Raw genomic sequence first — 57,671 nt, 5'->3', positions numbered from 1 at the left:
ACCGGGGGAAAGAATCTTCCCCCCTTCGTGAACAGTGCGGATAGCAGCGGCAATCTCCACCGGCGGCGTGGTTTTGAGTAAGAAGCCGCTGGCGCCAGCGGCAATGCCGGAGTCCAGGAAGACATCGTCGTCGAAGGTGGTCAGCAGCAGTACCTTTGTGCTTCCACCGGAGGCGAGGATCCGGGAGGTGGCACCCACCCCGTCAAGCACCGGCATCTGGACGTCCATCACGACGACGTCGATGTTGCGCTCATGCACGATGTTCACCGCCTCGGCACCGTTGGCGGCTGTGGCTACCACCGAGATGCCCGACTCGGGGGTGGCGATCAAGGGCGGCAGGGCCTCACGGACGATCGGGTCGTCGTCGACGATGAGGATGCGGATAGGAGGCGTGCTCATCAAACGGCTTTCGTGTCGATTGGGAAGGTAACGGAGAGCACCCACAGGTGCCCCGACTCAGTGAAAGTAAGATGCCCGCCACGCGACGAGGCCCGCTCCTCGAGCCCCAGAAGGCCATAGTTAGAGGACAGGGCCGCATCGCGGCGGGCAGGAGCCTGGTCAGAGATGGGGTTAATGGATAGAATTATGACCTCCTCCGCGCCGATCTCTACCTGGATAGAGCAGTCGGCATCACGCGCGGCATGCTTGAGCATATTAGCGGCGCACTCGTCAATGACACGAACAATGCTGACCAGCAGCGCCGGGGACACCACTGACTCATCACCCTCCAGGTGGGTGGAGATATGCAGCCCACGGTCGCGCAGCATACCAGCGGCCTGATCCAAAGCCGCTGCGATCGACTCCTGACCGCTCGAGGTCAGGAGATGTTCGGAGGGCGTTACCGTATCCTGGCGCAGGACCCTCAGCATAATACGCAGGTCAGTGACCGAGCGGCGCCCGGTGGCGATAATATCATCGAGCACCTCACGGATCTGATCATCCGGGGAGGTCGCAGCCTTGGCCTGCTCGGCGCGCAGAACCATTTGCGTATTCGCCCGCGCGAGAGTGTCGTGGAGTTCACGGGCGATTAAGGTGCGCTGCGCGCGCAGAGCCTCCTGACGGGCCGATTCCGCCTGAGCCAAGTTCCGATCAGCGCGCCGCATTGTCAATCCAATTACGACAGACAAAACAGTAACAAGAAGATAGAGGATATACACAGCTGCGATGAAACGGCCCGCAAATGCTGCTACTGGTACCCCCATAGCGATAGCTAAGACAAGAAAGCTGACTTGCCTATAACGCGCAGCTCGAGTCAGTAGAGAAATAGTGAAAAACGCAACGAGAAGCGCTGTACCAATCTGAGCGGTGCCACTGATATACAGTGCACACCCACTGATGACTGCGGTGGTCGGCCAGGGGAAGCGGTCCAGGAAGGGCAGGGCCGCCACGGAGACCAAACCGAGGATGATTGAGGAGATTGTACCCTCATCCTGGAAATCCAGACTGAGGAACACCAAGCCCAGGAGCATCAAGGCCGAGACGCCGGGCTTGGAAGCTACGAACCTCCGACACCGCTGCCACAGCGTCATCCACCGCTGCGAGCTGAGCAACTCGCGCGACAGCGAACGTACAGGCATGGGAAGCCTCCCGGGTGCAGGGGGAGCGGAGCGCGTTGGGGAGCGCCGGGACCGGAACAAGAGATGGACGGATGGTGGAGACAGAACACGATCGGCAGGTGGTCGGGGCAGGTTGATAGGTCTAGCGTAACGATGCCAGACGACTACCGGCATGAAGACCAGCCGGAGGTTGCTCATTGATACCAAAGAAGGACCTAAGCCGGCACCTGTGTAGGAAGCCGTTACCTCAGATCAGGAGGCAGGCTTGGGCCACTCGCTCGTGCGGCGCCCGTAGCTTGCACCGAGCAGCTTCCCGTCACGAATTCAGACAAGGAGGTGAAATGAGGTGGCCACCTCCGCGTCTGCTGTTCAGGTCGGGGGGCTGCATAAGTCATACGGGCGCCGCCGAGTGCTTACAGGCCTGGACCTTGAAGTCGAGGCAGGCTCATTCCACGGCATCATTGGTGCCAACGGAATCGGCAAGACCACCTTGCTGGAGATCATCTACGGTGCCAGGCAACCCGATGCCGGAACCGTCAAGGTCCTCGGCCGGGCACCACTGCCCCGCAACCCGGCACTTCTCAGACGCATTGGCGTCCAGACGCAAAACCCTGCGTTCTTCCCCCGGGCCTCAGTCTGGGAGCACCTGGCCACCATGGCCTCACTCTTCGGATCCTCTGCGGCTCGCACCGAACAGGTGCTCGCCGCAACCGGCCTGTCTGACGTTGCCAACACACGAGTAACCAGGATCTCTCAGGCGGAGAGGCTCAGGCTCGCTCTCGCCTCGGCCATTGTGCACCGCCCCGAGGTCCTTTTCCTCGACGAGCCCACGGCCGGCCTGGATACCACTGACCGTGACAATCTTCGCGCGCTCCTCCAGCAAGTTCGCCAGGACGGCACCACGATCGTGTGCACGATCCACAGCCTGGAGGAGGCCGAGCCCCTGTGCGATGTGGTCTCCATCCTCGACGGTGGTCAACTCCAGGCCACGGCGGCGCCGTCGTCCCTCATTGCTCGGCGCAGTCGAGAGGCCACCATCCTCCTGCCCAAGGCTCCGGGAGTGATTGACAAGATCGTTGATCTCAAAGAGGTCAACTCGGTGCGCATCATTCCCGAGGGACTGCTGGTCACCTTCCGCGACATTACCGCCGGCCACTCGGTGCTGGCGGTCGCCGGCATGGTGACCACTACTTCCCCGGCGCACAGGGGAACTCCTGAACGTCCAGCCGCTCAGGTCGCCGTGCAGGGGTGGAAGACGTGAGCCGATCCAAGGCCCTGGTTATCTCCCTCATCCGCGCCAACTTGCGCGACCCCGTGGCCATGCTCGTGCTGGTGATCCTCCCCACCGCCCTTTCCGTAGCCCTGGTCTACGCCATGGGGAACGCCCCGGGGGTGAGCGGTCGCGCCGGGATCGACTTCATTGGTCCAGAAACCATGGCCTTCAACACCGCTTTCGTGGGGACGCTCGGCGGAGCCATTAGCATTGCCCGGTGGCGTGAGAACGGAACGATCCGCGCGCTGCGCAGCGTCCCGGTATCAAAAGGCACCATTATGGCGTCAGTGCTCGGCGTGGTCGGGGGGATGGTACTGCTCCAGGTCCTGGTGATCGTCGTCATCGGCATCCTGCCCGGGATCAACATGCAGATCTCATCGCGGGCCCCGCTCACAATCCTGCCAGTACTCCTGGGGACAGTGCTTTTCTACTCACTGGGAGTACTGCTGGGCCGGTACGTGCCCACAGTGACCCTGGTGACTCTGGCGGCTACGGCGATCATTCTGCCCATGGGCTGGGTTTCAGGGGTGCTGCGGCTGGGAGTTGAACCCCCGTGGGCCGCGACCATTTCAACCTTTCTCCCCCTGACCTACCTGCGCGACGCCACGAGGTGGACACTGACAGACACCGCCTCCCTGCTCGACGGACTCGCCGGCATTGGCGTCACCGCAGTGGCAGCGGTCGCGCTGTTCGCGTTCGCCATCCGGGAGATGCGCTGGACGTAAAGCTATTTTGCCCATCCCTGACGCACCACCCGGTCTGGTCAAGCTAGCGCGGAGGCTTGAAACCGACCGGGTGGGCGCGTTTTCGAGGCGGCGCGAATGTCAGCCACTGAGGATTTTCTGGCGAGAAGGCCGCCCGGCGACCCTGCCCGGGCCGAGGAACTGGAACACTGCACCCGCCCCGACCGAAGCACTGAAACAAGCAGAAGCAGCCTGAACGGGAACGGACGGATTCCGACCCGACCCAAACCGAGGCACCAACTCGGCCGGACCGGAACGCCTTGAACGCGACGTTTCCCACCCACCTGACGGCGGGAGAATACCCCACGCGACGGTAGAACGAACAGCACGGTGCGCGAGCGGCGCGCGGCGAGCTTGGAATGCCCCACGCGACGGTAGAACGAACTTTGGGCGGGCCGCTCCTGAAGGAGCGGCCCGCCTAAAGTCGGTCCATCCACGCGGCCCCTAGATGAGAATGCCGAGCAGCACCCAGGACCACACAAGCGCAATAACAAGCGCCACCATGAGGAAAACAGCGTAGTACCGCACCGCCAGACGCGTGACCAGGGGAAGCTCCTCGGCAAGCGGCACGCCCCGCCAAGCCTGCACCGCCGCCACCGGCAGGTGACTAGTCGCGCTGAGCACTTCCAGCACGTGCGTCCCGTCAGTATTCGGGAAGGGAATCAGGCACAGAATAACGGTGGTCAGCTCCACCAGGACAGCAAGAGCGCCCCACGCGGAGAGCAGGCCAGGGCCGTGCAGTGCCGCCGTGAGGGGAACGCAAACCGCCGCCAAAGTGAACAGCGGACCGGCCAGAACAACCGCCACCGGACGCCACGGCGGAGCCAGGAGGCCGAGGCCATCAAGAATGACGACCGGCCTAATCCAGGTATCGGGTGACTTGTGAACCAGGATGGGGCGCCTCCCACCCGTCAAGCGCACGAAAGCCGCACCATGGGAGAACTCATGCCCGATCCTGCTGAGCAGGTGCCAGGCCACCACCCCCACGACCACCATCATGATCATGAGCGGGGGCTGAGCCATCGCACCCCTAGCCACGGCAACGAGCTGATCCCATTGGGCGATAGTCGCCACCGGGACGAAGAAGGCCCCCACCCCCACAGCGACTACCGCCGTGATCCACAGGGGCGTCAAAGACGCCATACGCCACATGCCCTCGGCCAACGAGTCCAGGATCTGTGCAATGGACGCCGGCTCCTCATCAAGGAAGGACCTGGGCCCCAGAGGATGCGCGTCGTCGTGCTCCTGGACCATGGCAGAGGAGCCGGCCGGCTCCTCGATGAGACCGCACAGCAGGAGGTCGTCAATCACCTCCTCGGCCTCCGCCTCAACCAGATCCATGGAGACGTCATACCCAAGACGCCTGCGCACGGCGGCCATGTCGCCCGGAGCGCTCAAGGCGCGCAGGACTCGCGCCTCCTCCGGGTCGAGATCGTAGATACGACCGTTGGATCCCTTTGCCACCTCGGTAACCAGCCGGTCGCCGTCCCAACGCATGGGCCCGATCTTCAACCCGGCAGCGGCCACCGCTTCCCCGTGCTGTGATGTGACGCTCATGAAGCCCCCAATGACAGAGAACCGGCACAGATCAGGCGGGCGCAATACACCCACGAACGCACTCGCGCAGTATTCATCGAATCCTTCCCCTTTGCGAGGGCAGTGCAGGCCGACTCCTGAAGTCCCTAGTGGTGGCGAAACAACTCTGGTCCAGATGGGGCGGGCGCAGCCTCCTGCGTCAAGAGGAAAAACACTCCTCCCTTGGTCGCAGCACACTCATCACATAGGCGTCAAGGAACGATACGCTGAGTGCATGATCAGTGAACCGCCGGCACCCCCTGAGAACACGGAGGCACCCATCTCGGCCCGCCGGGCGGCGGTGCGCCGCCTGGCCAACACCACGCCCTCGCACAAGCGGGCACAAACCCAGGCGCGACTGCTCAAGGCGGGGCGGGCCCTCATCGCAGACAAGGGCATTGGCGCCACTAGCGTCGGTGACATCTGCTCTGCAGCGGGCTATACCCGGGGGGCCTTCTACTCCAGCTTCACCGATATGGACCACTTCGTACGCCGCCTGGCTGACGACCAGTGGTCACGCGTTCTGTCCTTCGTCGACGAGGCCATTGACCGGATCGCCCTGCCGAGCCGGCCAGTGACAATGCCATCGACGGAGGCCGAGCTCGCCGAGGCCACCCGTTCCCTGGCCTCCCAGATCCTGATGACCCTGCCCCTGTCCAGAGAGTTCTTCCTACTGCAGTTCGAGTTCTCCGCCTACATTACGCGCGACCCTGAGCGCGCCCCGACCCTGCGCCAGGGCTACAGCACTTTCAAAGAGCGCGTGGGCGCGGCGGTGCTGGGCGGGCTGGAGGCCATTGGGCGCGAGTGCGTGCTCAGCCCCGCTGACACCATTGAACTCATCTTCGGCGCTGCCGACCGCTCCATGCGCCTGGCACTGCAGGCCCCAGCGCCCAATGAGCAGAAAGACTCCCCCCAGCGCCAGGACGCCCCCGAGCACCCGGGCTCAGAGTCCGGCCCGGGGTCCGGCCCCGGCCAGGAGGACCAGGAGGACCCGGTGGGAGGCCAGGGCGCCGATCCGCAACTCACCGAGCTCCTGGACCGCACCCTGCCCACGCTGCTGGCGAACCTCTCACGCCCCCGCTCAACCCCCTAGAGCCTGGAGGGGGACGCCTCAGGGCCCAACCCGGACGGCCCCGCCTCAGGGCCCGACCCGGACGGTCCCGCCTCAGGGCTCGATCAAGACGGCCACCGTGCGGGCGGGCACGGTCACGCACCCACTCACCGAGTCGTACTTGGTTTGACGCACCACCGGGTCCGACCCCTCCTCCTGCACCGGGCTGAGCACGAAGTGCCGCCCCACCAGGGCCTGAACCTGCTGGGAGATCGTGTGCGGCGTCGCGTTGAACACGACGAGCAGGCCGTCCAAGGCCGGATCAATATCCCCGGCTGCGGCGCCGTCGTCAATCACCATGACAATGACACCGGGCTGGGTGCGCGGCCCCGAGCCGGGGAAGCGCACCCGCTCCCGGATGAGGCGCGCGGACCCCAGGGACAGCAGCGGGGTGGAGCGGCGCAAGCGCAGCAGATCCAGGGCGGCAGCCTTGGCGGCGGCAATATCGGTGTCGGAGGGCAGCAGCGACCCATTAGACAGCAGCCCCGCCTGAATGACCCAGGAGTCGAAGTTGCCCCCCGCCGGCGGCAGGCCCCGCCCCCAGCCATTGTCCTGGCCGGTGAAGTCAATGGCGTTGAACCAGTCCCCGGAGTTGTACGAGTCCCGATCCAAGGACTTCGAGCGCAACAGCTCCGTGCCCGCCGCCCACAAGCAGGGGGACTGCCCCAAGGCGGTCGTCGCCAGGCACAAGGTGTTCATGCGCACCCGGTCGGCCATGGAGGTCTGTGGCGGCAGCTTATAGGCCAGCGCATCAAAAAGAGTCTCATTGTCATGGACGTCAACGTAATTAATGGTTTCGGCCGGCTCGGTTCCGTAGGCGGCCGGCTCGGTCCCGTAGAACAGATCCCCGCCCCGGCGTCGAATGCCGTCCCCGGTGGTAAAAACAAAATCCCGCAGATTCCCGGCCAGTGCCAGCCGCACCATGTCGGTGCGCCACGCCAGATCGAGGCGCAACTCCCCCTCACGGCGCTCGTCAAACGGACTGGGATCGGTCAACTCGCCGGTGCCGAACCCCTGGGCGGCGCGCATGTCGGCGTCAACGGTGCTGCCCCCGCGCACACCGTCGCGCAGGCGGTCGTTGAAAGTGGCAATCCCAGTACCACCGAGCTGGCCCTGAACAGCCTGAGTGAACAGGGCGTTGTCAGCCACCTCGCCCATATTCCAGCCCTCCCCGTAGAGGAAGACCAATGAACCATCCACGCCGTCGGCCCCCACGGTCAAGGCGTCCAGGGCGCTGCGCAGGCGCCTCATGGTGTCCACCGAGTGGTAGCCCATGAGGTCGAACCGCAGGCCGTCAACCCGGTAGTGGCGCACCCAGGACACGCAGGCATCAATCATGAGCCGCTCGGTCATAAGGTGCTCGGTGGCGGTGTTGGCGCCGAAGGCGCTGTCCTCAATAGTGCCGGCGGCATTCAGGCGGTGGTAGTAGCCCGGCACAATCCGGTCCAGGACACTGCGCTTGTCCTGCCCGGCGGCAGCGGTGTGGTTGAAGACCTGATCCAGGACCACCTGGAGGCCGATCTCGTGCAGTGCCCCCACCATTTGACGGAACTCGGCGCAGCGGGCCCCGCCGTCCTGGTTGCCCTCGGTGGCATAGGAGCCCTCGGGGGCGGCCCAGTGGTAGGGGTCGTAGCCCCAGTTGTAGGCATCGACGTCGGCCACGGCACTAATGGCCGCCTGAGGGCGGCGCGAGGCCGGACTCGTGTCCAGCGGGATCCGGGGGATCCGCTGGGCGGAACGCTCCTCGGGGATAGTGGCATTGTCAAAAGTGGGCAGCAGGTGAATCGTGTCCATGCCCGCCGCGGCGAGTTCACGCAGGTGGCGCGTACCAGCAGAATCCACGGTGAAAGCCCGGTAGGTGCCGCGCAGGGCCTCCGGAACGGAACGGTCCTCGGCGGAGAAGTCGCGCAGGTGCAACTCGTAAATGGCGCGGGCGGAGTCATTGACAACCACGGGGCTGGGCGTGCGCACCCAGGCACTGGGAACCAGGTCCGGCTGGGCCAGGTCCACGGCAACACTGCGGCGCGAGTCAACAGTCAGGGCCAGGCTGTAGGGGTCGGTGACGACATTGGTCTCCATACGGCCAGTGGCCGGGACGTAGACCTGGAGCTCCCACAAGTACTGGGCCCCCGCCCCCACGACGCCGGCGCCCACCTCCCAGCGCCCGTCGGGGCGGCGCGTCGCGGGGGTGCGCAGGGGCCGCCCCTGGACCAGGGGCACCGAGCCGGTGGGGTCCCCCGTCTCCCAACTCAGAAGAGTGACCCTGGTGGCGGTGGGGGCCCACAGGGCGAAGGCGGGGGCCGTCCGCCCCTGGTCCGCCTTGACCCAGGTCACGCCCAAGGGGGCCGAGCCGTCGCGGCGCGATGCGGTGCGCCCATAGAGGCGGTCGAGCAGCGGCCACGTCTGCACGCCGGTGAAAGCGGTCACCCAGCCGCCGACCTCAGGGTCAGTGCGCTGGACCAGTGCCAGCTGGCCGGTCAGGAACCGCTCAATGTCGCCGCGCCCCAGGCGCTTGCCCCCGTGCTCATTGAGGGTGGTCAAGGCCAGGAAGCCGTCGAGCTGCGGGTGAGCGGCCAGGAACTCAGCACTGAGCTCCCCGCCGATACCAAGGGGGACCTCGCGCCCCTCGGCCCCCAGCCGCACAATGCCGTCAACGACCTCGGCTCCGCCGGTAGGGCACGCAATGAGGCTGAACGCGACCGGCAGCGGCCCCTGAGGGCGCTGGCGGCCGGCGGAAACCACGTCGTCGCGATCGACACTGACCGGCAGGAGCTCGGCGGGCCAAGCCAGGGTGGTCTCATCAACCCAGAAAGCGCGTTGCTCCCCGGCGCCGGGAAGAGCATGGCGGACAGCTGCTTCGTGGTGGGGTGCCCGAGGGGCGCGTGGTGTCATCGGTGACGGCCTTCCTGTTGCTGGGCACACTCTGTCACGGCTCCGGCACCTGGGCCAGGGGCATCCCGGCACCGCGTGTCATGACACCTGCCATGCCTCCCACAAACGCGCATACTCGCCGTCGGCGGCCACCAGCTCGGCGTGGGTGCCCAACTCGACAATCCTCCCGTCAATGACCACGGCGACCCGGTCGGCGTCGGCGGCCGTGTAAAGGCGGTGGGCGATAGCCACCACCGTGCGCCCGGCAAGGACCGCATCCAGGGCCCGCTCGGTGGCGCGCGCAGCCGTGGGGTCCAGCAGACTGGTGGCCTCATCCAGGACCAGCGTATGGGGGTCCATGAGCACGATCCGTGCCAGGGCCACCTGCTGAGCGCGCCCCGGGTCGAGCACAATCCCACCCGAGCCGACCAGCGTGTCCAGCCCCTCGGGAAGCCCCAGGGCCCACTCCAGAGCACCGACCGCCCGCAACGCCCTGCCCAACTCCTCCGGTCCGGCCCCCGGCCGCGCCAGGCGCAGGTTGTCGGCCAGGGAGCAGGCGAAAACGTGGTGCTCCTGGGTGACAAGGACCACCTCAGCGCGCAGCCGCTCCTCGTCCAGGGCGGTCAGCTCAACGCCGCCCACCCTCACCGAGCCGGCACTGGGCGGGCGGATGCCGGCCAGCAGCCGCCCCAGCGTGGACTTCCCCGCCCCTGACGGGCCGACGACGGCCAGCCGCTCACCAGGGACGAGTTCCAGGTCAATATTGTGGAGGACCGGGCGGCCCGCCCGGTAAGCGAAGCAGGCCCCCTCCAGGCGCAACACTTGGTCCCGGGGCTGCTCGGGGCCCGCCGTGCGATCGGGCTCCACCAGCTCCACGCCGACAATGCGGCTCATGGAGGCGTCGGCGGATTGGATGGTGTCCACCCAGAAAGTCGCCTCCGTCAGGGGGATGCGCAGTTGGAGGGCGTAAAGGGCCACCGTGGTCACCTCGCCCAGGGTGGTCAGGCCCTGCCCGGCGAGCCAGGCCCCCCACATCACGACCACCACCACCGGCAGCAGGAAGATGAGCCCCATGCCCGCCACCAGTTGCATGCGCAGCCACAAGGTGTAGGTCTCGGTGTTCCACGCCTCGCGCAGGACCCGGTCGAACACGGCGTTGCGGCGCCGGCCCAGCCCCAGGGCGTCCACGGTGCCGGCCTGGTCGGCGGTCTCGGCGACCACGCCGTCGAACTCCGCCCACATGGCCCCCATGGCCCGGTAACCGGGCACGGCCAGGCGCAAGTACCAGCGGGTCACCGGAACCATGAGCAGGCCGGGCAGCAGCATGGCCGGGCTGAGCAGCGGGGAGGTGACCACTGAGGCGACCAGAACCGTGGCCACGGTCAAGACAATGACCAGGATCCCCGAGATGCCCCGCTGGACCAGGTAGCGGATGCGGTCCAGGTCGTGGTTGGTGCGCCCCAACAGATCGCCGGTGCCGGCGGACTCCACCGCGGACAGCGGCAGGTGAATGACAGTGCCCACCAGGCGCTCGCGCAGCTCGGCAAAGACCCGCTCCCCCAAGACGCGAGCCCCGTACTCGCCCACGCCGTTGAGCACGGCGCCCACGGCGGTGAGCGCAACAATGGCGACCACGGCCAGGTGCACGGTGCGGGCGTCGGTGCCGCGGGTGACGGCGTCGACCAGGTCCCCCAGGACCTTGGGCACGGCGACGGCGGCCAGGGCGGCCAGCAGCTGGACCAGGGCCACCCAGACCAGGGTCCGTCGGTGCTCGGCGACCAGGGAGGCGAAGCGGCGGCGCACCTGAGAGGCGTCGGCAACGGGCAGACGGCGGCTCATGAGACGTCCTCCTCTTCGGCGGGTTCGGCGGGGGCGGTCGAGCCAGCGGGTCCAGCGGGGGCGGCCAGGCCGGCCTCCCCGCCTTGAAAGCGATGGACGACGGCGGCGTAGGCCGGGCAGGTCGCCGACAGCTCCCGGTGGATACCCCGGGCCATCTCGGCGCCACTACCGGGATCCAGGAGCACCACCTCCTCGCAACGGTTGAGCACCAGCGGGGAGGCGGTGACCACGACGGTGGTCCGCCCGCGCCGGTGGGCGACGAGCCGCTGGGCAATGCGGGCCTCAGTGTGGGAGTCGACAGCGCTGGTCGGCTCAATGAGCACCAGCACGGGGGCCTCGGCCGCAACGGCCCGGGCCACGGCCAAGCGCTGACGCTGCCCGCCTGAGAGGCTGCGGCCCTTCTCAGTAATGGTGCCGAGCAGTCCTCCCACGGAGTCGACGACGTCGTCAGCGGCGGCCACCTCCAGGGATGCCGTGGCCCGGGACCGCTGGGCGGCGCTCAGAACCAGCCCCCCGGAGCCGGCCGCGGGCGCCTCGTCACCCTCGACGTCACGACGGGCCTGGTCGGCGACAATAGCGGCCATGTCCCGTGCCGGGGCCAGGGGCGCCTGCTCGCCCAAAACCGCTTCGGCGAGGCTACCGGCGAAGACCTCCGCCTGGGCCCCCGCCACCAGAATGGTGCGGCGCACCCACTCCACGGGCAGGGCGCGCAGGTCCACACCACCGAGGCTAACGGCGCCGGCAGCGTCGTCGGCCCGCCCCAGGCGCTCGGCCAGGGCGGCGCTGGTGGCGGGCTCGGCACAGACCACGGCAGTGGTACGGCGGCCCCTCAGGCGCACCCCGGTGGTGGCGTCGAGGAGGTCCCCGGCCGGGTCGGGTGCGGCCGCGGGGTCGACGGCGCCGTCGTCGGTCAGCGGCTCAATACCCAGAATGCGGGAGACCTTGCGGGCCCCCACCCAGGAGCGGGTGGCCACGGTGATGAGATCGGCCGCCACGCCCAGCGGGGCGACCAGGAAGCTCGTGTATCCGTAGAAGGTGACCAGCTGGCCGGGGCTCAAGGTGCCGTCCAGGACGCGCCCGGCGGCCGCGGCCACGACCACCACCGAGAAGACCCCCGGCAGGCCCGCCTTCAAGGAGCTGAGCAGCGCCTGAGTGGAGGCGACCTTAATGCCGGCGTCACGTACAACGGCGGACTGCTCGGCGTAGCGGTGGGCGTAAACGTCCTCCCCGCCAATGCCGCGCAGAACCCGCAAACCGGCCACGGCGTCGGTGGTAATAGTGGCCAGGCGCCCCTGGGCCTCGCGCTGGACGGCCTGGCGGGATTGGAGGGGCTTGACCAGGGCGGCAATGATCATCAGCACCACGGGCAGGCCAATGAGGACCAACAGGCCCAGCGGCACCGAGACCCGCAGCATGAGGACCGCTACCACGGCGACAGAAACAACAGCGCCAATGACATTGACGACGAAATACATCATCGCCCCGAGGTAGTCGGGGTCCGTGGCCGTGGCGGTGACAATCTCGCCGCCGGCGATCTGGCGACTGATGGCGCGGCCATTGCGGCCGGTGCGGTGGGCGGCGGCCCTGCTGGCCGGGATCATGCCCGCCGCCCAGCAGGACAGGCCGGCGGCCTCATGCAGCCAGGAGACCACCGCGGATGCCGCGGCGAGCCCGCCCAGGATCAGGGCCCACTGGAGCAACTCAGCGGTCAGGCCCTGCTCAAGGCCGGCATCCAGGGCATGGCCCAGCGCCAGGGGGATGAGGGCGTTGACCAGGTAGCTCAACGCCGACACCACCGAGGCCAGGATGAGGGCCGGGGCGCTGTGGCGCAGCAGGGCGGCCAGCAGGCGCCCGGGGGCCGCGGGCAAGGGCGGTGGGGGCCCGGTCGGGATCATAAGGACGCGCGGCCAGCGGCGCGGGTGGCGGGCCACCGGGGGCGGGGCTGCCGCCGGGGGCGTATTCGCCGACGGAGTCCGACGGGTTCGCGTCGTCGGCTCCTGGGGGGAGCCTGCGGTGGGCGTTGGGGGTGCGGCGGCGTGATCAGCCGTCATCGGGCTCATAGGGGTAACTCGTCTCGTCGTCTGGGGCCCCGGAGCGCGCGAAGCGCGCACAGCGCAGGCGATCGCGCGTGCTCAACAGGGATGTGCCTGGATTCGCGGGCGGCCTCGAGGCCGCCCGCCCGATCAGTGGTTATAGACGAGACTGTTCACGCCGCCCACCCTAGCCCCGCCCCGGGAATCGGGCAAATAGGAGGCAAATGAGGCGTAGGGGTGAGCAAGTAGGGGTGAGGCGGTGGAGACGATTGCACGCATGGCGGACGCATTTGACGCCGCGGACCCACCCGGGGCTAGGGTCAGGGCCGTGACCGCCTCGACGCCCTCGACCCGTGCCCTACCGGTGCGCACCCTGGTCATGCGTCGAATGCGCATGCGCTGACAGCGCTAGCCGTCGCTGTCTTCCATGTAACGGTCAGAGTCCGAGCCGGGACCATTCCCGCTCGTCGCACTCCGCGGACCACCACCCGGTCCTGCGTTCATCCCCCCCCATCACTTCGAGTGGGACGCTGCCGCCCAGCATCCCGCACCTGGCGCACCCTTCTAGGAGCACCCGCATGCCCACGACCACCCCCGCCACCCCTGCCGGCGACCACGCCCCCGCCGGTGCCCCTGCCGCCCCCGCGAGCGGCACTGCCGCCGCCGCCCTCTCGCCGTCGGCCGGCTCCCCCGCCGTCCCCTCGCCGTCGGCCGGCTCCCTCGCCTCGTCCTTCGACCGCGTTATTGACCGCCGGGGCACCGGCTCGCTGAAATGGGACTTCGCCGGGCGTTGTCGCCGCCCGGCCGACGCACTGCCCCTGTGGGTGGCCGACATGGACCACGCCACCGCCCCGGCCGTCGTCGAGGCCTTGAGAGCGCGCGCCGCCCATGGCATCTTCGGCTACACCGAGCCCGATGAGGCCTACGCCTCGGCCCTGGTCTCCTGGTTCTCCCGCCGTTACCACTGGCAGGTCGACCCCGCCTGGAACACGATCACCCCCGGCGTGGTCCCCGCCCTCGCCCTGGCGGTGCGGGCTTACACAGCGCCCGGGGAGGCGGTCATCATTGAGGAGCCCGTCTACTACCCCTTCCGCGAGGTCGTGGAAGACAATGGGCGCATTGTGGCGGCCGCCCCCCTGGTCCGGGACGCCGCCGGCGTCTACCGCCGCGACCTGGCGGCCCTGGAGGGGGTCATTGCCGCCACCGGCGCCCGCCTGCTCATCCTGTGCAACCCTCACAACCCTGTGGGCCGGGTGTGGACCCGCGCCGAGCTGGAGGCCCTGGCCGAGGTGACCGGGCGCCACGGCGTGAGGGTGGTGGCCGATGAGATCCACGCGGACCTCACCCGCCCCGGTGTGTGCACAACCCTGTTCGCCTCGTTGTCCCCCGAGGTCGCGGCACGCACCATCACGTGCACCTCGCCATCGAAGTCCTTCAACCTGGCGGGCTTGCAGACCGCCAATATCCTCATCGCCGACCGTGAGCTGCGCACCGCCTTCCGCCGTGAAGTAGGCGCAGTCGGCTACGCCCAGGCCAATGCGCTGGGCCTGGTGGCCTGCCAGGCGGCCTACGAGGAGGGGGAGGAATGGCTCGACGCCCTGCGCGAGCATGTGGCCGCCGCCCACGCCCACCTCACCGGGCGACTGGAGTCCATTCCCGGCATTGGCGTCTCGCCGTGGGAAGGAACCTACCTGCTGTGGCTCGACTGCCACGGCCTGCTGAAGGACTCTGGACTGGACCCCCGCTCCCTGGACGACTTCCTCCTGACCAAGGCGGGCCTGTGGCTCGACGACGGGCTCATCTTCGGCGCCGGTGGCCAGGGGTTCACCCGCATTAACGTGGCCTGCCCCCGCGCCGCCCTCGATGAGGCCCTAGACCGGCTCCAGGCCGCGGTCGCCGAACTGCTCGCCTCCCGGGGCTCGGCGGCACGGTGAGCTGAGCCCCGCTCCCGCACCGCCCGAGCCAGCCACTGGCCGACGCGGCGCGGGATGTGTCGGGCCTGCCCGCCCCCGCGCCACCCAAGCCAGCCAGCACTGTCAGGAGCCCTAGACGTGAATGCCCACCGCACCCCGGCCCACCGCCCCACCAACTTCGCCACCACACTCACTGCCGGCAACGCCGTCCCCGCAGAACCCACCACAAGCGCCCAAGCCGCCCCCGTCGGCCACAGCGGCGGCCATGGCGGCCACAGCGGCGGCGACAACAGCGGCGGCCCCGGCGGCCGCCCATGTCCGACCTCACCGGTCCAACACCACCGGTCCTGGTCGGACACCGCACCCGAAGTCGGCCTCGACACGCTGTTGGCGCACGCGGGCACCGGCACCGACCCGGTCACCGGCGCCATCACCACCCCCATCCACCTGTCGACCGCCTACGGGCACCCGGGCCTGGGGCAATCCACCGGCTATGACTACACGCGCACCGCCAACCCCACCCGCGACGTGCTTCAGGACGCCCTGGCGCGACTCGACGGCGGCACCGCCGCCTTCGCCCTGGCCTCGGGGATGGCCGCCGTCGAGTTGGCGGTCCTGTCCCTGGCGCCGTACGGCTCACGGATCGTGGCCCTGGAGGACGTCTACGGCGGCTCCTACCGGTACCTGCGGCTGCTGGCCGACGAGGGCGCCTACGAGGTCGACTTCGTGCTCGGCCGGGAGGGGCTGCACCGGGCCCTGGCCGACCCCGCCGCCCTGGTGCTCATTGAGACCCCGACCAACCCCATGATGACCCAACTCGACATCGCTGAGGCGGCCCGCCTCGCCCACGGTGCCGGGGCGCGCCTACTGGTGGACAACACCTTCTACACCCCCGTGGTCTGCCGCCCCCTGGAGCTGGGCGCCGACGCCGTGGTCTACTCCGCCACAAAATACCTGGGCGGCCACAACGACGTCATGGCGGGGGTGGTGGTCGTGGCCGACGAGGAGCTGGGCGGGCGCCTCCAGTACCGGCTCAACACCACCGGAGCGACCCTGGGGCCCTTCGACTGCTTCCTGCTGCTGCGGGGGCTTAAGACCCTGGCCGTGCGCATGGGGCGGCACGAGTCCAATGCGCGCGCCGTCGTGGCGGCCCTGGAGGCCAGTGACGCGGTGCGCACCGTGCTGTACCCAGGGCGTTCGGGGATGGTGTCCTTCATTCCCGTCGACGACGTCGAGGTGGATGCCTTTCTGCGTTCAGTGCGGATCTTCACCTTCGCGGAGTCACTGGGCTCGGTGGAGTCGCTGGTGACCTGTCCCAGCATCCAGACCCACGCCGACGTGCCCGCGGTGCGCCGCGCCGCCTATGGGCTCAGCGACAATTTGCTGCGCCTGAGCGTGGGCATTGAGGACCCGGACGACCTGGTGGCCGACCTGCTCCAGGCGCTGACCGCCGCCCGCACCCGCTGAGCCCGCCCGGCCGGCGAGTTCAGCGGGCGGCGGGGGCGGGCCACTGAGCCCGCCGGGCGGGCTGCTGGAAGCGGACGCCGGGTGAGCTACCGGGGGCGGACTGCCGGAGCGGCGGAAGCATGGCGCGGGATCACGGTGAATACAACTTCTTGTCCTTTTACGGCCAAGTCGTTGACACGACTGGATGCGCTGCCGAGAATTGCATTGCGTTTGGTCATCATGATCATCGCATCGGCAATGCCGCCACTTCCCATCCCCCTTCTGGAAGGCACTTCCCATGCCCCCCGCATTCCGTAGGCTGCGCGTCTTGGGCGCCGCCGCCATGGCCATCGGCCTCTGCTTCACCGCAACATCCTGTTTTTTCTCGGGCAAAGCCGGGAAGACGACCTGCTCGGAGTATCAGTCGCTCGACTTCACTGAACAGAGCGAGCTGCGAGAGGATCTTCTGCGGGAGCACGACCTCGACCCGTATTTCTACGATAATATTGCTGGCGTCGAAGAGTCGATCAACAACTTCTGCTCATCGTCTTCCAACGCGGATCGCCCGCTAGAGGACGTCACCGATTGGGAGTCCTCAAGGTGGTGACTCCTCTTATCCGGCGCCGCCAACTTCTGGGCGCCCTGGCGCTCGTGGGCACCTGCCTGACCCTGACCTCCTGCACCAAGGACGAGTTCACAATCGAGGGGACCTGGAAGTCTACAGGGGACAACTCCTGGGGGCTCATGAGCAAAGGGTCGGTTGTCACCTTCGCCGACGGCCACACCGCGCTTTTCAGCCCGAACGACAGTTACGCCTTTTACGAGGAGAACGGAACGTACCACCTCGATGTGACGGGGATGCTGGGATCGGGCGGGTTCTTCATTGTCACCATTGTTGATGACGACAACATTGAGTTGGCCACCAAAGGAAGCACCGAGCCCACTCTCGTTCTCACTAGGATCGGGTAGCGGGTCGGGCGCCCGGCCCCGCTGGAGAATCCGCCCCATCCCGGGCTCCCGGGGTGGGGCGGATCCTCTCACCAGGAGGTCGGCACCGGGCGGCCCTCGGCGTAGCCGGAAGCCGACTGGACGCCAACGACGGCCCGCCGCCGGAATTCGGCAATGGTCCTCGCCCCCGCGTAGGTGAAGGAGGAGCGCACCCCCGCCACAATGTGGTCGATAAGATCCTCCACACCGGGTCGGTTCGGGTCCAGGTACATGCGCCCGGCACTAATGCCCTCCTCGAACAGGGCCTTGCGGGCCCGGTCGAAGGCGTCCTCGCCCTCGGTGCGCCCCAGGACCGCCCGGGTCGAGGCCATCCCAAAAGACTCCTTGTAGGCCCGGCCCGAAGCGTCGAACTGGACGTCGCCGGGAGACTCGTGGGTCCCCACGAACCAGGAGCCGACCATAACGTTGGAGGCGCCGGCCGCCAGTGCCAGGGCCACGTCGCGCGGGTGGCGCACACCGCCGTCGGCCCACACGCAGGCGCCCATATGCGCGGCCTGGGCGGAGCATTCCAGGACGGCGGAGAACTGGGGACGGCCCACGCCGGTCTGCATGCGGGTGGTGCACATGGCGCCCGGCCCCACCCCCACTTTGACAATGGAGGCCCCGGCCTCAACCAGGTCGCGCACACCGGCGGCGCTGACCACATTGCCGGCGGCAATGGGGAAGCCCTCGGGCAGGGCGGCGCGCACCGCACCGACGACCCGGCACACGCGGTCCTGGTGGCCGTGGGCGGTGTCGACCACAACAACGTCCACCCCGGCCTCAACGAGCTGGGCGGCCTTGCGCGCCGGGTCGCCGTTAATGCCAACGGCGGCGCCCACGCGCAGACGCCCCTGGCCATCCAGGGCGGGACGGTAGAGGGTGGCGCGCAGCGCCCCCTGGCGGGTGAACAGGCCCACAAGCCTGCCGGCGTCGTCGACAACGGGCGCCAGCTGGCGGCTGGCGGCGCGCAGACGCTCGTAGGCCTCGCGCGGATCCACGCCCGCGGGCAGGGTGAGCAGTTCAGTGTTCATGACGGCGCGCACCTGAGTGAAGCGGTCGACGTCGGAGACGTCCGAGCGGTCCACCATGCCCTGGGGCTCGTTCGTCTCCGGGTCGACGACGACGGCGGCGCCGTGGGAGCGCTTGGGGATCAGGCCGCGGGCGTAGCCGCAGGTGTGGTGGGGCTTGACGGTGACCGGGGTGTCGTACAGGAGGTGGGACGCCTTAACGCGTGAGACGGTGTCAATGACCACCTCCACGGGGATGTCCTGGGGGATGATCGTCAGCCCGCCGCGGCGCGCCACGGTCTCCGCCATGCGCTTACCGGCCACCGCCGTCATATTGGCCACCACCAACGGAATGGTGGTGCCCGATCCGTCGTCGGTGGCCAGGTCCACGCGCATGCGCGACCCCACGGAGGAGCGCGAGGGGACCATGAAAACGTCGTCGTAAGTCAGGTCGTATGCAGGCTCGCGGCCATTGAGGAACTCCACCCGCGGGATCCTACCCAACCCACTCCAACGTTTTCCTCACAGGCCAACGTACGCGGCCGTTGGCCTGTGAGGAAAACGTTGGAGTAGGTGGGAAGGTATTAGGCGCGGGAGATGCGTGCGGCCTCCGCGACCTGCTCGGGCGTGGGCCGCACGCCGGTGTAGAGGGCGAATTGCTCAGCCGCCTGCAGGGCGATGACCTCCGCCCCGGAGATCACCGGCTTCCCAGCGGCACGAGCCGCCTTGATCAAGGGGGTCTCGGAGGGGAAGGCGACGACGTCGAAGACGGTCGTGGCCGCCTCAATGAGCTCCATGGGGGCTGAGAGGTCGTTCTCGGCCGGCCCTCCGGCCATGCCCACGGGGGTGGCGTTGAGCAGTAGGGTGCCGCCGCCGTCAGGCAGCTCGGAGGCGTTGGCCACCCAGGACCAGCCGTACTGTTCGGCCAGTGCCGGCCCCGAGGTGGGGTTGCGGGCGATGACGGTGCCCGGACCGAACCCGGCGTCCTTGAGAGCCGCCACGCAGGCCTTCGCCATGCCGCCGGCACCCAGGACCGCGCACGAGGTGCGGGGGACCTCGTGGGTGTCCAGAAGGGTGCGAATGGCGATGAAGTCGGTGTTGTAGGCCACTAGGCGACCGGAGTCGTTGACAATGGTGTTGACCGAGTGGATTGCCGCAGCAGAAGGGGTCATTTCGTCGACTAGTGCAATGACGTCCTCCTTCCAGGGCATGGACACTGCGCAGCCGCGGATGCCCAGGGCCCGCACCCCGCCAATGGCGGCGGTGATGTCAGTAGTGGTGAAGGCCTTGTAGATGAAGTCGAGGTCAAGTACCTCGTAGAGGTGGTTGTGGAAGCGTGTCCCAATGTTGGTGGGACGGGCGGACAGGGAGATGCACAGGCTGGTGTCTTTAGTGATATCGCGCACGGCGACATCGTGCCACGACCCGGCCGTGCCAGGGGCGCTCTCGCGGCACTCAATGCGGACGACTCCATGTCGGACGGGGGCCCGGGGCAAGCCCGTACCCGCCCAGTGCCCGCCCAGGGTCTTGGCCGGCGCATTCGCGCGCATCAGGCCGAAGGCATTCGAAGGCACTGGACGGCGTTGAAAGGCATTGAAAAACGCCTCGCCACCGAACTTTTCAGCCGATTGCGAGGCGTTGGCGCGCCCGAAGGGATTCGAACCCCCAACCTTCTGATCCGTAGTCAGATGCTCTATCCGTTGAGCTACAGGCGCATGTCACTTCCGACAGCAAGGAAGACTACCTGTGGGGGCGCTCAGCACCAAATCCTCATGCAGTGAGGCCGGGCACAAGGAGGCCGGGCACAAGGAGGCCGGGCACAAGGAGGCCGGATCCGAGCCCGTACCACCGGGGCCGCACAGATCCTACCAACTCTTGCCGGCCGGGGTCCGCAATGCCGCAGCAGGGCCGCGGTGCCACCGCCGCACGCCGACACTGCGCATCCCGGAGCGAGAATGCTCACAGCCCCGCCCATCCCACCCGCGGCCGCACCACGCTGCCGGTAATCGCCGCGGAAAAACGGGTAGCGCCCCCACCTTCCACCCGTCTCCACCCGGCCGCACCATGCGCGGCAGGGTGGTAGGGTTGAGCCCGGCCCGGAGGTATTCCGACGGGCATGGAGAGGTGACAGAGTGGCCGAATGTGGCGGTCTTGAAAACCGCTGTGCGCCTGGCGCACCGGGGGTTCGAATCCCTCCCTCTCCGCGGTTTGCCCGCCGGGACCAGCGCCCGGTAGGCTTCCGGTGCTCACGCAGCAGCACGCCATGGAGACGTCGCATAGTGGCCTAGTGCGCCTCCCTGCTAAGGAGGTTGGGGTGGAAGCCCCTCGGGAGTTCGAATCTCCCCGTCTCCGCGCCACCAGCCCCCGGAGCCGTAGGACTCCGGGGGCCTTGCTGTGCGGCCGTAGGCGCCGGGCCCGCGAGGGCCGCGCCGGGCTTCAGCCGCGGTTGAAGAATCCTCGGCGCCGCACCCGCTGCGCGTTGACGGGAATGGGCGGGGCGGTCACGTCGAGCTTGCCCTCGGACAGGGCCTGACACATGGCCGGGCACACCGGCAGGCGCGGGATGAGGGTCGCCTGGAGCGCATGGTAAATGTCCGGGTGCCCAGCCCAGGTGCGGGTGGAGGGCTCGTTATTCCGGTCGAGCTCGTGGTACCACACGCCCGGTTCCTTAATGACGTACTCCTCGCAGTAGTCGATCCAGGAGCGGTAGCAGTGCTCGTAAATCTCAACTTCGATCTCTCCGCGACCGTCGTCGAGCAGGGCGCGGCGCAACGCGGCAGCCGCCGAGATGCCCTCGCACACCACCCAGTGCATGCGCTCGTGAACAATGGGCTTGCCGTCAAAACCGACGGTGTAGACGAATCCCGCCGCGCCGTCAACCCGCCAGGCGTCGGTGCGGGCGCGGTCGAAGAGCTCCTCAGCGGCGTCGAGCATCCAGTCGGGCACCGGCAGGGAGCGGGCGACCAGCGCGGCGCGGGCCTGGACGGTCAGGCGCGCCCACTCCAGACCATGCCCGGGGGTGGAGCCGTAGGGGCGGAAGGGGTGGGCGGGCTCATCCTTGTTGTAGTCCGGCAGGGGGTGCCAGGAGGTGTCGTAATGCTCGGGGATGCGCCAGTTATTGGCCCGAGCCTGAACATTGACTGCGAAGTCGATGATCTGGACGGCGCGCACCAGCCAGGTGGTGTCCCCGGTGACGTCGGTGGTGGCCAAGTAGGCCTCGACAGTGTGCATGGCGGCGTTGATGCCCCGATAGTCCTCGGGGTCGGAGAAGTCCGCGGCGTAGGACTCCACGGGCATGCCGTAGGCCTCATCCCACCAGTACCGGTTCTGGACCGCCATGGCGTCGCGCAGTAACTCGTGGGCGCCGGGGCGGTCGGCCGCGGTAGCGGTGGCGGCGGCCAGGAGCACGAAGGAGTGCTGATAGCACTCCTTGCGGGCTTCAGCGTCCACTGGCACACCGTGGCCCTGGTCGTCGAGCTCGTGACCAATGGCGGAGTGCCAGCCGCCGTTGACGTGGTCGCGCAGGGCGTTGCGCAGGGCCCGCACGCCATGGTCGGCGTAGCGGCGGCAGCCGGGAATGCCCATCAGGGTTCCCAGGGCGAAGGCGAAGGTCATGCGTCCAGTGATCCACAGCTCCACGGGGTGGCCGGTGTCGACGACGCCGTCCTCACCGATCCACCCGAAGCCCGCGGGAACCTTCGCCCTGCGGCCGAAGTGCAGCAGCGCGTGCGTCTCCGCCGACAGCCAACGGTTGTGCTCGGGGGCGCCGAACCATCCCAGTCCCATGAGTCCTCCTCGACTCCGCAGTATCCGACGGCGGGGCAAAGTTGCTTGCGTCACGTTCAGCTAGCACGTTAGCAGTCTCCCCGGCATTGACGCGCCGCCCATCCCACCTGGTGTGCGCCACACGCAGCTACTTGGGCCAGGCGGCCTCGGCCTGCGCCAGCGCCGCCTTCGCGCTCAATTCCCCAGAGGCCCAGGAGGCCAGAGAACTCCACAGCGCCTGGGTGCCCACCGCCGGAGGCATGGAGTCCGAGGCGTCCATGCGGATGAGCGTCTGCCGGGACTGGAGGAGTTCGGTGGCGCGCCGGTTGACGTCTGAGGGGATGTCGGCCGCCTTCACCCCCCGGTTGGCGGTGGCCACACCGCCCAGGGCCGTGCGGATCTGCGCCCAGGTGGCGCTGGTGAGGTAGTCCATGACCGCCGTAATCGCCTCAGAGCTCTGGAAAGCGACCAGCGAGTCTCCGCCCACGAGCACCGGGCTGGTGTCGGCCTCCACGCTGGGCAGCAGGAAGGCCGAGACTGTGGTGGAGGAGGTGGAGGTGGCGGCGGTCTGCGGGGCCGGGGACGCCGTGCTGACACCGGTGGCCGTCACCGTCACCCCGTCCTTGCCGTCCACGTCGGTAATGACGGTGCCCGCGGGGAACATGCCCTCCATGGAGCTGGAGGCGTGGAGCATGAGGCACGAGCCGTCCACGAGCTGCTCACCGGCCTGCTCCACGGTGGTCTGCGCGGCGGCCTTCCTGCCCCCGGGCAGGCGGCCGTCGGCCATGACCAGGGAGTCCAAGGCGCCCAGGGCGGTCACCGCGGCCGGAGCATCCAGCGGCACCGTGTGCGAGGCCCAGAGGTCATAGACGCCGGGCCCCTGCTTGAACAGCAAGATGTCCTCCAGCCAGTCAGTCACGGGCCAGCCGGTGGAGTCGCCGTCGGAGACCCCCAGGCACCAGGGCGTCACTGACCCATCAGGGTGATCCTTGACCACCTGCGCGCTCAAGGACTCCAAATCCGCCCAGGTCGTGGGGATCTCATAGCCGAGCCTGTCGAACGCGGTGGGCGAGAACCACACGAAGGACTTGACTGAAGCCATGAGGGGGGCGGCGTAGGGCACGCCGTTGTAGGTGCCGGCCTCCGCCCAGGAGCGCTCCCACCCCAGCTCAATATTGGCGTTGACGGAGTTGGGCAAAGCCCTGAGCGCGCCCTTATTGACCAGATCGGCGACCAGACCGCTTTGCGGGACGATCGCCAGGTCCGTCTGGGGGTCGCTGAGGAGCTGAGCCTCCATGGAGTCCGACCCGGTGTGGACCACGTCAATACCCGTGCACGATTCGAAGGCGGCCAGGGACTCCTCCAGGCGCTCGGCCTCGGCGCCGGTGAAGGTCGAGGCAAGAGACACCGAGGCGTCGGTGAAGGTGCCGTACTTGGTGAAGTCGGCGCAAGGGCCGGTGGGTTTCGGGGATGCGGGGGCGCAGGCGGCCAGCCCCACCCCCGCCAAGGCGAGGGCGCAGGACAGGACGGCGGCCCAGGTCAGGCGGGTCAGGCGTTTCATCGACTCTCCCTGGTGCGTTCAATAAGGGCGTCCAGAACGGCGGCGCAGCCATCACGCCACACAGGTTCAGTGACGACGTCGGCGCACTCGCGCACCCACTGGGGCGCGCTCCCCATGGCCACACCGACCCCGGCCCACTGCAACATCTCGACATCATTGGAGCCGTCGCCCACGGCGACGGCGTGCGCGGCGTCCGTGCCCAGGCGCGCCGCGAGCGCCTCCAGGGCGGAGGCTTTTGTGACGCCCTGGGGGGCCACATCAAGCCAGGCCGTCCAGCCAATGGCGTACTCCACTGAGTGCAGCCCCGCGTCATGCACCAACGCCGAGAACTCGTCGACCGCCATCCCCGGGGCCCGTAGCACCACACGGGTCGCCGACTGGGCCCGCAACTCCTCTAAGGAGACGACGGTCTGGTCCTCAATGAGCTCGCCGTCGGGGAAGGGCCGGGAGACCCGGAATCCGGCGCCGGGAGTCTCGACGGCGACAATGCCGTCGGGGACCGCCGCCCGGAGGGTGTCAATGGCGGCGGCCGGGTCGAAGGTAATGGAGTCGACGATCTCGTGACCGCCGGGGGCCTCGGGGTCCAGTCGCAGTGTGAGGGCGCCGTTGGCGCACACCATCCAGCCGCTGGTCAGGCCAATGTGGCGGGCCACCGGCATGGCCGCCTCAATGCTGCGGCCGGTGGCGATGACGACCTGCACCTCGTGGGCGCGCAGGCGGGCGATGGAGGCCATGACGCGCTCCGACACGCGACCGCCCATATCCACAATGGTGCCGTCGACGTCGAGAGCCACCACCATCTGGGACCCGGGCACGAGCGGAACGGGTTCGGCGCGGCGGCGGGCAATGGCGTCGACATCGGCCATGCGATCCTGGACCAGGCCGTGGTAGGCCTCATGCCCCAGGGGCCGCAGACGCCGGCGACCCCGAATGGGTTCCAGGTCCCCCAGCACTGACAAGGGCTGGCCGGAGGGCTGGATGCCTGCGGTGTCGTCCAAGGGTCGCATTAGGCCGCGGACTCAATGACCTCGATGCCGCCCAGGTAGGGGCGCAGCCCCTCAGGGACGACGACGCTTCCGTCAGCGCGCTGCTGGTTCTCCAGGATCGCCACAATCCAACGAGTGGTGGCCAGGGTGCCATTGAGGGTGGCCACCGGCCGGGTGCCCTTGGAGTCGGCCAGGCGCTCGCGCACGGCCAGGCGGCGGGCCTGGTAGGTGGTGCAGTTGGAGGTGGAGGTGACCTCCATCCAGCGGTTCTGGGTGGGCAGCCAGGCCTCGCAGTCGAACTTGCGTGCGGCCGAACTGCCGAGGTCCCCGGCGGCCGTGTCAATGACGCGGTAGGGCAGGCCCACCAGGGCGAGCATCTCCTCCTCCAGGGCCAGCAGGCGCTGGTGCTCGGCCACGGCGTCCTCGGGGCGGCAGTAGGAGAACATCTCCGCCTTGTTGAACTGGTGGACGCGAATAATGCCGCGGGTGTCCTTGCCGGCGGCCCCGGCCTCGCGCCGGTAGCAGGTGGACCAGCCCAGATAGCGCTTGGGGCCCTTCGACAGGTCCAGGATCTCGTCGGTGTGGTAGCCGGCCAGGGCCACCTCAGAGGTCCCCACCAGGTAGAGGTCGTCGGTGGGAAGGTAGTAGATCTCGTCGCTGTGGGCGCCCAGGAAGCCGGTGCCGCCCATGATCTGGGGGGTCACCAGCGTGGGGGTGGTCATGGGGGTGAAACCGTGGGCGACGGCCTTGTCCAGGGCGGCGGTCATGAGCGCCAGCTCCAGGCGCATGCCCCACCCCTTGAGGAAGTAGAAGCGGGCGCCGGAGACCTTGGCCCCGCGACGGGTGTCGATAATGTCTAGACCCTCGCCCAGGGCCAGGTGATCGGCGGGCTCAAAGCCCTCGGCGGCGAAGTCGCGAGGGGCGGGGCCCTCGTGGCGCAGCACCACGTAGTCCTCCTCGCCGCCGGCGGGCGCCCCCTCAATGAGGTTCTGGAACTGGTGGGCGAGTTCATCCAAAACGGTGGCGGCGCCATTGGAGGCGGCCTCAGCGGCCTTGACCTGCTCGGCTAGGGCCTTGGCCTGAGCCAGGACGGCCGGGCGCTCCTCCGCGCTGGCCCGGCCCACGGATTTTGAGACGGCCTTCTGCTCGGCGCGCAAGGACTCGAAGGCGCCCAGGGCGGCACGGCGGGCCTCATCGGCCTCAATAATGCGGTCCACCAGGGCGACGTCGGCCCCGCGGGCTCGCTGGCTGTCACGGTAGGGCTCGGGGTTCTCACGCAGCGCGCGCAGGTCGATCATGTGCCCGAGTGTAGCCAGGAGGCCTCGGCGGGGAGGACGGGGCGGGGAATGAGGAGAGGATTGGACCACCAAGCGGACCCGAGACGTCCCACTCCCTTGGCACAATGTATGAACCCTTTGGATATGGCCTATTGTTTCGCTTATCAGCAGACCTTTCACACCAGGACGCCCCATGCCCCCCTCCGCCCTGCCGTCGTTCTCCCAGCTGCGAGCCTTCGTCGCTCTATGCGATCACCAACACTTCGGAGAGGCTGCCGCCACCCTCGGTGTCAGTCAGCCCAGCTTGTCCCAGGCGATCACCGCCCTCGAGAAACGAGTGGGCGGGGAGCTCGTCGAGCGCACCACCCGCCGGGTCCTGGTGACCCCCCTGGGTGAGACCCTGCTGCCCTATGCGCGCGAGGCGGTTCTGGCCGCCGAGTCCTTCAACGAGGCGGTCTCCAACCAGGGCGCCGCCCTGAGCGGCACCATGCGCCTGGGAATCATCCCCACCCTGGCCCCCTACCTGGCCCCCATCATTCTGGACGGCCTGCCGGCCGAACTCCCCCGGCTCCTGCCCGAGCTGCGCGAGATGGTGACCGGCGACCTGCTGGACATGCTCAACCAGGGGCGTCTGGACGCCGCCGTGCTGGCCATTGACGTCGACCTCCATCGCGCCGCAGCCATCCCCATGTACAACGAGCCGCTGGTGGCCCTGGTGCCGCGCACCCACCCGTGGGCAGGGCGCACGGATGTGAACACCGCCGAGCTCGACGGCCAGGAACTGCTGCTGCTCGACGAGGACAACTGCCTGCGCGACCAGACCCTGGCGCTGTGCCAGCGCTATAGCACCCACCCGCCGGTGGCCGTGGCCACGACCCTGTCCACCGTGCTGCGGATGGTGGCCCACGGGGTGGGCATCACTGTGATCCCCGAAGGGGCGCTGCGGCTGCTCAGCCCCGACGAACCCTACGCCGTGGCCCGCTTCACCGCGCCGACGCCGGTGCGCACCATTGGCCTGGCGCACCGCACCTCCTCTTCGCGTAGCAGCGACTTCTCCGATCTCGCGGTGGTGCTCACGCGCTTGGCCGAGGCGGCCGGGCTGCCCATGGAACCGGTCGTGCAGACCGAGTCCGAGGCGGGATCGAACGGCCAGGCGGGATCGGGCCGGCAGACGAGGTCGAACGGCCAGGCGGGATCAAGTCGCCAGGCGGGGCCGGGTCGCCAATCGGGGCCGGGTCGCCAATCGGGGCCGGGTCGCCGGGCGGGGTCGGCGGCAAGCTCCCCGTCCTGAACCTGAGCCCGACGTTTTGGGATGAGACCGACGGCGTCGTCGTCGGTCTCATCCCAAAACGTCGGGCTGGGCGCAAAAAACTCGGGCCGGGTGGCGGGAGTCGCCTTACCCTTCACTTATGACCGGCACGCTTCCAGACGGCGAGGCCAGGGACGCGACACGGCGCTCCGGCCGACGTCTGGCTTGCGTCGTGCTCAACCCCTCCAAGCAGCAGGCCACCAAGGGGGTGTGCGCTTTCATTACGCGCGAACTCCGCGCCGCCGGATACTCCGGCCCCCTGTGGCTGGAAACCACCCCGTCAGAGACCGGCGCCACCCAGGCACTCATGGCCGTCGCGTCGGGCGCGGACCTGGTGGTCGCCGTCGGCGGGGATGGCACAGCCCGGGCGGTGGCCGCGGGCGTGTCCCGCACCGGCGTCGACCTGGCCATTGTCCCTCTGGGGACCGCGAACCTGGCCGCCCGCAACTTCGACCTGCCCATAGGCGACCTCCGGCGGCTGCTGCGCGTCGCCACCCACGGACAGGGCCGCAGCGCCGACCTGGCCTGGGTGTCCACCAAACCCCTGGAGCGCGAGAGCGCCGAGCAGGTGCTCACCCCGCCACCGGGCGGCTGGGCCAAGCCGACCCTCGGCCGCGAGCACTCCTGCCTGGTGGTGGCGGGCATTGGCTTCGACGCCAACCTGGTGGCCTCGACTCGCCCTGCCCTCAAGGCCCGCATCGCCTGGGGCGCCTACGCCCTGGCGGCGCTGAGCAACCTCGGCTCGCCGCGCATGGATCTGGAGCTCAGCCTCGACGAGTCGGTTCTGGTTGCCAAGACGGAGGCGGGCCGCGGCAGTACAGGAGTCGGGGATGGCGGGGGGCTCGGCGACAGCGCTGCGGGGACGGGCGACGCCGGTCGACCACGGCAGCAGTCGCGCGGCGCCGCGGCCGCCCGACCCAGAAGCGGTGCCGGCGCCAACAGCCCGCCCGCCCGGGACGACCCGGACCAGGGCGGGGCGGGGGCTCCGAAGCGACGAACCGAACACCTCACCGCCCGCACCCTGCTGGTGGCCAACGGTGGGCGCCTGCCCGGCGGCATTACGCTCCTGCCCGGGGCCCGCCCGGACGATGGTGTGCTGGACGTCGCCGCTATCGACACCGTCGCGGGGCTGGTTGGCTGGGGCTCCTTGGCCCGACAGGTGCTCGCTCCCTGGCCCGCCTCCTACGCCAACCCGGCGCGCGCCACCGGCAGGGTGGTGCAGCTGCGCGGCAGCGATGTCCTGGCTCGCCTTTCCGCCCCGGCCCTGGTGGAAGTCGACGGCGAGCTGCTGCCCCCCACGCGCGACGTGCATGTGCGCCTGGACGCCGGCGCCCTGCGCGTACGCCGCCCCTGACCCGCGCCCCCCTCCCCTCCAACGTTTTGCTCACAGGACGACGGCCCGGGCCGTTGTCCTGTGAGCAAAACGTTGGAGAGAAGGAGGGTCAGAGGGTGCGCCCGGCCAGGACGTCGGCAACCCAGGCGCGCGCCACCGTGAAGTCCTTGTCCGAGGTGCCGGCCGGCACAATGACGGGGCGGGCGTCTAGACGCGGGTAGGACCCCAGGTAGCGGACCATGGGGCACGTACGGTGCAGACCGATCATGGCCGCCTGCACGCGATCCTCACGAATATGGCCCTCGATATCAATGGAGAAGCGGTAGCGGCCCAGGGAGTCGCCCACGGGCCGGGACTCAATGCGCGAGAGGTTGACGCCGCGGGCGGAGAACTGGGAAAGCATGTCGAGCAGGGCGCCGGCGCGGTCGTGGGGCAACTGGACCATGAGGGTGGTCTTGTCCGAGCCGGTGGGTTCACTGACCAGCCCCGGGCGAGTGACCTTGACGAAGCGGGTGACGGCGTCGGGGTTGTCCGCCACGCCTCCGGCAATGATCTCCAGGCCGTACTGCTGGGCGGCCAGCGGGTTGCACAGCACCGCCTGGTACTCCAGTTCAGCGTCGGACTGGGCCAGCGCGCGCGCCGGGGCCGAGGTGGAGGTCCCGGCCACGTAGATGGCCTCAGGCAGATTGAGGTGGACCCAGCCACGGCATTGAGCCCAAGCGTGGGGGTGGGTGGAGATACCCACGACGTCCTCCAAGCGCGTACCCGGCCGCCCGGCGAGCACGAAGGTGATCGGCACCGCCATCTCGGCGGCAATGACCAGGGGGGCGGAGGCCACGAGATTGTCCAGGGTGGCGTTGACGCCGCCCTCCACAGAGTTCTCAATGGGGACGACCGCGGCCTCAGCAGTGCGCTCGCGCACTCGGTCCAGGGCCGTGGGCACATCCTGGCAGGCGTCAAGAATCACATTCACCGGCGCGACCTGTCGCAGGGCCATCTCGCAGAAGGTGCCCAGAGGGCCGAGGAAGGACCAGGTGGGGGCGGCATTCGTCATAGGGTCAGGGTATCGGGGCCCGGTCGGCGTTGCGCTCCGTGAGCCCAGTCCGACGGATCTGCGCCCCCACGGCCAATTCCGGCACCGCCCCGGGACGGGCCGCACCACGACCCGACTGCGCCCCCGGGGCCGCGCGCCAGACACCGTGGACACGCGACTTACCCAATCCACGCGCCGCCCGGCACGGCTCGAAGACGGGCGCGACACGGGCACCGAATCCGCGGCCGCCCGGCACAGCCGTGCCCCGGGTGGGAGGCTGGTGCCATGTCGCCAACCCCAACCCCGCCCCCGGACCCCATGGAAGCGCCGAACCCCCGGGTGCCGGCGGGGGGCCCGCACCCGCCTGAGGGCCCAGAGCCCCCGGCGTGGGCGCTGCCCGGCCGCCCCGTGTTCCGCAAGCGCGATGACCTACCCGGCGCCACCGCCCTGGAGGCCCACGCCCTGACCTGGTTGGCCGAGGCCATGCCCGACGGCGGGGCGCTGGTGGTCCCGGTGCGCACCGGCCCCGGGTGGTTAATCGAGCCGCGGCTGAGCGCGGCGGCGGTGACGGCGTCGGCCGCACGGGCTTTCGGGCGGGCGTTGGCGGTCACGCATGCGGCGGGCGCCCCGGCCTTCGGGGCGGCCCCACCGGGGTGGGACGGCCGCACGCAGATGGGCCGCTGCGACGTCCGCCTGCGCCCGCACGCCCCGGAGGACCCTGGTGCGCCGCCGCGCCGCTGGGGGGAGTTCTTCGCCGCCGACCGTCTCGCCCCCTACCTGCGCCCCTGCCGCGACTCCGGTGCGCTGAGCCCGGGCGGGGTGCGGGTGCTGGAGGCCGTGTGCTCACGCCTGTCCGACGGCGAGCTCGACGCCGAGCAGCCGGCCCTGGTGCGCCAGGAGGCGCGTCGACGCGGGGAGTCGGTGGCGGTGGCGCGCACGCACGGTGACCTGTGGTGCGGCAATGTGCTGTGGGTGCCCGCCGCGCAGGTCGCGGCGTGGGCGCCCACGGCCGCGGGGCCGGGGCGCGAGCCGAAGGCGCGGGCCGGGCGCCGGGTTGAGGGCGCCGGGGGCGGCGGCGGCAGTTCCGGCGGGCCGGGCCCCAGCGGCGACGTCGTGGGCGTGCTGATTGACCCGCTGGCCCACGGGGCGCACGCCGAAACGGACCTGGCCGCCCTGGGAGTGTTCGGGCAGCGCCACCTGGAGCAGATTGTCGCCGGATACCAGGAGGTCTCGCCTTTGGCGCCCGGCTGGCGTGAGCGGGTGGGCCTGCACCAGCTGCACATGCTCATCATTCACGCCTACCTCTTCGGGGGCGGCTACGGGGCCCAGACGGTGGCGGCGGCGCGCCGGTACGCCTGAAGTACGCCTGAAGCGCCCGGTCCGGCTCGGCCGCACAGTGCACAGGAGTGCCACAGACGGGGCCTGTGCCCACCACAGGTGTTACCGCTTTCCTGACACTATGTGTGCCCCTGGTGCCGCGTCCGGCCTGCGCCGCCTGCTGCGCGGCGTCATCTGGTTGTGCCCCATGCTGGTGACCGCCGCCTTGGCGCCGGCGCTGCTGGTGGCGGCCGTCCCCACGGCCTCCTGTGCCGCGCGCGCCGGGACCCTGGTGGGGTCACTGCTCATGGCCGCCGTGGGCACCGTCGCCGTCAGGAGGTGGTGGCGGGGTCCGTCGTCAACTGCTGGGCGGTATCCTTCCCGGGCTCCAGCCCAGGGTTCACCGCCGCCCCTCCGGGCTGGACGGCCTTCGTCGGCTCCGGGCCGGAAGTCCTCGCAGGCCCCTGCTCAGGGGCCGTCTTCAGCCTCCGACCAGCGGCGGCGCCAACTGTCCGCGAGGTGAGCCCGGCCAGCGCCGCCAGGCCGCCGCAGGCCGCCGCCATGGTCCCCACCGATCCCGCGGCGTAGGCGATGAAGACGTCAGTGCGGCTGGCGTCGTCAGTGGTCCCGAACCACATCCACAACTCCATGCCCACGGCCGCGACACCGCCCAGCCCCCCAATCGCGCCCAGGAGGGCGATCGCCCGGCGCCCGTGGGCGGGAAGACGGGAGGGGCCGGGGTCGTCGGCATCGCGTTCCCAAGCACCCGCCCCCACCGCGGCCCCGCCCCAGGCCACCGCCAAGAAGATTGCCGCGAGGATGTCGGCGGGGCGGTGCCACTGGCACACCAGCGTGGAGTAGCCCATGGCGGTGGTCATCAGTGCGCCCACCCAGGCTGCGACCCCTCGCCACTGAGGGCCGACGACGAGGACGAGGGCCACGGCGGCGGAGGCCGCCATGGCGGTGTGCCCTGAGGGCAGGGTGTTGGCACCGTCGTAGCGCAAGGAGTAGCCGTAGTCGGGGCGCCACAGCACCCATTGCTTAAGCACCTGCGTGGACAGGTTGACGCCCACGACGACGGCCGCGGCGTGCAGTGCGCGCCTCCTGCTGCCCCGCCACAAAACGCCCAGGAGGATTACCAGGACCAGGACAATGGCGGCGGGCAGGGATACCAGGTGCAGCAGAAGGCGCGCATGGTCCGTCACGAAGCGGGCCCCGATGCGCGAGCCCCAAAGAGCGCTCTGCTCCAGGAACTGGCCGGTCGCGGTCACGACGAGAAGCCACCACACGGCGATCAGGCCGGCGAACGCGGCGCAGGCCAGGAAAGCGCCCCACAGGCGGGGGTGCGCGGGCCTGGCCTTGAACGTCGCGAAGCTCTCATCGAGGGTCACCACTCGATCGTAGGGGACCGCGTCAGATCGTTGAGGTTGCCGCTGGGTCCGGCGGCTCACACCCCGGTGGGGCGGGGTGGGCGCAGGCCGACCCATTGGCTCCATGACGCGCCATCGGCGCCACGGGCCGGCAGGATGTTGACGACCGCCACAGCGATGATGCGCACGCCACGGATCCCCGGCGGGCCGGGAACCGGCCTACACCCGCACAATCCCCATACGCGCCAGTTCGCGCGTGGCGGCGACAAGCTCGGCGCGCAGGGCCCGGTCATCGGCCCCCGTGAGCGCCGCGAGCGCAGTGGCGACCTGGCCGACGCTCAACTCGCCGTCGGCCACCTCCACCAGGGCGGTCAGGGCGGTGCCGGCCCGCAGCACCCTGGCGAAGCCGCCGCCCTGACGGATGAGGATGACGGTCGGCTCCGTCTGTCCTGGGAGCAGGTGGCGCTCCTCGGTGACGTCGGGGGCGACAACCGGGTGGAGGTCCGCGACCTCCTGGTCGCTCATGGCGACCAGGCGGCCACTCGCCTCCAGGACGGTCAATACGTGCGCCCCCAGGGGGCCGGCCGGCCGGGTGTCCACCTCCTCCAGGAGGCGCCAGGTCTCGCGCCGGGTGCGGGGCCGATGCATGATGAGGTAGCCCATGCCGACGGCCTCCACGCCGCGCGCCTCGAAGTCGGCGATCCACGCCCCCAGGGCGCCCTCGAAGGCCGCCGGGTCCCGCTCAACGGTGGTGCCACCGTCGCGCAGCCACATGGCGGCGTACTCGACGGGGTCCTGGGCCTCGCGCTGGACCACCCAGGCGTCCACGTCGTCGGGCAGCCAGGCGGCCACGCGTTCGCGCCAGTCCTGGCCCCGGCGGTGCTCCCAGTTGCCGAGCATGACCGCGGTGCCGCCCGGGCTCAGGTGCTCCCCGAGCCCGGGGAGCAGGCCGGGCAGGACCGGTCCGCCGGCGTCGCGGTACTCCATGAGCGCCAGCCCGGCCCGGCGCACGGCCGGCGGAGTGATAACAAAGGGCGGGTTGGTGGCGATGAGGTCGAAGGCGCGTCCGGCCACGGGCTCCAGGAAGGAGCCGCCCAAGAGCTCCAGGCGACGAGGGTCCGCCCCGGCCAAGGCGGTGTTGAAGGCGGTGAAGGCCAGAGCACGTGCGGAGATGTCGGTGGCGGTGACGTGCTCGGCATGGCGCAGGAGGTAGAGGGTCTGGATGCCGCAGCCGCAGCCCAGGTCGAGGGCGCTGCCCACCGGTGCGCGCGGGGTCAGGGCCGCCAGGGTCAGGCCGGCCCCGCCAATGCCCAGCACATGATCAGGGGCCAGGGCGCGACCTGAGACGAGCTCGCCGACGTCGGAGGCCACCCACCAGCGCACCGGCCCGGCGTCGTCGTGCGCCTCATGGGGGCGCAGGTCGACAAGGGGGCGGACCAGGCCCGTGGCGTCGGGGGCGGTGACGAGTCCAATGGCCGCCGCCCCGGCGGCGCCGGTGTTGGGCCAAGCCGTATCCAGGGCGGCGCCGGGGACGGGCTCGCCGAGCATGAACAGGGCGGTCAGGACGACGGCGGGCGACGGCGCCCGGCCCTCAGCCCGGTCGAGGGCGGCGCGCAGCACCCGCAGAGCGGGCAGGCGGAGTTCACGGCGCAGGGCGGCCTCGGCCACCGGTCCTAAGAGTGCGGCGACGGCGTCCACGCTCCACCCGGAGGCCTCCAGGTCGGCGCGCAGGTCCCCCGCCTGCCCGGCTGTCAGGACTGGGGCGGGCGGGGAGGCGGGCCGCTCTTCGGGATCCGAATGCTGGGGGTGCACAGCTGGACCGTCCTGGGGGGCGGGAAGCGTCTCAGGAGTTGGGATCGGCGTCAATTGCCCCCTGGACGTCGTCGAACAGGAGGTTGGCGATCTCAAGCTGAACCATCATCACCTGGGGGACGTCGACCAGTAGGAGCGGGTCGTCGGAGCTGGTCTGCAGAATCAGCGTCCCGCAGCCGAAGATCCGGTCGGTCAGCCCCCGGTCCTGTTGGACGTCGCTAATGCGGGTCAGGGGCAAGTCGTGACCGGTCCGGTTCAGAACGCCCGCCCGGGTAATGACCCGCTTGGTCGTCACGGTGTAGGTGGTTGCCATCCACTGCAGCCAGGCGACGAAGAACAACGGAATGCTCGCCACGAGCACCACCGTCCAGATCGCCACATGACCCCATGGCGCCCAGGAGGCGGGCAGCATGACACTGGCCACGACCCCCACGACCAGCAGCAGGATCTCCCCCAGGATCCGCCACAGGAGGACCTTCACGTGGGTGCGCATGTGTCGCACCACAACCTCGTCGCGGCTCAATTGCTTCTTCGGCAGTCCCATGGCCCCATGGTGCCAGCCGAAGTTCCTCTACGCACTCCCCTGGCCGTAGCATGGCCCCATGCCTGATGTCGTCTATCAGCTCACCGTGCCTCCCCAGCAGGCCTTCCAGACCATCACCCAGCATTTCTCGACTGCCGGCTGGCAAGTGACGCCCACTCCCCAGGGCTTCACGATCGAGCGAGGAAACATGACCAAGACCGTGTTCCTCGGCGCCTTCGCCGGCAACTCCTTCCACGTCAAAATGAGCGTGGATCTCTCCCCGGACCCTGTGGGAACCGTCGTGGTCTTCCACGGCCCATCGGGCGCGGCGGCAGTCAAAGGCGGAATCATTGGCTACAACAAGTCCACGGACGCCCACCGGTGGGAGGCCTACAGTCTCGCGCAGGTGTTGTCGCAGGCGGGCATTCTGCGCAGTTGCAACCTGCCGCCCACCGGGGCTTCGGCCACCCAGGCGCCGGCCCAGCCCGGCTACGGGGCGCTCCCGCCGGGACAGGCGGCACCCCAGCAAACCCAACCCGGCTACGGGACGCCCCCGCCGGGACAGGCGGCACCCCAGCAAACCCAACCCGGCTACGGAACGCCCCCACCGGGACAGGCGGCACCCCAGCAAACCCAACCCGGCTACGGAACGCCCCCACCGGGATACTGAGCCCCTTAGCCCGCCCCCCTCGCCTGAGCATCCACTCAAAGGCGTCGCCGGGGGTGCGGGGAGTGCGCCAGCGGAAGAGTGCGCCAGCGGAAGCATGGTCCCGTTGATGGCGCGGGCACCAGTGGCCGCGCCACCCGCCCGGGTGTAAGCAGGCGCTAAGCCATGCGGATCTGCGCGAGGCTGCTCACGGTGGTGACTTCTCGGGCCGGGGCCTGCGCGTCGCGACGCAGGTAGATGACCGGCACGCCGGCTCTGCGGGCCCCGTCAATATCGACCCAAGCGTCGTCACCGATCATGAGCGCCTGCCCGGGCTCAACCCCCAGGCGGGCGCAAGCCTCCAGGAAGATGCCCGGGTCGGGCTTGGCCATACCCAGTTGCACTGAGGCCAGGACCGGCCAACCGGGCACCAATGCGTCCACGGCGGCAAGTTTCTCCCGCTGAAAAGGCTCGGAGCCATTGGTGAGGTAGGCGACCCGGAGAGGGTTGTCCGAGGCGGCCCGGGTCGCTTGAGCGGCCGCGAGACCGGCGAGGAAGTCCGGCACATCGTCGTAAGCGCACCATTGGCCGGCGTAGATGTTGTGGTAGGCGCGCACATGGGCCTCGACCTCGGCGGCGTCGAGGCGGGAGCCGCCGGGCACGAACTCGCGGATACGGGCCTCCAGCTGGCCATTGAAGTCGGTTTCGCCAAGCTGATAGCGCAAGAAGTGCTTGCGATCCAGGGCCTCCCAAAGATCGGCGGTCTCCTGGGGGCCCAGCTCCCAACCGGGCAAGGTGGAGGCCCACAGGTAGGAGGCCTTGTCGGCGGCACTGCGGTGGTCCACCAGGACGCCGTCAATATCAATCAGCACGGCACGGGCAGCAGCAACGGGACTCACGAGCCCCAGTGTGCCCGAAACCCGGCTTCAGGCCCAGGGCAGGCCGGCGCCAGGCCTGGACCCACCGCTCCTGCTGGACCCGGGCCCGCCCGGGCGCTCAGCCCGAGAGCAGATCAAGACCCACGGAGGCCACCACCGGCACGATTCCCAGAACCACGAAGGCCGGCAAGTGGCACAGTCCCAGAGGCAGGACCAGGCGCACCGCCAGGCGCTCAGCCGCCTCGTCGTCGCGCGCCTGGCGGCCGGCCCGCAGGCAGGCCGCCGTCCCCGCCAGGAGTGGGGTCGGCGAGGCGCCGTCCTCCCAACCGGGCCGCAAGCACTCCTTAAGCCGCTGTCTGGGCGGGGCCCCGGTTGCGGGCGCCTCCCAGGCCTCCTCTCAGTCGGCCCCCAGGAGCAGGGCCCGCCCCACAACAGCGAGGTCCTCCTCCCCCAGCGCCCGCCCCAGCGCCTTCAAGGCGTCAGGGATCGAAGCCCCGGCGTGGAAGGCCGCCGCAGCCAGGTCGAGCACCAGGGCCTCATCAACCCGCTCGCCACCGAGCTGGGCGGCGGCGACCAGCCGGGCGGTGCCCCAGTGCCCCGCCACCATGAGCGCCACACCGACCCCGGCCAGCATGGTGCCCCAGCCGCCGTCCAAAAGGACCTCCTGAGGTCGAGCGCCAACAGCCGTCCCCAAGACCAGTCCTACCGGCGGCAGACAGGCCAGAAGCCGGGCGGTGGACCGGGGCCCGGACAGGGCGGTCCGCCGCGAATCCTCGGCACGTCCCGCCTCGGCCACACCCGCGGCCACCGCCTCCAGCACCCCGGCCAAAGGCGCGCCCAGGACGTGAGTCAGCCGGCAGGCGGCCACCGCCCCCGGCACGGCGGCGGCCAGGACCCGGCGGCGCTGCGCCGCCCTGCCCCACGGCGGTCTCCACCTCCAGCGCCCCGCAACTCGACTGGGCCACCAGGATTCGTGCACCACGGCCAGCGCCGCGAGCGCCGGTGGCACGCCGTCGGGCCCGGGGGCGGCCCCCTGCTCAATGCCCAGGCGCCCCAAGCAGCGTTCCCAGGCGCGCTGGGCGGTGGCCCCGGCACGCAGGACGGTGGCGACCTCGGTCAGGAGCAGATCCAGTTCGAGGTCGGCGGGGCGCACCGCGGCCGGACGGACCGCCCCGGTGCGGGGGCGAGCCGCATTGGGGCGCTCGCGGCGCGCCGGCAGGAGCACGACAGCAGTGGATAGTGCCACGAGCAAGGCGGCGAGCAGGGGCCCTCCTCTCATCGTGACCCGCCTGCGCTCCCCCGGGGGGCGCCCGGCGAATCCGCCGCCCCGCCCGAGCTCTCCCCGCTCGCATTCCCGGGCAACCCGGTCCCGGGCTTCCCGGATGACCCGGTCTCGGGCTTCCCGGGCAACCCGATCCCGGGCCGCATTGTCGCCCCATCCGCACTCGCTCCACTCGCATCCGCCGCGCCCCGGGCCCTGCCCTCTGCACCGCATCTCCCGGCCCTGGCCCGGTGAGCGATGCCGGCCTTAACGCACCGGCCCCCGGGCCGGGTTGAGCCGACCCCTCCCACCCCCTGGGCGATGGCATCGGCTTTAATGGGCGCAGAACCGGAGTCCCCACCCTCCAGGGCCGGGCCGAAGGCTCGCCCCACCCGGGAATCGGAGTCCCGTTCCACCTCCGGGCCGGAGGCTCCCGCCCCGAGGGCGGCGTCCACAACACTCTGGCCGACGAGCCCAGCCAGACCCTCAACCGCGGGACCGGCCCGCACCACGCCGTCGAACCCGACCACCAGGGCCTCCCGGCACACCAGGGACCGGCCATCGCCATAGTGCAGCATCCCCAAGGAGGCGACCCGCCGAGACCTGTCACCCACGGTGCTCCCACGGCGCAGGTGGATGACGACGTCCAGGGCGCTGGAGGCCTGCGCGGCCACAGCACCCTCACCCATGCCCGCCAACGCACCGAGCGCGGTGAGCCGGGCGGGCACGTCTGCCGGGGAGTTGGCGTGCAGGGTGGCCCAGCCGCCCTCGTGCCCGGTGTTGAGGGCGGTCAGGACCTCGCGCACCTCCGGGCCGCGGCACTCGCCCAGGACGATGCGGTCGGGGCGCATTCGCAGGGCGGCGCGCACCAGGGAGGACATGTCGACAGCCCCGACGCCTTGAATGTTCTCCCCACGCTCCTGGAGGTGGATGACGTGGGGGTGGTCGGGGCGCAATTCGCTGGCCTCCTCAATGCACACAATGCGCTCGGTGTGCGCCACCAAGCCCAGCAGCGCCGCCAGGAGTGTGGTCTTGCCGGTCCCAGTGGCACCAGTGACCAGGCAGTTGGCGCGCCGCTCCACCAGGGCCGCTAGGACGACGTCGAGGCCAGGGGCGATGGTGCCGGCTCCGACGAGCTCGCCCAGGGTGAAGGCGCGTCGGCGGCCGGTGCGCAGACAGATGAGAGTGCCCTCGGCGGACAGGGGCGGTAGTACCGCGTTGAGGCGAGTGCCGTCAGGCAGGGTGGCGTCGACAATGGGGCTGGCGTCGTCCAGGCGGCGCCCGCAGGCTGAGGCCATGCGCACCGCCAGGGCGCGGGCCGCCTCCTCGGTCATGGCGGCTGTGGGCGTCTCCTGAAGACCGTAACCGCGGTCGACCCAGGTGCGGCCCGCGCCCACGAGCACGTCAGTGACTTCGGCGTCATCCAGGAGCGGCTGGAGGAGGGGGCCGGCGCCCTCAACCTCGGCTCGCAGCCGCTGGGCGAGGCGGGCGACGCCCGCCGCACCGGGGACCCGGCTGGCGCCCAGAGCCGTCTCCAGCGGGGCGCCGCGGGCCAGGGCTCCCCGGGCGCGGGCGAGGTCTTCCTTGGTGGCCACGGTTCAGGATCCAATGCGCTGCGGTGCGGCCAGCAGCGTGCGGGCAAGGGAGCGGGCCCGGCGCCGCATGCCCCCACGGGCCCGGGTCGGGTCGTCACCGCGGGCCACGCGCTGGGCCACGGACCTGTCCCAGGGGATGACGCCAGCGACCTGACAGCCGGTGATCTCCTGAAGGTCTTCGACCAGGACGTCCTCGGCCCGGTCCAGGACGACCAGCCGCACGGATCCCTCTGCGTCCGGGCCGCTCCCGCCTGGGTCTCCTTCGCCCTGGTCGTCGCGGCGCAGCCTGTGAACAAGCGCCTCAGCGGCCAGGGCCGAGCGCAGGTCCAGTGCGGACAGGAGCAGCACCTCGCAGGGGGTGGGCGGCTCGGCTCCACGGGGCAGGTCAATGAGGACCATGTCATGGTGGGCGCATAGGACCTCCAATAGGGCGGGCACCGGGACGCCCTCGCGGGCGCCGCCGCGCCCGTCACCGGTGAGTACGGGCATGCCGAGCCAGGTGGGCAGGGCCTCAATAAGCAGGTCGTGGCGGTACCCCTGCTCGCCGTCGGGCAGGTCGGCCCAGTGCAGGCCAGGGCGCAGGGACTCGCCAATGAGCAGGCCCAGGCCGCCGGCGGGGTCGAGGTCCAGCAGGGCCAGTGTGCGCCCCTGGGCGGCGAGGGCGCGGGCGAGGTGGAGCAGGAGAGTCGAGGCGCCCAGGCCGCCGCGGGCGGCGGTCACGGCGATAACACGGGCGCGCGGTGGGTGCTGAGCGCCCAGGATGAGGGCCACGAGCCGGTCGGCGCCCTGAGGCCAACCCGCGTCTTCGGCGCCGTCCGGGTCCTCAAAGCCCCCGGGGCTCTCAACGCCCCCGGGGTGCTCGTTGCCCATGAGCTCGTTCAGGGAGGCGACGTGAACACCCGGTGGCAGATCAGATGTCAGATCGGCCGGGCGCGGGCCGCTGGTGAGGAGGACAATGGCCTCAACGCCGGGCTCGGCCAGCAGGTCGGCCGGCTCAACGGGCTGAACGGACTGGCAAGGGCCCTCCTGACCCTGGCCGGGAGGGCCGGAGCCGAATCCACTGGGGTGGGCCCCGCCCGGTCCAACCTCTATGAGACTGGTACCGGTGCAGGCGCGCACGACCTCCGCGAGCCACCGCGGCGCCCCGCCGTCGGCCGGCCCGGCGTCACCGCCGTCGGGTGGCGGCCCGCCGGTAAGCGGCCCGCCGCCACCGCCGCCGGGTAGCGCCCCACCGCCAAGCGGCCCGGCAGCGCCCTCAGTTTCGGGCTGGAGCTCGGTTCCGGGCCGGCCCCCGGCCAGGCCCCTGGGAGGCTTCTCACCCCTGGGTCCCTGAAGCTGGAGGAGGACGCGCACGCCGGGCGCCAGGATCTCCCCTCCGGTACGGGCCTGGTCGCCTCCGCCGGCGTCCTTGATCTCATCGACCTCACCGACCTCATCGCCCTCTTCGGTCCCGTCCTGCTCCCCGGCGCCATTACTCGGGGCGCAGGAACCGGGGAGCGGCACCCACTGCCTCAGACGCGGAGCCCGCCCCGGGTCTGACGGCCGCGCTTCCGCACGGTCAGGGGCGGGGCGGCGATGTGGGACGGCGGTGCGCATGGGTCCTCCTCGGTACCTCCCGCGCCCCGGGACGGCGCGGGACCTCCACAGTGACCTGTCTGGCCGCCGACACGCACCCAAAGTCGTCGATGTCTGTGGAAAACTGCTCACAGGGCCCAGCCTGTGGAGCCCGACATCCCCACCTCCCTCCAACAAAATCCTCACAGCACACCATCCGCGGACGTTGTGCTGTGAGGATTTTGTTGGAGGGGATGGGGAACCGCAGCCAGTCACAGCGCAGGAGGCAGGGATGAGCACAACCAAGCCGGCCGACCGGCGCACCCGCGCCGCGGCCTACTTCGACCTGGACAAGACCGTTCTGGCCACGTCCACCACTTTCGCCCTGGGCAGCCCCATGCGCCGCTCGGGACTGATCTCGACCACGGCACTGGCGCGCGGCCTCGTCGCCCAGCTCCCTTACCTGCTTATGGGGGCGGATGAGGACCAGACCACACGACTCATGAACCAGCTCGCCCAGCTCTCCGCGGGGCTGGAGCGCTCGAAGCTCATGGAGCTAGTGCGCGAGGCGCTGACAACCTCCATTGAGTCGGCGGTTTACAGCGAGGCCCTGGACCTCATTGAGGCCCATCATCGCGCCGGGCACGACGTCATTATTGTTTCCGCCTCCATCGAGGAGATGGTGGGGCCGGTGGCCGAGCTGGTGGGGGCCGACCGCGCTGTGGCCACGCGCATGGAGGTTGACGAGGAGGGGCGCTTCACCGGCCTGATTGAGCGCTCACTGCTGCACGGGGCGAAGGTGGAGGCCCTGCACGAAGACGCGGCGGCGTACGGCATTGACCTGTCGCGCTCGTGGGCGTACTCCGACTCGATCTCAGACCGGCCCATGCTGGAGGCGGTGGGGCATCCGGTCGCCGTCAACCCGGACCGAGAGCTGCGTCGCTTGGCGACCCAGGAAAAGTGGCCGGTGCGCGACTTCGAGCGCCCGGTGGCGCTGCGCGCCCCCTGGCAGGTTCTGGAGGTCTCAGCACTGGACTCCTCGGCGCGCGGACCGATTCTCTTCAGCACCCTGGCGCTCCTGGCCGTGGCCGCAACGACGGCGTTCCTGGCGGCACGCCGCCGCTGAGCGGCGCACTGGCCTCCGCCCTACTGGCGCGCTGGCACACTCCGGTCTCAGGTGGGCAGTGGGCGCCGCAACGGTCGTTACGCGTCGCCAGGGGCGGTCGCGGAGGGGCTGGGGAGACTGCCGGCCTGGATGCTGCGACATAGGGCGGTGGCCTCGGTCATGCCCATCAGGATTGCCTCGGCCTGCCACACCACCCAGGCCACGACGCCGTCGGCGCTGCCTGAGGCGTAGGCGGCCAGGGCTTGGGCGTAGGCGCCCGGTGCTCGCGCCGGGTACTGGTCGACGACGGCGGTACCGGTCGGCTCCAGCCCGTCACGGGTGATGAGGTGGCGCACCGCCAGCCTGCCCAGGGCGGCGTTGCCCAGGGCGAAGGGCCGGGTCACCGCCAGTTCGGCATGGACGACGGCGGCCCGCACCAGCGCGGGGGCGCTGGACGCTCCGATTAACGCGAGGATCCCGTCTAGGCGCGCGGTGAGCTCCTCCCCGCTGAGGGCCGGGCCGGGGCCGCCCTCCAGGGGCGCGGCCCGCCCCCGGGGGGCGCCGACGGCCTCCATGGGGACGGTCCCGGCTGTGGCCAAGGGCCCGGACAGGTCGCGGTGGAGGGAGGAGAGCAGCGCCCTGGGGCTGGGCTGGAGGGGGCGGGCCTCGCCGCGCAGGTCGGGCATCCAGCCGTTGAGCCGCATCTGGGCACGCCAGAGCCCGGCGACGGCGTCCAGAGCGGGGTCGGCGGTATTCGCCTGGGTCAGGGCGGCGGCGGCCACGGCCCGGCGCAGCTGGGAGACGGGGAAGACGGCACCCTCAATAGCGCCGGAGGCGGCGGCCCCGCGGATGGCGGACTCTGCTCGGGCCTCGCGCCAACGCCGGCGCAGGGCTTCATGCCAGCGCAGCTTGGCACTCGCTTCACGCAGGACATCCTCGGCGCCGCGGACACGTTCGTCGGCGCCGATCGCCCGCAGTGCAGCAATGAGCCCGTCGGGGGCCGCGGGACTGCCGGCCGGACGGCCCCCAGCCCCATGTCCAGGTCTGAGCCCCGGCCCAATACTCACTGACATGCCGCCCACTGGGCTCACTGTAGTGACCCCATCCGCCCAGCGCCGCACTCTAAGGCGCAGCACACCTCAGTGCTGCATCCCAGAGTCGCGCCCCCGCCCGCCCCCGGGGCCACTGTTCAAGCTGGACATTGATAGCTTCTGGCAAGCAGCCGACGTGGTACCGGAGTTTGACACGGATCTAATCTTGCGCCAGGCGGATGCGTTACATCACCCGGTGCGCGGGGTGTTTGAAAGTGTGACCACCGATCGACTGCGAGAGGAAGCGCTGCGAAATGACTGACGCCTTGATGCGGAACGCCGCTGTCGAATCGGCACTGGGGTCGCGAGCCACCGCGGGCGACTCCACTTTTACTCAGAATCTGACGGAGACGCGGCTCACGCCTCCCCGTTCGACGACAGAAGTCGGCGGGATTCGGGGCATGGCCCGAGCGCTCAACAATGACGTCGACAACCTCCACAAGCGCACTCACGAGGATGAATGGCGCACGGCAGCGGCCGAACGCGGTAAGGCCAATGTGAAGTCGATGCTCACTGAGCTTGCTGATCTAGGATTCGCCTGGCGTGACATCGCGCGGATGGTCGGTGTGAGTGTGCCCGCAGTGCAGAAGTGGCGGAAGGGCGAGAAGGCATCTGGTGACAGCCGTATTCGGGTTGCGAGCCTCCTTGCCGCGTGTGACTTGATCACAGGGCACTACATGGTCGAAGAGATTGCCTCCTGGTTCGAGATGCCGCTGTCCTCGTCTGCTCCTGTCACACCGATCGTGCTCTACGCGGCCAATCGCGCCGACCTCGTGTTTGAGTTTGCGAGCGGTCGCGTAGATCCCGAAGCGCTGCTGTCGGAGTTCGACCCGTCTTGGCGTGAACGGTACCGATCAGACTTCGAAGTCTTCGAGGCGGGCGATGGCAACCGCTCGATTCGCATGAAGGGCTGATCTTGAGCAAGGGCCTTGAATCCCCGTACGTAGAGGGTGTCCCAGACTGGGGGCCCTCTACCGTGCGCGCAGCGAAGAGGTCTCAACGACCCGCCCCAGGGCCGGGCCGGCCCGCCCCGGCACCCGCATTCACCACCGGCCTTCGGCCACCATCGCCCAGTGAACGTCCACTACTCTCAGGCCTGTGAGCTCACCCAGCCCCCTCCCAGGACCGGACCCCGCCTCCACGCCTGCCGGCGGTGTGCCCGCGGCCCCGCGCGGGCGCCGCCGCGACCACCTGCTCACCGGCGCACTGGGTCTGATCCTCGCCCCTGCCTGCCTGATCCTGGCCGGGCTCGCCGCACAGCAGTCGACGCGCGGGAACGCAGTCCTGACAGTGCTGTACCTGGCACTGCTCTTCGCGGTTTGCATGGCCGCCCACGGCGTGTTCGCCGTGCGCTCCTCGGTGGGGCCCCTGGTGGCCGGCCTGACGGCCCTGGTGCTCCAGCTCGCGGTCCTGGGCGTGCCTGAACGGGTACTGAGTCTGCCCTATGGGTGGATGCAGGCGCTCATCCCCACCGGGATGGTCTTGGTGGTCGCCGCGGTCCTGCTGGGCGGGTCGTGGGGAATGCGGCGGGCGCGACGACGCGGCCGGGGCGAGGCGCGGCTCTCATTCCGACTGTCGCAGTCGGACAAGGAGATGGGAGTCACACCTTCGGCGCCGCCCTCTCGCAGGCGTGACCACATCGGTTCCCTGGTCCTCACTGTCCCCAGCATGTTGGTGGCGATCACGTTGTTGCACCGCGAGTACACCGGCGTCGCCCATCCCCCGGCAGGTTCTCCGTCGTGGGGGCTGTTGGCGGCGGGCCTCCTCATGCTCCTAGCGGCCGCCGGCTCGGCGCGCTCCAGCCTGGGTCTGCGTGCCACGGGTCCGCTACTGGTGCTTCTTGGACTTCCTGCGATTCTGAGCCTGAGAGTCCCCTTCTATACTCGGGTGATTCGTCTTCTGCCCGGGGATCCGACAGCGATCACCTTGGTCGGCACGGGTCTGATCCTCTCGGCCCTGGGTCTGGGGGTTCACCTGGCGCGCCGCGACGGCCGCCTCTCCGAGCTGGCGGCGCTGCACCCCTCGGGCCCCGGGTCCTGAAGACCGACGTCGAGGCTGGGTGCCCCGCGCCTCTCACGTCATCCCCCGGCCCACCTCGACCCATTGACACCCTGTAGGCGAGGATGGCGCAGGGTCTACCCCCATAGTTTCCCTACCCGGCACGCCTTCCGGGTGCACGACAGCCCCACAGCTACCGTGTGGGCGTGAAGGAGGTCCCCGTGAGCACTGAAAACCCCAAGGATCCCGAGGAGAAGGGCAGGGATGGCGTCGACGACGCCGCCCAGAAGGCCACGCAGTCCTCGGTCACGCCGTCGACCAGTGCCCCCGATGAGGCCGGCACGGCCCCCGCCGGGCAAAGCCCTGAGTCCGCCCATGCGGGCACCTTCCCGGTAGGCCACCCGTCTAAAGAGGCCCCTGGCGTCATTACCGACACCCCCCGCACGGGGGCGCCTCAGCCCGGTGCCGCCGAGGCGCGGCCCGTACCCGGTGTCGCCGAAGAGTTGTCGCCCCTCATGAACGAAGCCGTCACCCGCCCCGTGAGGCGACCCGTTCGCGTTGAGGAGGTGCCCATCCCCTTCGATGAGGCACCCGCCCCTGTCCAGCAAATCCCTCAGATCATTGAGGAGGTGCCGGCTGTCGCTGGAAAATCGCCGGCCGACGTCGTAGAGGCGCCCATCGCAGTGGAGGAGGTGCCCACCGCCTCGGCGCCGCCCACCAGAGCTGAGGAAACGGCTAACTTTATTCGGGAGGTGCCCACTGCCTCGGCCCCAGCCGCCAGGGCTGCGCAGGTACCGCCCCGCCCTGCGAGGACGCCGGCCCCAGCCGACAAGGCGTCCAGTGCCGCCGAAGACGGGTCGGCCAGCGCCGCAACCAGTCCCGCCAAGCCGGCGCCCGCCTCCGCTGCACCGGCCGCACCCACGATGGCCTCTACACGCCCTCACGACGCGTACTCGACCTTGGATGTGCCCAGCGTCATTGAGCCCACGGACGCAGCCACCCCCAAGGCCTCATCGGCCACACCCCAGCCGACCCCCGTCAAGCCGGCACCCGCCCGGGAGTCGGCGCCCGCCTCCTTCAGACCGTCAGCCTCCTCCACCAGGAGGGTGCCGGGGCCCGCACCCGCGCGCCCCCATGACGCGTACTCGACCTTGGATGTGCCCAGCGTCATTGAGCCCACGGACGCAGCCACCCCTAAGACTCCATCGGCCACACCCCAGCCGACCCCCGCCCAGCCGACCCCCGCCAAGCCGGCACCCGCCACGTCCAGGCCAGCATCGGCCTCCTCTGCCTCAGGGGCCGCCAAGCCAACACCGGCACGCACCCAGGGCACGAGCGCCCAGGAGCAAGCCCAGCCGGTGAGGACAGCGGCATCCGGTAACCAGGCGCCGGCGGCTCACGCGCCGGCCGGCGACAAGGCGCTCCCTCCCACAGCCGAACCGGCCGCCGAGAAGACGCCGACGTCGTCCACCCCGGCGCCCACCGCCAAGAAGAAGCCAACCACCGCTAAGGAGAAGCCGGCCGGTGCCGAGAAGAAGCCGGCCGGTGCCGAGGAGAAGCCCGCCGGTGCCACCGCCAACCCCTCCCGGCCAGCGGCCGCCACCAAGGCATCACCAGCCAAACCAACACCCACGGCCGCGCCCACAACCGCCGAACCCGCATCACCCTCCACCGCGCAGACACCGCAGCCCGCACCTGCGCGCGCCCACGACGCGCGCTCCACCCTGGATGTGCCCAGCGTTATTGGGCCAGCAGACACCGCCGCAGCACCTAACACCCCCGAGCCGGACGCGTCGGCTGCTGAGGAGGTGCCAGAGCCGGCGTCGGCGCGACCACCAGCCGCACGCCCCCAGGAATCAGCGCCCACCACCAAGGCAACAGCACCGGCCACCGGCAGCAAAGCACCCGCAGACCGGAGGCCGGCAGACACCACGGACCGGAAGCCAGCAGGCACCGCCGACCAGAAGTCGGCAGACGCCGCCAGCCGGAAACCGGCAGACACCGTTGCCGTGCCCGCGTCCACTGGGTCGTCATCCGCCACCCCCAAGCCGACGACACCCGCCACCAGCGACAAGGCACCCACCGACCAGGAACCGGCGGACACGGCCGCCAAACCAACACCCACGGCCGCGCCCACAACCGCCGAACCCGCATCACCCTCCGCTAAGGAGACTAAGGAGACAGCGGAGCCGGCTGCCGGGAAGACGCCGACGTCGTCCGCCCCGGCGCCCGTCGCCGCCAAGAAGAAGTCGGCCGGCGACAAGGCACCCGCTGACAGCGCCGAGCCGGACGCGTCGGCTGCTGAGGAGGTGCCAGAGCCGGCGTCGGCGCGACCACCAGCCGCACGCCCCCAGGAATCAGCGCCCACCACCAAGGCAACAGCACCGACCACCGGCAGCAAAGCACCCGCAGACCGGAAGCCAGCAGACACCACCAGCCAGAAGCCAGCAGGCACCACCGACCGGAAGCCAGCAGGCACCACCGACCGGGAGCCGGCAGACACCACGGACCGGGAGCCGGCAGACACCGTTGCCGTGCCCGCGTCCACTGGGTCGTCATCCGCCACCCCCAAGCCGACGACACCCGCCACCAGCGACAAGGCACCCACCGACCAAGAACCGGCGGACACGGCCACCAAACCAACACCCGCAACCACCGAGCCGGCATCACCGGCCCCAGCCAAACCAACATCCACGGCCGCGCCCACAACCGCCGAACCCGCATCACCCTCCACCGCAGGGACACCGGAGCCCGCACCGACCAGGACAGCGCCCAGTGCGGTCGGGCGTTCCCCCGAGCCCGCCGCTGAGCCCGACTCTGCTCAGAACCACCAGCAGAACGCTCCAACCGTCCGGGTTTCCGCCCGGCACCGAGCCATGAGGCACCGCACGCGCGACTCGCTGCCGCCCATGGACTCGCCGACCCCTCACGATGAGCCCGCGACTTCACCCAGCCCCGAGGAGGCCGGCCCCGCACCGGCGGCTGAAAGAGTAGTTCTCCCGATTGCACAGGAGCCGCCGACTATCTCCAGGGCGGGCCGCCGAGCCGCCGGAGGGGGTCATGCGGCGCGCGCTGACGTCAGCGACACCGCCGTGCGCCGCCGCGCCCTGCTGGAGACCTCTGGGTTGGCTAATGCTGGAGCGGACATCCTCGACTCCGCCACCGATCAGTCAGGCGAGCAAGCCCACCCTCTGACCGACACCAGCAGCGCCGATGAGTCCTCAGCAGCCTCTCCGGCCCCCGCTCTCGCCTCCGAGGACGCCTCGGTCGTATGGCCCAAGATGGCGTCCGCCCCGGAGGCCACCACGCCCGGTTCACCCTCCCCTGAGACTCCCGGGGGCCCTGAGACTTCTGACTCCATCGCCTCTGAGGAGAAGTCCTGGGTGGCGCTTCGCAGTGGCGCCGACTCCGAGTCGAAGACGGCGCCCGATTCCCGGGCCGCTTCCAAGACCACGTCTGCCTCCGCCCGCAACGAGGACGAGGTGATCCTGGAGGGCTCCAGCGTGGTCGGCCAGCCCCCCTCTCGGGCCGCCACCCACTGGGCGGGCGTGCTCGTGGCCATTGCGGCCCTACCGGTGAGCTGGTACTTCCTCCATTCCTCAGCCGCTCACATGCGTCAGGGCGTGGAGCCCTTCGCCCTGTCCTTCTCTCCAGGCGGCTTCATGGAGTTGATCGTCGGCACCCTGGCGCTGCTCGCCGCCATGTGGATGGCGCGCAGCTCCTCCCTGGGCCCCTTTGTCGTCGGCGCTATCAGCGTGGTGCTGGGGCTGCCCTTCCTCCTGGCCCCTCACACCATGGCCAGCGCCCTGGGCCCAATCATGGAGCGTTTGACCATCCACTCCGACCTGGGGGCGAATCTGGCGAGCTTCGTGTGGAGCGATGCCCTCAGTGGTCATTTCCTGGCCTTCGGCCTGTTCATGATCCTGGTCGGCGTCGTCTCCCACTCGGCCCGCCAAGCCGGACGGCGTGAGCAGGAGATCATCGACCGCGCCCGCCATGACTGAGGATCTCAAACCCGCCCCCGTCGCAGGCTCCCCTCGCGGCACGGGCTCGTCCGGGGCCCCCGCCGCGCCAGCCGGTTCCGCCGCGCCAGCCGGTTCCGCCGCGCCGGGAGACTCCGAGGCGCCTTCAAAGAGCGGGCACCCCCGGGCACGAGAGAGCGGGAGTGCCGGGGCGCTTTCAGAAAGCGGGGACTCCGGGGCGGCGCCGGCCCCCATGTGCTCTGCTGGTGACGCCTTGCGCGACGCCGCCCCGGTCATGATCGGCTACACGACTCTGGGGCTGGCCGCGGGCACCCTGCTGGCGGCCGTTGGCCTGGACTGGTGGTGGGCGCCGCTGTGGAGCGTGGTGATCTACTCCGGCACCATGCAGATGCTGCTGGTGCCCCTGGCGGGCGCCGGCGAGCCGCTGGCGGCCATAGCCGCGTCAACGCTGTTCGTCTCGGGCCGGCATGTTTTCTACGGCCTGAGTTTCCCGCTGAGCCGGGTGCGCGGCCCGGCCCTGGCGCGCCTGTACGCCATTCACGCCATTACCGACGAGGTCTACGCGCTGCTGGCCTCCAAGGACCAGCGGGCGATGAGCGGGCGCTACGTGCTGTGCGTGGAGGCGTTGAGCCAATCCTCCTGGATCGTGGGCACCACGTCGGGGGCACTGATCGGCACCGCGCTGGCGAGGATGGTCGGGGAGCGCATTGAGCTGCTGGGCTTCGTTCTCACCGCGCTCTTCGTTGTTCTGGTCATTGAGAACTGGCGCACCCATCCCGACACGACGGTGCTGGCCGTGGGCGTGGGGGCGGGCGCCGTCGGTCTGCTCGTCGGCGGCTCGGCGGCACTGCTCAGCGCTCTGGGGGTTCTGACCCTGGGGCTGATCGCGGTCTACTCGGTGCGCCGACGCAGGACCGAGCGGGAGGAGACGCCCCCATGCTGACCAACCCTCAGATCGCAGTGGCGGTCGTTGTTGTGGCGGCGATCACCTTAAGCTGCCGGATCGCCCCTTTCGTGCTTCTGCGCGGGCGCGCCGGCAGCCCCCTACTGGCCTTTTTGTCCCAGGCCATGCCCCTGGGGGTCATGATCGTGCTGGTCGCCTACACCCTGGACGGCCTCACCCCGGCACCGGCGACCTGGGTCCCGGCCCTCGCCGGGATCGGGACGACGGCGGCCCTACACCTGTGGCGTAGAGCCATTGGCCTGTCACTAGTGGGCGGCACCGGCATCTACGTGCTCCTGAGCCTGCTCATGACATGAGAACTGAGCCACCGCCGGCGCCCCGGACGGCGGATAGGCTGCGAGTATGCCCGTCGTCGTCAAACGCCCCGGCCCTTGGACCCACCGTGACCTCACGGCAGGGGACACCCGCTTTCACGTCGCCATGGCGGGACCCGAGACTCCCCCTCCAACCGACCCCGCCCAGGCCGATCCTCCGCTGATCCTGCTGGTTCACGGCTTCCCCGAGTGCTGGTGGGCCTGGCGCCACGTCATTGGGCCGCTGGCCCAGGCCGGGTACCGGGTCGCCGCCCTGGACCTGCGTGGCTTCGGCGGCTCCGACCGTCCGCCGTCGGGCTACGACCTCATCACCTTGGCCGAGGACCTTGAACGCGTGGTGCCGGCCCTGGGCCACGAGCGCGCCGTCGTCGTAGGAGCGGGGCTGGGCGGGCAGGCCGCCTGGGCACTGGCCGGAATCGCACCCGGACTGTTGACCGGAATCGTTCCCGTGGGGGCCCCTCACCCACTGGCCGTCCGCTCCTTGCGGGGGCGCGCCTTCTCAGGGACGGCCCTCCAGTACCTCTCTTTCAAGGTACCGCTGCTCCCGGAGCGCTCCCTGCGCACGCGCGTGGGCATGGAGCGCCTTTTGCGCTCCTGGACGGGCCCGCGCACGCGTCGGGCGGTGGTGGAGTCCGCGGGCTACTACGCCTCCCTGCTGGCTCGTCCCGGCGCCGCCCGCAGCGCCATGGAGCCGGTGCGCCACTCAGTGCTCACGCGCGCGGAGATAGCGGCACTGGCGAAGCCCGTGAGTATCCCGGTGCTCTCCATCCAGGGTCAGCTCGACCCAGTGCAGCCGGCGCAGGCCTACGCGCGCGACACCCATCACGTCGCCGGGCCCCTGCAGCAGGTCACCATCCACGACGTGGGGCACTTCCCCCACGAGGAGGCCCCCGACAAGCTCACGGCGGCACTGCTGCCCTTCCTGGCCGAGACGACCTGAGCTGCGCCCGGGCGCGGAGGGCGCGCCCCGCCAAGCTCACCCCAATGCGAGTCCAGGTCAAAGTTGCGCCCGGGCGCGGAGGGCGCGCCCCGCCCCTGGTTCACACTCCGACCTGCGGGCACAGCCCCTGGTCCAGGAGCGCGCACTCCTGGCAGCGCGGGGCCCGGGCGCGGCAGATCCGGCGTCCGTGCTCGATTAGCCGGTGGCAGCCGTCGGTCCACCGGTGCGGCTCCCATACAGCGGCAATGTCCGCCTCGACTTTGAGTGGGTCCTTGTGCTTACTCCACCCCAACCGCCGCGACAGGCGCCCCACATGGGTGTCCACGGTAATGGCGCTGTGGCCGAAGGCGTTGCCCAGCACCACATTGGCCGTCTTCCGGCCCACCCCCGGCAGGCTCATGAGGTCCTCGCGCCGGTCGGGGACGACGCCGTCGAAGCGCTCGGTGAGCGCCCGCCCCAGGCCCAGGAGGCGCTCAGCGCGGGTGCGCTGCATTCCCAGGGGGCGCAGTAACTCCTCAAGGCCCTGGCGGTCGGCGGCGGCCAGGGCTGACGGCTCGGGAAATTCAGCGAAAAGGGTGGGGGTGATGGTGTTGACCCGGGCGTCAGTGGTTTGGGCGGATAGGACTGTGGCGACCAGCAGCTGAAAGGGGCCGTCGTGAATGAGGGCGCAGCGCGCGTCCGGGTAAAGGGCGACGAGCTCGTCGTCGACGGCGGCGGCCCGACGGCGCAGCTCCTCCTCGCCGGCCTGTACGGCGGGTGTGCTCATGGATGGGCTCCTTGGTTTACGGCTCAGGCCCTCTGACGGCTCCTTTGACGGATAGTGCACCCGAAAAGCTCTTTGGACGCGGCTCTATCGGCGTGGCTCATTCCTCCGCGATTTGACGTACGCCACACTGAGACTACAATGCTCCACGGCGTGCGACAGATCACAGACCGTAGCTAGGATAGATATGCGGGCTGCGCGAGGCAGAGCCCGGCAGACCAGCACCACAGGAGGACCTTCGTGGAAGACAGCATCATCTCCAGGATTCCGCTCTTCGAGGGCATGGGCCCGGAAGAGCGGGAGGAGCTGCGCGCCATGATGACGCAGACCACTCTGCGCCGTGGCGAGACCCTGTTCAACGAGGGCGATGCGGGAGACCGCCTTTACGTCCTGCTCTCAGGCAAGGTCAAGCTCGGCCATGCCAGCCCCGACGGTCGTGAAAACCTCTTGGCGGTGCTCGGCCCCGGCGAGGTCGTAGGCGAGTTGACCCTCTTCGACCCGGGCCCGCGCTCAACGACCGCTACGGCCGTGGCGCCCACCGACCTGCTTACTCTCGAGCACAACCAGCTCATGACCTTCATCGAGTCCCACCCCACACTCGCTAAGGACATGCTGCGGGCCCTGGCTCAGCGCCTGCGCCGCACGAACACCGCCCTGGCCGACCTGGTCTTCTCCGACGTGCCCGGGCGCGTCGCCAAGGCCCTGCTGGACCTGGCCGACCGCTTCGGCTCGACCACCGAGGATGGCGTGCACGTCCCGCACGACCTCACCCAGGAGGAGCTCGCCCAGTTGGTCGGCGCCTCCCGCGAGACGGTCAACAAGTCGCTGGCCGAGTTCGTCTCTCGCGGCTGGATCCGCCTGGAGGGCAGGGCGGTCACGCTGCTGGATGTGGACCGTCTCCGCCGTCGCGCCCGCTGATCGTCACCCTCCCGCCAATGTGGCAGTGCTCACCCTCCCGGAGGAGAGCGGACACTGCCACGCCGGGGCGGGCCTCAAGAGGGCGGGCCTCAGGCCCGTGGGCGTTTCATGTAGGCGACCAGGTTCTCCGAACCGGTGGGGCCGGGGATGACCTGGACGAGCTCCCAACCATCAGCGCCCCACTGGTCAAGGATCTGCTTGGTGGCGTGGGTGAGCAGGGGGACGGTGGCATATTCCCATGTAGTCATGAGCCCACCCTAAGGTCGGCGGCCGTCGGCCGGAAGCGCCGTCGCACCACGAGGCGCTGCCGCCACCAGTGCCGTCACCGGTCCGCCGGGCAACTCACTGGGCAAGCCGGGCAACTCGGCGGCCCGCCTCCCGGAGGCCCTTTCAGTCGGCCCGGGCCCATGAGGCGTCTCAACGGACACGGGCCAGGATTCGTGGGGCGCGCCGAGCATGGATTTCGGCGACGAGGTCATCATCCTCGCGCCGCAGCCACGCACCCCAATCGGTCACCTCCGGGAAGCGGCGCAGTAGGGCCCGGCGCTCGCGCTCGGTCAGGCCGCCCCACACCCCGAAGGCGGATTCGGAGTCCAGCGCCTCAGCCAGGCACTCCATGCGCACGGGGCAGGTGAAGCACAGCGAACGGGCATCGCGCTGCTCGGCCCCCTTGCCGAAGAGCTGGTCGGGCTCGACATTGGCGCAGGCTGCCCTCGCCGCCCAGGTCTGGTCGATACTCGTCATCTTCACTCCCTGATCTCACGACGAACGACAGTGTCAGCCGCGTCACACCAGGACAGTATGCCAACCGAACGTCATCCGCAAAACCATTCGTGTCTCAGGCCACATGAAGGAGATTTGCGGCGGCCCCGGCTCCCCCCTCGCCCCATTTCGCCGCTCTTGGCAAGGTTTACCTGCCGTAAAGGGGCCGCAGCCAGAGATGCGCGCGCGGGCGGGGTTGGGCTGAGGGCGGAACGCGGAGACGCTACCGGCCGGACAGTGGGACGAGGGGCGCCCACTTGCTGGACGCACAGGGCTTTTTCAGGCTGAGGTAGTCGTGCGACACAACATGAGGCGGCCGCTTCCACGTACCCTGACCCCATGTCGAAGTCTCCCGCCCGCGGTCGATCCCTCTCGCCTGCCCAGGTCGTCTCGATGTTCCTTGTCTTCATTCTGCTTTCCGGCGCAGGCGGCGTCCTGTCCGCAGGCTTCGCGGCACCGGCGGTGGGAGTGGCCTCCGCCCTGACCAAGGCCACCCAGCAGGCCTTCAACGAGCTGCCCTCAGACTTCAACATCCTCGAGCCCAGCCAGGTCTCGGTCATTAAGGCCTCCGACGGCACCGAGATCGCCCAGTTCTACGCCGAGAACCGCATTGTGGTGCCCTTGGATCAGATCAGCCCCACCATGCAGGACGCGATCATCGCCGTTGAGGACCAGCGCTTCTACCAGCACAAGGGCGTCGACCCCACCGGCATTGTCCGCGCCGTCGTCTCCAACACGAACTCGGGAAGCACCCAGGGCGCCTCGACGCTGACGCAGCAGTACGTGCGCAACATCCTCATTGAGGCCGGTCTGCGCTCAGGGGACCCGACACAGGTCGCCGCCGCCGGGGAGAAGTCCGTCTCCCGCAAGCTGCGCGAAATCAAGTACGCCCTGGCCGTGGAGCAGACCTACACCAAGGAGCAGATCCTCGAGGGCTACCTCAACATTGCCGCCTTCAGCCCGTCGACCTACGGGGTTGAGGCCTCCGCCCAGCACTACTTCTCCCACTCCGCCGCCGAGCTGTCCATCCCGGAGGCCGCACTCATGGCGGGCCTGACCAACGCCCCCGGCGCCTACGACCCGGTCACCAACCCGGATGAGGCCAAGGCCCGTATGGACTGGGTGCTGCTCAAGATGTATGAGGAGGAGTTCATTACCGAGGAGGAGTATCAGGCCGGGTTGGACACCCAGATCGCCGACATCCTCAATGTCACCAATGAGGTCGGTGGCTGCGGTGCCGCCGGGTCGGCCGCCTACTTCTGCGCCTTCGTCGTCGGCGAGATTGAGAACTCTGACCTCTTCGGCGCCACCAAGGCCGAGCGCAACCAGCTCCTGCTGCGCGGCGGACTGGAGATTATTACCACTATTGACTTGACTAAACAGGCGGCGGCCGACGCGGCCGTCCAGGAGTACGTCCCCACCGGGGATCCCTCTGAGGTTAAGGCCGCCCTAGTCTCCGTCGAGCCGGGCACCGGCAGGATCCTGGCCATGACCCAGAACACCACCTACGGGGAGGAGGGGGACTTCTCCACGACGCAGATCTCCTACGCGGCGGACTACCAGCACGGCGGGCTGGAGTCCAATGGCTTCCAGCCGGGCTCGGCCTTCAAGCCGTTCGTTCTGGCGGAGTGGTATCAACTCGGCAAGTCCGGCTACACCACCATGAACACCTCCCCCACCACCTTCGCCTCCTCCACCTGGACCATCTCCTGTGATGACACCATCCCCGAGCCGTGGCCGGTCAACAATGCCAACGCCAGCGAGGGCGGCACTCACAACGTCATCCAGAACACGGCCATGTCCATTAACGTGGGCTACGCCCGCATGCTCGCCCAGATGGACATCTGCGCCGTCACCGAACTGGCCGCCAACCTGGGCGTGACCAAGGCCGATGGCAGCCGTCTCGATCCCATGCCCTCGATCGTTCTCGGCGCCCAGGAGATCACGCCACTGGCTATGGCCAGCGCCTACGCCGCCTTCGCCGCGCACGGCGTCTACTGCACCCCGATCGCCATCGACTCCATTAAGGACGCTGACGGCAACGCGATGGCGGTCCCCAGCGCCGGCTGCACCCAGGCGATGGACGCCTTAGCGGCAGACCGGACCGCCTTAACCATGACCAATGTGCTCTCCTCCTCGGGTACCGCCCCGGCGGCGGCGCTTTCAGGAGGGCGCCCGGCTGCGGGCAAGACCGGCACGACTGACAGAATGGACAATGCCTGGTTCGTGGGCTTCACCCCCCAGCTCGCCGCCGCCGTTTGGCTGGGCCACTCCGACGGCTACTACCCCATGGACGGCCAGTACGTTGGGGGACGCTACTACCCGACCATGTACGGCTCCGACGCCCCGGCCCCACTGTGGAGGATGTACATGGATGCGGCACTGGCCAATGAGTCCGTAGTCGGCTTCAACCAGGTGAGCCTGGGTGGCGGTACCGCCACCCAATCCTCCTATGACGGGAGCACTGGCGGCACGAGCAGTAGCTCCAACGCCTCCAGCGACGTTTCCACCAGTGGCATGAGTCAAGGGGAGTGGCAGCAGGCGAACCAGACCGCTTTAGATGCCGGGGGCACCACCTCCCCTGAGCCCAGCACCCCCGCCACTGGCGGTGCTTTCGAGGCCAACCGCCGCGGCGACGACGAAGGCTGATCCGTGGCGGCACAGTTCATAGCGCGAAGCCTCGCCGGCCTCGCGATCACTGGCCTGGGCACGCTCGGATACGCGCTCATCGAGGCGCGCATGCCGGTGCTGCGGCGCTGCGAGGTCCCCGTCTTGGCGGAGGACGAGGAGCCGATCACCATCCTGCACCTGTCCGACCTCCACTTGACCGCGCACACCGAGGCCCGCGTGGCCTGGGTAAGAGGACTGGAGCAGGTGCGCCCCGACGTCGTGGTCAACACGGGGGACAACCTGTCCTTCGCCGACGGCGTTGAGCCACTGACCCGGGCCCTCGAGCCCTTCCTGGGGCTGCCGGGCGCTTTTGTCATGGGCGACCACGACTACTACGCCACGGTGTTCAGGCTCCCCACCCGCTACCTGCGCACCGATCCTCGTACCGCCGACGCCCCTGACGCCAAGGAGGCCCTGCCGGTTCTCCCCTGGCGGGAGGTGCGGGACCTTCAGGCCTCAGGCGGCTGGGCGAACCTGGGCAACCGGCGCGATCAGCTGGTTGTGCGTGGGAAGCGCATTGACCTGGTGGGGGTCGATGACCCGCACGCCAACCAGGACCGTTACCCGCCGCCCTCCGCGAGACCAGAGGCCAACGACGACGGCGCCCCCGCGGTCATGAACCGGTGGGGCCGGCCCTTGCGCCTAGGGCTCACCCACGCCCCCTACCAGCGAGTGCTGAACACCATGGTCGAGGACGCCGTCGACCTCGCTCTAGCGGGCCACACCCACGGCGGCCAGCTGTGCGTGCCCGGGTACGGGGCCCTGGTGACCAACTGCGACCTGGACTGCTCACGCGCCTCAGGCCTGTCCCAGTGGCCGGGGCGCCTTGGCGATCCGGCCGCCACCGAGGACATGTACCTCCATGTCTCCGCAGGCCTGGGAACCAGTCCCTTCACGCCAGTGCGTATAGCCTGCCGCCCTGAGGCAACCTTGCTGCGCCTCGTGCCGGCCCGCCCGGCTATTGCTGCACCTTGAGCCGGCTCGCCCGGTCCCGGAGAGGGCGTGAAGCCGGCCCGGCGGCGCCTCGTGCCGACCCACCCGGTCCCGGAGAGGGCGTGAAGCCGGCTCGCCCGGTCCCGGAGAGGGCGTGAGCGAAGCCTCAGCACCGCCGATTTCCTTCCACCTGGGCGCTGCGACTATAGTGGCTCTGCCGCACACGGGGTGTGGCGCAGTTTGGTAGCGCGCTTCGTTCGGGACGAAGAGGTCGTGGGTTCAAATCCCGCCACCCCGACCAATTGCATAGCACTCAAACCCACGTCATGGTCGTCCCATGACGTGGGTTTTTGGTTGAAAAACGGCTGGTTTTGGGTGGTTTCGGTCGGTTCGGAGCCGTGGAGGCGGGCATGTGCTGCGGTGGCGGGGCTGGGGTTTCCGACTTCGTCGCCACTCCCGACTTCGTCGTCACCCCCGGCCCGGTCGTCACCCTCGGCCTTGTCGTCGCTCCTGGCCTGGTCGCCCGGAGCCTCCGGAGTCTTCGGTCTGTCAAGCCCTGGGTTTTGTGGAGGGTGTTTTATCTGGAGCCGGTGGTTGCCGGCTGGGGTTCGTCGATTGTCTGGCTGGTGCTCTGGTTGTCGGCTTGGTCGGTG

General features: G+C 69.7%; 46 protein-coding genes, 4 tRNA genes and 2 pseudogenes (1 of these 52 running past the window's edge). 26 read left to right on the top strand and 26 right to left on the bottom strand.

Translation table 11 applies throughout. The features are described from left to right. Together EUC46_RS08085 and EUC46_RS08080 are read right to left on the bottom strand one after the other, a co-directional pair. Positions 1–399, bottom strand: partial view of a response regulator gene (locus EUC46_RS08085; RefSeq protein WP_128773661.1) — the 5' portion only. It extends 276 nt beyond the left edge of the window; 399 of the gene's 675 nt are visible here — the first part of the coding sequence; it begins with the start codon at positions 397–399; the stop codon falls past the left edge of the window. Further along, the gene (locus EUC46_RS08080) at positions 399–1,577 is read right to left on the bottom strand and encodes a sensor histidine kinase (RefSeq protein ID WP_164918787.1); all 1,179 of its coding nucleotides are present in this window, start codon (positions 1,575–1,577) and stop codon (positions 399–401) included. Before EUC46_RS08080 ends, EUC46_RS08085 begins: the two co-directional genes overlap by 1 nt. A 325-nt stretch (positions 1,578–1,902) precedes the next feature. Here EUC46_RS08080 and EUC46_RS08075 point away from each other — a divergent pair, with 325 nt between their 5' ends. Further along, positions 1,903–2,817, top strand: coding sequence for an ABC transporter ATP-binding protein (locus EUC46_RS08075; RefSeq protein ID WP_128773659.1), 915 nt, complete (start codon positions 1,903–1,905; stop codon positions 2,815–2,817). Beyond that, positions 2,814–3,554 carry an ABC transporter permease gene (locus tag EUC46_RS08070; protein WP_128773658.1) on the top strand — a complete coding sequence of 247 codons (741 nt, stop codon included), beginning with the start codon at positions 2,814–2,816 and terminating at the stop codon, positions 3,552–3,554. The genes EUC46_RS08075 and EUC46_RS08070 overlap by 4 nt, the downstream gene beginning before the upstream one ends. A gap of 462 nt (positions 3,555–4,016) precedes the next feature. Here the strand turns inward: EUC46_RS08070 and EUC46_RS08065 are convergent, their stop codons facing one another. After that, positions 4,017–5,129 (bottom strand): zinc metalloprotease, encoded by a 1,113-nt coding sequence (locus tag EUC46_RS08065; protein ID WP_164918786.1) that lies wholly within the window; start codon positions 5,127–5,129, stop codon positions 4,017–4,019. Positions 5,130–5,382: 253 nt separating this feature from the next. Here EUC46_RS08065 and EUC46_RS08060 point away from each other — a divergent pair, with 253 nt between their 5' ends. Further along, a complete protein-coding gene (locus EUC46_RS08060; RefSeq protein WP_164918785.1) occupies positions 5,383–6,240 on the top strand; it encodes a TetR/AcrR family transcriptional regulator in 858 nt (285 codons plus the stop codon). A gap of 72 nt (positions 6,241–6,312) precedes the next feature. On the opposite strand, the gene pulA is transcribed toward EUC46_RS08060, so the two are convergent. The 3 genes from pulA to EUC46_RS08045 all read right to left on the bottom strand — a co-directional run bounded on the left by pulA (position 6,313) and on the right by EUC46_RS08045 (position 13,028). Continuing rightward, positions 6,313–9,150 (bottom strand): pullulanase-type alpha-1,6-glucosidase, encoded by a 2,838-nt coding sequence (gene pulA, locus EUC46_RS08055; RefSeq protein ID WP_128773655.1) that lies wholly within the window; start codon positions 9,148–9,150, stop codon positions 6,313–6,315. 78 nt (positions 9,151–9,228) lie between these two features. Beyond that, positions 9,229–10,968, bottom strand: a complete 1,740-nt coding sequence (locus tag EUC46_RS08050) for an ABC transporter ATP-binding protein (RefSeq protein WP_128773654.1) — start codon at positions 10,966–10,968, stop codon at positions 9,229–9,231. Further along, on the bottom strand, positions 10,965–13,028 hold the full coding sequence (locus EUC46_RS08045; protein WP_128773653.1) for an ABC transporter transmembrane domain-containing protein: 2,064 nt from the start codon (positions 13,026–13,028) through the stop codon (positions 10,965–10,967). The genes EUC46_RS08050 and EUC46_RS08045 overlap by 4 nt, the downstream gene beginning before the upstream one ends. A 551-nt stretch (positions 13,029–13,579) precedes the next feature. Between EUC46_RS08045 and EUC46_RS08040 the strand changes: the two genes are divergently transcribed. The 4 genes from EUC46_RS08040 (at position 13,580) to EUC46_RS08025 (ending at position 17,329) form a co-directional block, all read left to right on the top strand. Continuing rightward, positions 13,580–14,935, top strand: a complete 1,356-nt coding sequence (locus EUC46_RS08040; RefSeq protein WP_128773652.1) for a MalY/PatB family protein — start codon at positions 13,580–13,582, stop codon at positions 14,933–14,935. A gap of 117 nt (positions 14,936–15,052) precedes the next feature. Next, the gene (locus tag EUC46_RS08035) at positions 15,053–16,381 is read left to right on the top strand and encodes a PLP-dependent transferase (protein ID WP_241655486.1); all 1,329 of its coding nucleotides are present in this window, start codon (positions 15,053–15,055) and stop codon (positions 16,379–16,381) included. A gap of 277 nt (positions 16,382–16,658) precedes the next feature. Beyond that, positions 16,659–16,967, top strand: a complete 309-nt coding sequence (locus tag EUC46_RS08030; protein ID WP_128773650.1) for a hypothetical protein — start codon at positions 16,659–16,661, stop codon at positions 16,965–16,967. Further along, positions 16,964–17,329 carry a hypothetical protein gene (locus tag EUC46_RS08025; protein WP_128773649.1) on the top strand — a complete coding sequence of 122 codons (366 nt, stop codon included), beginning with the start codon at positions 16,964–16,966 and terminating at the stop codon, positions 17,327–17,329. The genes EUC46_RS08030 and EUC46_RS08025 overlap by 4 nt, the downstream gene beginning before the upstream one ends. Before the next feature lie 68 nt (positions 17,330–17,397). On the opposite strand, the gene EUC46_RS08020 is transcribed toward EUC46_RS08025, so the two are convergent. The 3 genes from EUC46_RS08020 to EUC46_RS08010 all read right to left on the bottom strand — a co-directional run bounded on the left by EUC46_RS08020 (position 17,398) and on the right by EUC46_RS08010 (position 20,072). Next, positions 17,398–18,843, bottom strand: coding sequence for a GuaB1 family IMP dehydrogenase-related protein (locus EUC46_RS08020; protein ID WP_128773648.1), 1,446 nt, complete (start codon positions 18,841–18,843; stop codon positions 17,398–17,400). 98 nt (positions 18,844–18,941) lie between these two features. Beyond that, positions 18,942–19,763, bottom strand: coding sequence for a shikimate 5-dehydrogenase (locus EUC46_RS08015; protein ID WP_164918784.1), 822 nt, complete (start codon positions 19,761–19,763; stop codon positions 18,942–18,944). Positions 19,764–19,996: 233 nt separating this feature from the next. Next, positions 19,997–20,072: transfer RNA gene (locus EUC46_RS08010), tRNA-Arg, on the bottom strand. 403 nt (positions 20,073–20,475) lie between these two features. Between EUC46_RS08010 and EUC46_RS08005 the strand changes: the two genes are divergently transcribed. After that, positions 20,476–20,561, top strand: a tRNA-Ser gene (locus tag EUC46_RS08005). A gap of 61 nt (positions 20,562–20,622) precedes the next feature. Next, positions 20,623–20,709: transfer RNA gene (locus EUC46_RS08000), tRNA-Ser, on the top strand. An 84-nt stretch (positions 20,710–20,793) separates the two neighbouring features. Here EUC46_RS08000 and EUC46_RS07995 read toward each other — a convergent pair. From EUC46_RS07995 to serS, 4 genes are all read right to left on the bottom strand, one after another. Then, positions 20,794–22,143 carry an AGE family epimerase/isomerase gene (locus EUC46_RS07995; RefSeq protein ID WP_128773646.1) on the bottom strand — a complete coding sequence of 450 codons (1,350 nt, stop codon included), beginning with the start codon at positions 22,141–22,143 and terminating at the stop codon, positions 20,794–20,796. A gap of 127 nt (positions 22,144–22,270) precedes the next feature. After that, positions 22,271–23,683, bottom strand: coding sequence for an ABC transporter substrate-binding protein (locus EUC46_RS07990; protein ID WP_128773645.1), 1,413 nt, complete (start codon positions 23,681–23,683; stop codon positions 22,271–22,273). Continuing rightward, positions 23,680–24,690, bottom strand: a complete 1,011-nt coding sequence (locus tag EUC46_RS07985) for an HAD family hydrolase (RefSeq protein ID WP_128773644.1) — start codon at positions 24,688–24,690, stop codon at positions 23,680–23,682. Before EUC46_RS07985 ends, EUC46_RS07990 begins: the two co-directional genes overlap by 4 nt. Next, on the bottom strand, positions 24,690–25,967 hold the full coding sequence (serS, locus tag EUC46_RS07980) for a serine--tRNA ligase (protein ID WP_128773643.1): 1,278 nt from the start codon (positions 25,965–25,967) through the stop codon (positions 24,690–24,692). The genes EUC46_RS07985 and serS overlap by 1 nt, the downstream gene beginning before the upstream one ends. A 172-nt stretch (positions 25,968–26,139) precedes the next feature. Between serS and EUC46_RS07975 the strand changes: the two are divergent. Both EUC46_RS07975 and EUC46_RS07970 read left to right on the top strand, forming a co-directional pair. Continuing rightward, positions 26,140–27,063: pseudogene (locus tag EUC46_RS07975) on the top strand (LysR substrate-binding domain-containing protein); the annotation flags it as partial. 292 nt (positions 27,064–27,355) lie between these two features. Further along, entirely contained in the window at positions 27,356–28,609 is a 1,254-nt protein-coding gene (locus EUC46_RS07970; protein ID WP_128773641.1) for a diacylglycerol/lipid kinase family protein, read from the top strand. Between the two features lie 88 nt (positions 28,610–28,697). On the opposite strand, the gene pheA is transcribed toward EUC46_RS07970, so the two are convergent. Next, on the bottom strand, positions 28,698–29,642 hold the full coding sequence (gene pheA / locus EUC46_RS07965; RefSeq protein ID WP_128773640.1) for a prephenate dehydratase: 945 nt from the start codon (positions 29,640–29,642) through the stop codon (positions 28,698–28,700). A gap of 264 nt (positions 29,643–29,906) precedes the next feature. Here pheA and EUC46_RS07960 point away from each other — a divergent pair, with 264 nt between their 5' ends. Continuing rightward, complete coding sequence (locus EUC46_RS07960; protein WP_241655485.1) at positions 29,907–30,980, top strand: fructosamine kinase family protein; 1,074 nt, start codon at positions 29,907–29,909, stop codon at positions 30,978–30,980. A 290-nt stretch (positions 30,981–31,270) separates the two neighbouring features. Here EUC46_RS07960 and EUC46_RS07955 read toward each other — a convergent pair whose 3' ends face one another. From EUC46_RS07955 to EUC46_RS07945, 3 genes are all read right to left on the bottom strand, one after another. Further along, positions 31,271–32,329, bottom strand: coding sequence for a phosphatase PAP2 family protein (locus EUC46_RS07955; protein WP_241655484.1), 1,059 nt, complete (start codon positions 32,327–32,329; stop codon positions 31,271–31,273). A 198-nt stretch (positions 32,330–32,527) separates the two neighbouring features. Then, positions 32,528–34,120 carry a DUF7059 domain-containing protein gene (locus tag EUC46_RS07950; protein WP_421701535.1) on the bottom strand — a complete coding sequence of 531 codons (1,593 nt, stop codon included), beginning with the start codon at positions 34,118–34,120 and terminating at the stop codon, positions 32,528–32,530. A gap of 31 nt (positions 34,121–34,151) precedes the next feature. Next, entirely contained in the window at positions 34,152–34,664 is a 513-nt protein-coding gene (locus EUC46_RS07945; RefSeq protein WP_128773638.1) for a PH domain-containing protein, read from the bottom strand. Between the two features lie 58 nt (positions 34,665–34,722). Between EUC46_RS07945 and EUC46_RS07940 the strand changes: the two genes are divergently transcribed. Beyond that, positions 34,723–35,313, top strand: coding sequence for a hypothetical protein (locus EUC46_RS07940; RefSeq protein ID WP_128773637.1), 591 nt, complete (start codon positions 34,723–34,725; stop codon positions 35,311–35,313). 155 nt (positions 35,314–35,468) lie between these two features. Here the strand turns inward: EUC46_RS07940 and EUC46_RS07935 are convergent, their stop codons facing one another. The 5 genes and pseudogenes from EUC46_RS07935 to EUC46_RS12750 form a co-directional block, all read right to left on the bottom strand. Then, entirely contained in the window at positions 35,469–36,188 is a 720-nt protein-coding gene (locus EUC46_RS07935) for an HAD family hydrolase (protein WP_164918783.1), read from the bottom strand. Positions 36,189–36,285: 97 nt separating this feature from the next. Next, positions 36,286–36,504 carry a hypothetical protein gene (locus EUC46_RS13040; protein WP_241655483.1) on the bottom strand — a complete coding sequence of 73 codons (219 nt, stop codon included), beginning with the start codon at positions 36,502–36,504 and terminating at the stop codon, positions 36,286–36,288. A 60-nt stretch (positions 36,505–36,564) separates the two neighbouring features. Continuing rightward, positions 36,565–37,446, bottom strand: a complete 882-nt coding sequence (locus tag EUC46_RS07930; RefSeq protein WP_241655482.1) for a hypothetical protein — start codon at positions 37,444–37,446, stop codon at positions 36,565–36,567. 407 nt (positions 37,447–37,853) lie between these two features. Continuing rightward, a pseudogene (locus EUC46_RS07925) lies at positions 37,854–39,023 on the bottom strand (TadA family conjugal transfer-associated ATPase); the annotation flags it as partial. 3 nt (positions 39,024–39,026) lie between these two features. Next, positions 39,027–40,526: a nucleotide-binding protein gene (locus EUC46_RS12750; RefSeq protein ID WP_241655481.1), complete on the bottom strand. Its 1,500-nt coding sequence runs from the start codon at positions 40,524–40,526 to the stop codon at positions 39,027–39,029. Positions 40,527–40,869: 343 nt separating this feature from the next. Between EUC46_RS12750 and EUC46_RS07910 the strand changes: the two genes are divergently transcribed. Beyond that, entirely contained in the window at positions 40,870–41,703 is an 834-nt protein-coding gene (locus tag EUC46_RS07910; protein WP_128773635.1) for an HAD family hydrolase, read from the top strand. A gap of 77 nt (positions 41,704–41,780) precedes the next feature. Here EUC46_RS07910 and EUC46_RS07905 read toward each other — a convergent pair whose 3' ends face one another. Next, complete coding sequence (locus tag EUC46_RS07905) at positions 41,781–42,755, bottom strand: Fic family protein (RefSeq protein WP_128773634.1); 975 nt, start codon at positions 42,753–42,755, stop codon at positions 41,781–41,783. Here EUC46_RS07905 and EUC46_RS13460 point away from each other — a divergent pair. From EUC46_RS13460 to EUC46_RS07870, 7 genes are all read left to right on the top strand, one after another. Then, positions 42,667–43,035, top strand: coding sequence for a TIGR04255 family protein (locus EUC46_RS13460; RefSeq protein ID WP_421701530.1), 369 nt, complete (start codon positions 42,667–42,669; stop codon positions 43,033–43,035). The genes EUC46_RS07905 and EUC46_RS13460 overlap by 89 nt on opposite strands. Further along, positions 43,028–43,687: a hypothetical protein gene (locus EUC46_RS07895; RefSeq protein WP_128773632.1), complete on the top strand. Its 660-nt coding sequence runs from the start codon at positions 43,028–43,030 to the stop codon at positions 43,685–43,687. Before EUC46_RS13460 ends, EUC46_RS07895 begins: the two co-directional genes overlap by 8 nt. Positions 43,688–43,871: 184 nt before the next feature. Beyond that, positions 43,872–44,813, top strand: coding sequence for a hypothetical protein (locus tag EUC46_RS07890; protein WP_241655480.1), 942 nt, complete (start codon positions 43,872–43,874; stop codon positions 44,811–44,813). A gap of 179 nt (positions 44,814–44,992) precedes the next feature. Further along, positions 44,993–48,775 carry a hypothetical protein gene (locus tag EUC46_RS07885; RefSeq protein ID WP_128773631.1) on the top strand — a complete coding sequence of 1,261 codons (3,783 nt, stop codon included), beginning with the start codon at positions 44,993–44,995 and terminating at the stop codon, positions 48,773–48,775. A gap of 211 nt (positions 48,776–48,986) precedes the next feature. Beyond that, positions 48,987–49,697: an AzlC family ABC transporter permease gene (locus EUC46_RS07880; protein WP_128773630.1), complete on the top strand. Its 711-nt coding sequence runs from the start codon at positions 48,987–48,989 to the stop codon at positions 49,695–49,697. Continuing rightward, entirely contained in the window at positions 49,691–50,014 is a 324-nt protein-coding gene (locus tag EUC46_RS07875; RefSeq protein WP_128773629.1) for a branched-chain amino acid transporter permease, read from the top strand. Before EUC46_RS07880 ends, EUC46_RS07875 begins: the two co-directional genes overlap by 7 nt. A gap of 46 nt (positions 50,015–50,060) precedes the next feature. Next, the gene (locus EUC46_RS07870) at positions 50,061–50,972 is read left to right on the top strand and encodes an alpha/beta fold hydrolase (protein ID WP_128773628.1); all 912 of its coding nucleotides are present in this window, start codon (positions 50,061–50,063) and stop codon (positions 50,970–50,972) included. A 100-nt stretch (positions 50,973–51,072) separates the two neighbouring features. Here the strand turns inward: EUC46_RS07870 and nth are convergent, their stop codons facing one another. Further along, entirely contained in the window at positions 51,073–51,738 is a 666-nt protein-coding gene (gene nth / locus EUC46_RS07865) for an endonuclease III (RefSeq protein WP_128773627.1), read from the bottom strand. A gap of 237 nt (positions 51,739–51,975) precedes the next feature. Between nth and EUC46_RS07860 the strand changes: the two genes are divergently transcribed. Continuing rightward, positions 51,976–52,653 (top strand): Crp/Fnr family transcriptional regulator, encoded by a 678-nt coding sequence (locus EUC46_RS07860; RefSeq protein ID WP_128773626.1) that lies wholly within the window; start codon positions 51,976–51,978, stop codon positions 52,651–52,653. 89 nt (positions 52,654–52,742) lie between these two features. On the opposite strand, the gene EUC46_RS07855 is transcribed toward EUC46_RS07860, so the two are convergent. Both EUC46_RS07855 and EUC46_RS07850 read right to left on the bottom strand, forming a co-directional pair. After that, a complete protein-coding gene (locus tag EUC46_RS07855; RefSeq protein WP_128773625.1) occupies positions 52,743–52,901 on the bottom strand; it encodes a Sp36 family protein in 159 nt (52 codons plus the stop codon). A gap of 169 nt (positions 52,902–53,070) precedes the next feature. Then, complete coding sequence (locus EUC46_RS07850; protein WP_128773624.1) at positions 53,071–53,397, bottom strand: WhiB family transcriptional regulator; 327 nt, start codon at positions 53,395–53,397, stop codon at positions 53,071–53,073. 357 nt (positions 53,398–53,754) lie between these two features. Here EUC46_RS07850 and EUC46_RS07845 point away from each other — a divergent pair, with 357 nt between their 5' ends. The 4 genes from EUC46_RS07845 to EUC46_RS12745 all read left to right on the top strand — a co-directional run. Then, on the top strand, positions 53,755–56,064 hold the full coding sequence (locus EUC46_RS07845) for a transglycosylase domain-containing protein (RefSeq protein WP_128773623.1): 2,310 nt from the start codon (positions 53,755–53,757) through the stop codon (positions 56,062–56,064). A gap of 90 nt (positions 56,065–56,154) precedes the next feature. Next, complete coding sequence (locus EUC46_RS07840) at positions 56,155–57,060, top strand: metallophosphoesterase (protein WP_128773669.1); 906 nt, start codon at positions 56,155–56,157, stop codon at positions 57,058–57,060. A gap of 182 nt (positions 57,061–57,242) precedes the next feature. Then, positions 57,243–57,319 (top strand) — tRNA-Pro (locus EUC46_RS07835). A 49-nt stretch (positions 57,320–57,368) separates the two neighbouring features. Beyond that, positions 57,369–57,671 (top strand): hypothetical protein (locus EUC46_RS12745; protein WP_206645939.1); only part of this gene is annotated, 303 nt, incomplete at its 3' end.

Origin of the sequence: Actinomyces oricola (genome assembly GCF_004104015.1) — a bacterium.
Taxonomy (GTDB): domain Bacteria; phylum Actinomycetota; class Actinomycetes; order Actinomycetales; family Actinomycetaceae; genus Actinomyces; species Actinomyces oricola.
This window is presented reverse-complemented; position numbering and strand designations above follow the sequence as displayed.

What these genes read in the sequence shown, in the direction of transcription:
- EUC46_RS07870 (WP_128773628.1), top strand. Translation starts at nt 50,061, where the DNA reads ATGCCCGTCGTCGTCAAACGCCCCGGCCCTTGGACCCACCGTGACCTC.
- EUC46_RS07990 (WP_128773645.1), bottom strand. Translation starts at nt 23,683, where the DNA reads ATGAAACGCCTGACCCGCCTGACCTGGGCCGCCGTCCTGTCCTGCGCC.
- EUC46_RS08040 (WP_128773652.1), top strand. Translation starts at nt 13,580, where the DNA reads ATGCCCACGACCACCCCCGCCACCCCTGCCGGCGACCACGCCCCCGCC.
- EUC46_RS07940 (WP_128773637.1), top strand. Translation starts at nt 34,723, where the DNA reads ATGCCTGATGTCGTCTATCAGCTCACCGTGCCTCCCCAGCAGGCCTTC.
- EUC46_RS08065 (WP_164918786.1), bottom strand. Translation starts at nt 5,129, where the DNA reads ATGAGCGTCACATCACAGCACGGGGAAGCGGTGGCCGCTGCCGGGTTG.
- EUC46_RS07960 (WP_241655485.1), top strand. Translation starts at nt 29,907, where the DNA reads ATGTCGCCAACCCCAACCCCGCCCCCGGACCCCATGGAAGCGCCGAAC.
- nth (WP_128773627.1), bottom strand. Translation starts at nt 51,738, where the DNA reads ATGAGCACACCCGCCGTACAGGCCGGCGAGGAGGAGCTGCGCCGTCGG.
- EUC46_RS07905 (WP_128773634.1), bottom strand. Translation starts at nt 42,755, where the DNA reads ATGTCAGTGAGTATTGGGCCGGGGCTCAGACCTGGACATGGGGCTGGG.
- EUC46_RS07970 (WP_128773641.1), top strand. Translation starts at nt 27,356, where the DNA reads ATGACCGGCACGCTTCCAGACGGCGAGGCCAGGGACGCGACACGGCGC.
- EUC46_RS07855 (WP_128773625.1), bottom strand. Translation starts at nt 52,901, where the DNA reads ATGACTACATGGGAATATGCCACCGTCCCCCTGCTCACCCACGCCACC.
- EUC46_RS07850 (WP_128773624.1), bottom strand. Translation starts at nt 53,397, where the DNA reads ATGACGAGTATCGACCAGACCTGGGCGGCGAGGGCAGCCTGCGCCAAT.
- EUC46_RS07985 (WP_128773644.1), bottom strand. Translation starts at nt 24,690, where the DNA reads ATGCGACCCTTGGACGACACCGCAGGCATCCAGCCCTCCGGCCAGCCC.
- serS (WP_128773643.1), bottom strand. Translation starts at nt 25,967, where the DNA reads ATGATCGACCTGCGCGCGCTGCGTGAGAACCCCGAGCCCTACCGTGAC.
- EUC46_RS08050 (WP_128773654.1), bottom strand. Translation starts at nt 10,968, where the DNA reads ATGAGCCGCCGTCTGCCCGTTGCCGACGCCTCTCAGGTGCGCCGCCGC.
- EUC46_RS08030 (WP_128773650.1), top strand. Translation starts at nt 16,659, where the DNA reads ATGCCCCCCGCATTCCGTAGGCTGCGCGTCTTGGGCGCCGCCGCCATG.
- EUC46_RS07995 (WP_128773646.1), bottom strand. Translation starts at nt 22,143, where the DNA reads ATGGGACTGGGATGGTTCGGCGCCCCCGAGCACAACCGTTGGCTGTCG.
- EUC46_RS07875 (WP_128773629.1), top strand. Translation starts at nt 49,691, where the DNA reads ATGCTGACCAACCCTCAGATCGCAGTGGCGGTCGTTGTTGTGGCGGCG.
- EUC46_RS07910 (WP_128773635.1), top strand. Translation starts at nt 40,870, where the DNA reads ATGAGCACAACCAAGCCGGCCGACCGGCGCACCCGCGCCGCGGCCTAC.
- EUC46_RS08060 (WP_164918785.1), top strand. Translation starts at nt 5,383, where the DNA reads ATGATCAGTGAACCGCCGGCACCCCCTGAGAACACGGAGGCACCCATC.
- pulA (WP_128773655.1), bottom strand. Translation starts at nt 9,150, where the DNA reads ATGACACCACGCGCCCCTCGGGCACCCCACCACGAAGCAGCTGTCCGC.
- EUC46_RS07845 (WP_128773623.1), top strand. Translation starts at nt 53,755, where the DNA reads ATGTCGAAGTCTCCCGCCCGCGGTCGATCCCTCTCGCCTGCCCAGGTC.
- EUC46_RS07930 (WP_241655482.1), bottom strand. Translation starts at nt 37,446, where the DNA reads ATGAGAGGAGGGCCCCTGCTCGCCGCCTTGCTCGTGGCACTATCCACT.
- EUC46_RS07895 (WP_128773632.1), top strand. Translation starts at nt 43,028, where the DNA reads ATGACTGACGCCTTGATGCGGAACGCCGCTGTCGAATCGGCACTGGGG.
- EUC46_RS07880 (WP_128773630.1), top strand. Translation starts at nt 48,987, where the DNA reads ATGTGCTCTGCTGGTGACGCCTTGCGCGACGCCGCCCCGGTCATGATC.
- EUC46_RS07945 (WP_128773638.1), bottom strand. Translation starts at nt 34,664, where the DNA reads ATGGGACTGCCGAAGAAGCAATTGAGCCGCGACGAGGTTGTGGTGCGA.
- EUC46_RS07840 (WP_128773669.1), top strand. Translation starts at nt 56,155, where the DNA reads ATGCCGGTGCTGCGGCGCTGCGAGGTCCCCGTCTTGGCGGAGGACGAG.
- pheA (WP_128773640.1), bottom strand. Translation starts at nt 29,642, where the DNA reads ATGACGAATGCCGCCCCCACCTGGTCCTTCCTCGGCCCTCTGGGCACC.
- EUC46_RS08080 (WP_164918787.1), bottom strand. Translation starts at nt 1,577, where the DNA reads ATGCCTGTACGTTCGCTGTCGCGCGAGTTGCTCAGCTCGCAGCGGTGG.
- EUC46_RS08045 (WP_128773653.1), bottom strand. Translation starts at nt 13,028, where the DNA reads ATGAGCCCGATGACGGCTGATCACGCCGCCGCACCCCCAACGCCCACC.
- EUC46_RS13460 (WP_421701530.1), top strand. Translation starts at nt 42,667, where the DNA reads ATGAGCCCGTCGGGGGCCGCGGGACTGCCGGCCGGACGGCCCCCAGCC.